42 protein-coding genes, 2 tRNA genes and 1 pseudogene (2 of these 45 only partly in view) are annotated in these 57,671 nt (G+C 72.0%); 38 read left to right on the plus strand and 7 right to left on the minus strand.

The genetic code is table 11. The annotated features are described in order from the left end of the window. The 10 genes from ACIGFK_RS22530 to galE form a co-directional block, all read left to right on the plus strand. Positions 1-577, plus strand: the end of a protein-coding gene (locus tag ACIGFK_RS22530) for a CHAD domain-containing protein (protein ID WP_400053303.1). 944 nt of this gene lie to the left of the window's left edge; only the last 577 of its 1,521 coding nucleotides appear in the window; its start codon lies beyond the left edge, outside the window; the stop codon is at positions 575-577. Positions 578-649: 72 nt separating this feature from the next. Beyond that, positions 650-2,575 (plus strand): TIGR03960 family B12-binding radical SAM protein, encoded by a 1,926-nt coding sequence (locus ACIGFK_RS22535; RefSeq protein WP_376661170.1) that lies wholly within the window; start codon positions 650-652, stop codon positions 2,573-2,575. Positions 2,576-2,638: 63 nt separating this feature from the next. Then, a complete protein-coding gene (locus ACIGFK_RS22540) occupies positions 2,639-3,904 on the plus strand; it encodes a hypothetical protein (RefSeq protein ID WP_400053305.1) in 1,266 nt (421 codons plus the stop codon). A 110-nt stretch (positions 3,905-4,014) separates the two neighbouring features. After that, complete coding sequence (locus tag ACIGFK_RS22545; protein ID WP_376661172.1) at positions 4,015-4,794, plus strand: TIGR03936 family radical SAM-associated protein; 780 nt, start codon at positions 4,015-4,017, stop codon at positions 4,792-4,794. 235 nt (positions 4,795-5,029) lie between these two features. Beyond that, positions 5,030-9,085, plus strand: coding sequence for a ribonuclease E/G (locus ACIGFK_RS22550; protein WP_400053308.1), 4,056 nt, complete (start codon positions 5,030-5,032; stop codon positions 9,083-9,085). Positions 9,086-9,427: 342 nt separating this feature from the next. Further along, positions 9,428-9,748, plus strand: a complete 321-nt coding sequence (rplU, locus tag ACIGFK_RS22555; protein WP_015033583.1) for a 50S ribosomal protein L21 — start codon at positions 9,428-9,430, stop codon at positions 9,746-9,748. Between the two features lie 13 nt (positions 9,749-9,761). Next, the gene (rpmA, locus tag ACIGFK_RS22560; RefSeq protein WP_030840805.1) at positions 9,762-10,016 is read left to right on the plus strand and encodes a 50S ribosomal protein L27; all 255 of its coding nucleotides are present in this window, start codon (positions 9,762-9,764) and stop codon (positions 10,014-10,016) included. A gap of 196 nt (positions 10,017-10,212) precedes the next feature. Beyond that, the gene (gene obgE, locus ACIGFK_RS22565; RefSeq protein ID WP_386466801.1) at positions 10,213-11,658 is read left to right on the plus strand and encodes a GTPase ObgE; all 1,446 of its coding nucleotides are present in this window, start codon (positions 10,213-10,215) and stop codon (positions 11,656-11,658) included. A 68-nt stretch (positions 11,659-11,726) separates the two neighbouring features. Next, positions 11,727-13,343 (plus strand): glycosyltransferase family 2 protein, encoded by a 1,617-nt coding sequence (locus ACIGFK_RS22570; RefSeq protein WP_400053310.1) that lies wholly within the window; start codon positions 11,727-11,729, stop codon positions 13,341-13,343. A 32-nt stretch (positions 13,344-13,375) separates the two neighbouring features. Next, positions 13,376-14,395: a UDP-glucose 4-epimerase GalE gene (galE, locus tag ACIGFK_RS22575; RefSeq protein WP_376662210.1), complete on the plus strand. Its 1,020-nt coding sequence runs from the start codon at positions 13,376-13,378 to the stop codon at positions 14,393-14,395. Positions 14,396-14,487: 92 nt separating this feature from the next. Here the strand turns inward: galE and ACIGFK_RS22580 are convergent, their stop codons facing one another. Both ACIGFK_RS22580 and ACIGFK_RS22585 read right to left on the minus strand, forming a co-directional pair. Further along, positions 14,488-15,636, minus strand: coding sequence for a glycosyltransferase (locus ACIGFK_RS22580; RefSeq protein ID WP_376660709.1), 1,149 nt, complete (start codon positions 15,634-15,636; stop codon positions 14,488-14,490). After that, on the minus strand, positions 15,633-18,512 hold the full coding sequence (locus tag ACIGFK_RS22585; protein ID WP_376660708.1) for a CDP-glycerol glycerophosphotransferase family protein: 2,880 nt from the start codon (positions 18,510-18,512) through the stop codon (positions 15,633-15,635). Before ACIGFK_RS22585 ends, ACIGFK_RS22580 begins: the two co-directional genes overlap by 4 nt. A gap of 200 nt (positions 18,513-18,712) precedes the next feature. On the opposite strand from ACIGFK_RS22585, the gene ACIGFK_RS22590 reads away from it, so the two are divergent. From ACIGFK_RS22590 to ACIGFK_RS22620, 7 genes are all read left to right on the plus strand, one after another. After that, positions 18,713-19,699, plus strand: coding sequence for a glycosyltransferase family 2 protein (locus tag ACIGFK_RS22590; RefSeq protein WP_376660707.1), 987 nt, complete (start codon positions 18,713-18,715; stop codon positions 19,697-19,699). Further along, positions 19,696-20,124 (plus strand): GtrA family protein, encoded by a 429-nt coding sequence (locus ACIGFK_RS22595; RefSeq protein WP_376660706.1) that lies wholly within the window; start codon positions 19,696-19,698, stop codon positions 20,122-20,124. The genes ACIGFK_RS22590 and ACIGFK_RS22595 overlap by 4 nt, the downstream gene beginning before the upstream one ends. A 76-nt stretch (positions 20,125-20,200) precedes the next feature. After that, entirely contained in the window at positions 20,201-21,328 is a 1,128-nt protein-coding gene (gene proB, locus ACIGFK_RS22600) for a glutamate 5-kinase (RefSeq protein ID WP_376660705.1), read from the plus strand. Positions 21,329-21,418: 90 nt separating this feature from the next. Then, positions 21,419-21,838: a hypothetical protein gene (locus ACIGFK_RS22605; RefSeq protein ID WP_376660704.1), complete on the plus strand. Its 420-nt coding sequence runs from the start codon at positions 21,419-21,421 to the stop codon at positions 21,836-21,838. Between the two features lie 209 nt (positions 21,839-22,047). Beyond that, complete coding sequence (locus ACIGFK_RS22610) at positions 22,048-23,331, plus strand: glutamate-5-semialdehyde dehydrogenase (RefSeq protein ID WP_376660703.1); 1,284 nt, start codon at positions 22,048-22,050, stop codon at positions 23,329-23,331. A 77-nt stretch (positions 23,332-23,408) separates the two neighbouring features. Then, positions 23,409-23,960, plus strand: coding sequence for a hypothetical protein (locus tag ACIGFK_RS22615; protein ID WP_376660702.1), 552 nt, complete (start codon positions 23,409-23,411; stop codon positions 23,958-23,960). A 67-nt stretch (positions 23,961-24,027) separates the two neighbouring features. Next, a complete protein-coding gene (locus tag ACIGFK_RS22620) occupies positions 24,028-25,173 on the plus strand; it encodes a hypothetical protein (RefSeq protein ID WP_376660701.1) in 1,146 nt (381 codons plus the stop codon). On the opposite strand, the gene ACIGFK_RS22625 is transcribed toward ACIGFK_RS22620, so the two are convergent. Then, positions 25,157-26,287, minus strand: coding sequence for a M48 family metallopeptidase (locus ACIGFK_RS22625; protein WP_400053315.1), 1,131 nt, complete (start codon positions 26,285-26,287; stop codon positions 25,157-25,159). The two genes, ACIGFK_RS22620 and ACIGFK_RS22625, sit on opposite strands and share 17 nt — an antisense overlap. Before the next feature lie 140 nt (positions 26,288-26,427). On the opposite strand from ACIGFK_RS22625, the gene ACIGFK_RS22630 reads away from it, so the two are divergent. The 14 genes and pseudogenes from ACIGFK_RS22630 (at position 26,428) to ACIGFK_RS22695 (ending at position 41,232) form a co-directional block, all read left to right on the plus strand. Beyond that, on the plus strand, positions 26,428-26,595 hold the full coding sequence (locus ACIGFK_RS22630; RefSeq protein WP_376660699.1) for a hypothetical protein: 168 nt from the start codon (positions 26,428-26,430) through the stop codon (positions 26,593-26,595). Positions 26,596-26,636: 41 nt separating this feature from the next. Next, positions 26,637-27,254, plus strand: coding sequence for a nicotinate-nucleotide adenylyltransferase (gene nadD / locus ACIGFK_RS22635; RefSeq protein ID WP_365172146.1), 618 nt, complete (start codon positions 26,637-26,639; stop codon positions 27,252-27,254). A gap of 24 nt (positions 27,255-27,278) precedes the next feature. Continuing rightward, the gene (locus ACIGFK_RS22640) at positions 27,279-28,976 is read left to right on the plus strand and encodes an LCP family protein (protein WP_386466790.1); all 1,698 of its coding nucleotides are present in this window, start codon (positions 27,279-27,281) and stop codon (positions 28,974-28,976) included. A 108-nt stretch (positions 28,977-29,084) separates the two neighbouring features. Continuing rightward, positions 29,085-29,531: a ribosome silencing factor gene (gene rsfS / locus ACIGFK_RS22645; protein ID WP_328925687.1), complete on the plus strand. Its 447-nt coding sequence runs from the start codon at positions 29,085-29,087 to the stop codon at positions 29,529-29,531. After that, positions 29,528-30,184: a histidine phosphatase family protein gene (locus tag ACIGFK_RS22650; RefSeq protein ID WP_376660710.1), complete on the plus strand. Its 657-nt coding sequence runs from the start codon at positions 29,528-29,530 to the stop codon at positions 30,182-30,184. Before rsfS ends, ACIGFK_RS22650 begins: the two co-directional genes overlap by 4 nt. 124 nt (positions 30,185-30,308) lie before the next feature. Next, positions 30,309-30,381, plus strand: a tRNA-Ala gene (locus tag ACIGFK_RS22655). A 143-nt stretch (positions 30,382-30,524) separates the two neighbouring features. Next, positions 30,525-30,758 carry a hypothetical protein gene (locus ACIGFK_RS22660; protein WP_351311816.1) on the plus strand — a complete coding sequence of 78 codons (234 nt, stop codon included), beginning with the start codon at positions 30,525-30,527 and terminating at the stop codon, positions 30,756-30,758. Between the two features lie 131 nt (positions 30,759-30,889). Beyond that, a tRNA-Ala gene (locus tag ACIGFK_RS22665) sits at positions 30,890-30,962 on the plus strand. A gap of 308 nt (positions 30,963-31,270) precedes the next feature. Further along, the gene (gene leuS, locus ACIGFK_RS22670; protein WP_376661372.1) at positions 31,271-34,150 is read left to right on the plus strand and encodes a leucine--tRNA ligase; all 2,880 of its coding nucleotides are present in this window, start codon (positions 31,271-31,273) and stop codon (positions 34,148-34,150) included. Positions 34,151-34,277: 127 nt separating this feature from the next. Continuing rightward, positions 34,278-34,985 carry a hypothetical protein gene (locus ACIGFK_RS22675; protein WP_376661371.1) on the plus strand — a complete coding sequence of 236 codons (708 nt, stop codon included), beginning with the start codon at positions 34,278-34,280 and terminating at the stop codon, positions 34,983-34,985. 876 nt (positions 34,986-35,861) lie between these two features. Next, positions 35,862-36,707, plus strand: coding sequence for a DegV family protein (locus ACIGFK_RS22680; protein WP_376661370.1), 846 nt, complete (start codon positions 35,862-35,864; stop codon positions 36,705-36,707). Positions 36,708-36,831: 124 nt separating this feature from the next. Beyond that, entirely contained in the window at positions 36,832-37,773 is a 942-nt protein-coding gene (locus ACIGFK_RS22685) for a helix-hairpin-helix domain-containing protein (RefSeq protein WP_400053320.1), read from the plus strand. A 20-nt stretch (positions 37,774-37,793) separates the two neighbouring features. Then, positions 37,794-40,214: pseudogene (locus ACIGFK_RS22690) on the plus strand (ComEC/Rec2 family competence protein); the annotation flags it as partial. A gap of 136 nt (positions 40,215-40,350) precedes the next feature. Next, positions 40,351-41,232, plus strand: a complete 882-nt coding sequence (locus tag ACIGFK_RS22695; RefSeq protein ID WP_386466785.1) for a YceI family protein — start codon at positions 40,351-40,353, stop codon at positions 41,230-41,232. A gap of 68 nt (positions 41,233-41,300) precedes the next feature. Here ACIGFK_RS22695 and ACIGFK_RS22700 read toward each other — a convergent pair whose 3' ends face one another. Then, entirely contained in the window at positions 41,301-41,543 is a 243-nt protein-coding gene (locus tag ACIGFK_RS22700; RefSeq protein WP_376661367.1) for a hypothetical protein, read from the minus strand. Positions 41,544-41,619: 76 nt separating this feature from the next. Here ACIGFK_RS22700 and holA point away from each other — a divergent pair, with 76 nt between their 5' ends. Next, positions 41,620-42,615, plus strand: coding sequence for a DNA polymerase III subunit delta (gene holA / locus ACIGFK_RS22705; RefSeq protein WP_376661366.1), 996 nt, complete (start codon positions 41,620-41,622; stop codon positions 42,613-42,615). A gap of 211 nt (positions 42,616-42,826) precedes the next feature. On the opposite strand, the gene rpsT is transcribed toward holA, so the two are convergent. Beyond that, positions 42,827-43,093, minus strand: a complete 267-nt coding sequence (rpsT, locus tag ACIGFK_RS22710) for a 30S ribosomal protein S20 (protein WP_266788134.1) — start codon at positions 43,091-43,093, stop codon at positions 42,827-42,829. 198 nt (positions 43,094-43,291) lie between these two features. Between rpsT and lepA the strand changes: the two genes are divergently transcribed. From lepA to hemW, 4 genes are all read left to right on the plus strand, one after another. Continuing rightward, positions 43,292-45,157 (plus strand): translation elongation factor 4, encoded by a 1,866-nt coding sequence (gene lepA / locus ACIGFK_RS22715; RefSeq protein ID WP_376662277.1) that lies wholly within the window; start codon positions 43,292-43,294, stop codon positions 45,155-45,157. A 202-nt stretch (positions 45,158-45,359) separates the two neighbouring features. Then, on the plus strand, positions 45,360-47,249 hold the full coding sequence (locus ACIGFK_RS22720; protein WP_376662276.1) for an AMP-dependent synthetase/ligase: 1,890 nt from the start codon (positions 45,360-45,362) through the stop codon (positions 47,247-47,249). Between the two features lie 97 nt (positions 47,250-47,346). Next, on the plus strand, positions 47,347-52,959 hold the full coding sequence (locus ACIGFK_RS22725; RefSeq protein WP_400053323.1) for an AAA domain-containing protein: 5,613 nt from the start codon (positions 47,347-47,349) through the stop codon (positions 52,957-52,959). A 41-nt stretch (positions 52,960-53,000) separates the two neighbouring features. Continuing rightward, positions 53,001-54,233 carry a radical SAM family heme chaperone HemW gene (hemW, locus tag ACIGFK_RS22730; RefSeq protein WP_376660973.1) on the plus strand — a complete coding sequence of 411 codons (1,233 nt, stop codon included), beginning with the start codon at positions 53,001-53,003 and terminating at the stop codon, positions 54,231-54,233. A gap of 28 nt (positions 54,234-54,261) precedes the next feature. Here the strand turns inward: hemW and ACIGFK_RS22735 are convergent, their stop codons facing one another. Next, positions 54,262-55,071 carry a DUF3097 domain-containing protein gene (locus ACIGFK_RS22735; RefSeq protein ID WP_376660972.1) on the minus strand — a complete coding sequence of 270 codons (810 nt, stop codon included), beginning with the start codon at positions 55,069-55,071 and terminating at the stop codon, positions 54,262-54,264. A gap of 34 nt (positions 55,072-55,105) precedes the next feature. Further along, complete coding sequence (locus ACIGFK_RS22740) at positions 55,106-55,825, minus strand: MBL fold metallo-hydrolase (protein WP_400053325.1); 720 nt, start codon at positions 55,823-55,825, stop codon at positions 55,106-55,108. A 135-nt stretch (positions 55,826-55,960) separates the two neighbouring features. On the opposite strand from ACIGFK_RS22740, the gene hrcA reads away from it, so the two are divergent. Together hrcA and dnaJ are read left to right on the plus strand one after the other, a co-directional pair. Further along, complete coding sequence (hrcA, locus tag ACIGFK_RS22745) at positions 55,961-56,977, plus strand: heat-inducible transcriptional repressor HrcA (RefSeq protein WP_376660970.1); 1,017 nt, start codon at positions 55,961-55,963, stop codon at positions 56,975-56,977. Then, positions 56,978-57,671 carry the 5' portion of a molecular chaperone DnaJ gene (dnaJ, locus tag ACIGFK_RS22750; RefSeq protein ID WP_376660969.1) on the plus strand. 443 nt of this gene lie beyond the right edge of the window, so only the first 694 of its 1,137 coding nucleotides appear in the window; its start codon is at positions 56,978-56,980; its stop codon lies beyond the right edge, outside the window. It abuts the gene before it with no gap.

Genomic DNA, 57,671 nt, shown 5'->3' on the forward strand with positions numbered 1-57,671 from the left:
CCGCGCCCGGCTGCGCGTCTGGAACACCGCCCGCAGCTCGGGATCGCGGCGCCGCGCCCTGGCCGCGCTCGACAGCCCGCGCTACCTGGCCCTGCTCGACTACCTGGACGCGCTGCTGGCCGAACCGCCCCTGCTGAAGCACGCCGCCGACCCCGCCGGGGAGGTCCTGCCCAAGGCGGTCCTCCACGACTACGACCGGCTCGCCGGCCGGATCGGCACGGCCCTCGCCCTGGAACCCGGGCACGAGCGGGACCTGGCCCTGCACGAGGCCCGCAAGGCCGCCAAGCGCGCCCGGTACGCGGCGGAGGCGGCGGTACCCGCCCTCGGCAAGCCCGCCGAGCGCCTTGCCAAGGCGGTCAAGAAGGTCCAGAGCCTGCTCGGCGACCACCAGGACAGCGTGGTGGCCCGCGAAGCCCTGCGCGCGATCGGCGCCCAGGCGGCGGGCGGCGGAGAATCGGCCTTCGTGTGGGGCGTCCTGTACGCCCGCGAGGAGGCCCTGGCCGAGCAGCGGGAGCGGGAGCTCCCCGGCGTCTGGGCCGCCGCCTCGAAGCCGAAGCTGAGGGCACCCCTGGGATGATCATGTGAGTCGGGACGGCCGGGGCTCGGGGTACGCTAGATAGCTGCCCCCTGCCCGCTTCACGAAAGTCGCGTGATGGCCGAGTCGGTCTTCCCTCAGCTTGAGGCCCTGCTTCCGCATGTGCAGAAGCCCATTCAGTACGTCGGCGGTGAGCTCAACTCCACCGTGAAGCCGTGGGAGTCCTGCGACGTCCGCTGGGCTCTCATGTACCCGGACGCGTACGAAGTCGGGCTGCCCAACCAGGGCGTCATGATCCTCTACGAAGTGCTGAACGAGCGGGAGGGCGTGCTCGCCGAGCGCACCTACAGCGTCTGGCCGGACCTCGAAGAGCTGATGCGCAAGCACGACGTGCCGCAGTTCACCGTGGACAGCCACCGCCCCGTCTCGGCCTTCGACGTGTTCGGCCTGTCCTTCTCCACGGAGCTGGGCTACACGAACATGCTCGCGGCCCTGGACCTCGCGGGCATCCCGCTCGAGGCCAGGAACCGTACGGTCGACCACCCGATCGTCCTCGCGGGCGGCCACGCGGCCTTCAACCCCGAGCCGATCGCGGAGTTCATCGACTGCGCCGTCATCGGCGACGGCGAGCAGGCCGTCCTCGACATGACCGAGATCATCCGTACGTGGAAGGCCGAGGGGCGGCCGGGCGGGCGCGAGGAAGTCCTCTTCCGGCTGGCCAAGACCGGCCAGGTCTACGTGCCGGGCTTCTACGACGTCGACTACCTCCCGGACGGCCGCATCGCGCGCGTCGCCCCGAACAAGTCCGGCGTCCCCTACCGCGTGTCCAAGCACACGGTCATGGACCTCGACGAGTGGCCGTACCCCAAGCAGCCCCTGGTCCCGCTCGCCGAGACCGTCCACGAGCGGATGTCCGTGGAGATCTTCCGCGGCTGCACCCGCGGCTGCCGTTTCTGCCAGGCCGGCATGATCACGCGCCCCGTGCGGGAGCGAAGCATCACCGGCATCGGCGAGATGGTGGAGAAGGGCCTGAAGGCCACCGGCTTCGAAGAAGTCGGCCTGCTCTCCCTCTCCTCCGCGGACCACACCGAGATCGCGGACATCGCCAAGGGCCTCGCGGACCGCTACACGGACGACAAGGTGGGCCTGTCCCTCCCGTCGACCCGCGTCGACGCGTTCAACGTGGACCTGGCGAACGAGCTGACCCGCAACGGCCGCCGGTCGGGCCTCACCTTCGCCCCCGAGGGCGGCTCCGAGCGCATGCGCAAGGTCATCAACAAGATGGTCTCGGAAGAGGACCTGATCCGCACCGTCGCCACCGCCTACGGCAACGGCTGGCGCCAGGTGAAGCTGTACTTCATGTGCGGCCTGCCGACCGAGACCGACGAGGACGTGCTCCAGATCGGCGACATGGCGGTCAACGTCATCGCCAAGGGCCGCGAGGTCTCGGGCCAGAACGACATCCGCTGCACCGTCTCCATCGGCGGCTTCGTCCCCAAGCCGCACACCCCCTTCCAGTGGGCGCCGCAGCTCTCGGCCGAGGAGACGGACGCCCGCCTGGGCAAGCTCCGCGACAAGATCCGCGGCGACAAGAAGTACGGCCGCTCCATCGGCTTCCGCTACCACGACGGCAAGCCGGGCATCGTCGAGGGCCTCCTCTCCCGCGGCGACCGCCGCATCGGCGACGTGATCCGCGCGGTGTACGAATCGGGCGGCCGCTTCGACGGCTGGCGCGAGCACTTCTCGTACGACCGCTGGATGGAGGCGGCCGAGAAGACGCTGCCCGCGTACGGCGTGGACGTGGCCTGGTACACGACGCGCGAGCGCACCTACGAGGAGGTCCTGCCCTGGGACCACCTGGACTCCGGTCTCGACAAGGACTGGCTCTGGGAGGACTGGCAGGACGCCCTCGACGAGACCGAGGTCGACGACTGCCGCTGGACCCCCTGCTTCGACTGCGGCGTCTGTCCTCAGATGCAGACCGAGATCCAGATCGGCCCCACCGGCAAGAAGCTGCTGCCGTTGACGGTCGTGAAGTAACCCTTGGGTCACGAGAGGCCCCCGCCCGCAACGGGTGGGGGCCTTCGTCGTGTCCTTCCTGGCATGGACACGGACAAGCGGCACCCCGCCGGCGGCGGTGACGGCGGTGACGGGTGCCTGGTGGGCGTCATCAGGATCCCCGTGAAGATCGTCGCCGTACTCGTCGTACTGCCCGTACGAGTGGTGTGGGAACTGCTCGCCGCCCTCGGCCGGGCCGCGTACCGGCACGTCCTCGGGCCGCTGTACGCGCACGTCGTCGAGCCGGCGTTCCGGGCGGTGGGATGGCTGCTGGCCACCGTGCTCAAGGTGGTCTTCGTCTGGCCGTGGGTCGGCCTGTGGCGGTACGTGCTCGTGCCGGCCGGGCGGGGCGTCGCGTGGCTGGGCCGCGGCACGTACGAGCACCTGCTCGCGCCGGCCGGGCGGTTCCTGGGCGCCTACGTGTTCGGCCCGCTCGGGACGGCGCTGGCCTGGGTGGGCCGGGGCGGGGTGACGTACCTGCTCGCACCGCTCGCCAAGGGCGGCATGTGGTTCGGCTGGGTGCTGGGCATGGTGCTCTTCGTGTGGCCGTGGGTCGCACTGTGGCGGTACGTGCTCGTGCCCGTCGGACAGGGCATCGGACGGCTGGCCGCTGCCGCCTACCGGTACGTGCTGTCCCCGGCCGGGCACGCGCTGGTGCGGCTGGTGGAGGCGCTGTACCGGTACGTCCTCACGCCCCTCGGCCACGGGCTCGTGTGGCTGGTGGAGGCGCTGTACCGGTACGTCCTCACGCCCCTCGGCCACGGGCTCGTGTGGCTGGTGGAGGCGCTGTACCGGTACGTCCTCACGCCCCTCGGCCACGGGCTCGTGTGGCTGGTCGTGGCGCTGTTCCGGTACGTGCTGCGGCCCGTCGGGCTCGGCATCGCATGGCTGGTCGTGGCGCTGTACCGGTACGTGCTGCGGCCGGCGGGGCTCGCCGTCGGCTGGGTGGCCGACGTCCTGTACCGGTACGTGCTCGCCCCGCTCGGGCAGGTCCTCGCATGGGCCTGGCACGTGGCCGGGCTGATCCTCGGCGCCCTGTGGCGCGGGCTCAAGTGGGTCGGCTGGGTGCTGGTCGGATGGCCCGCGTCCCGGGTGTACCGGCACGTGCTCACCCCCGTCGGGCACGCCGTGCGCGAGGTGTGGCGGACCGGGCGGGAAGCGGTGCGCGAGGCGCGGGCCGCCGTGCGCCAAGCGCTGTTCGGTACTCCTCCCCGGGAACCGGCGAGGTCACGGGCGCGTACTCTGGGTAGTACGACAGCCGACGACGCGGCACCCGCTGCCGAGATCTCCCTGAGCAAACGCCGGGGGTGAGCCGCAGCGGGTCGACGGACCTCTGGGCGACGCGCGAGCCGCGGAGCCCCGCACAAGGAGAAGAACCACTGGGCAAGCGACAGCCCGAAGGCCCGCCCCCCGCACCGGTGGTGCAGCGCATCCGACTGCGCTACACCAAGCGCGGCCGCCTCCGGTTCACCAGCCACCGTGACTTCCAGCGCGCGTTCGAGCGGGCCCTGCGCCGCGCCGAGGTGCCGATGGCGTACTCGGCCGGCTTCACCCCGCACCCGCGCGTCTCGTACGCGAACGCCGCACCCACCGGTACCGGCAGCGAGGCCGAGTACCTGGAGATCGGCCTCGCCGAGGCCCGCGACCCCGAGAAGCTCCGCGAACTGCTGGACGAGTCGATGCCGGTCGGCCTCGACATCATCGACGCCGTCGAGGCCCGTACCTCCGGCCTCGCCGACCGGCTGACCGCCTCCGTGTGGGAGCTGCGCCTGGACGGCGTGGAGCCCGCCGATGCCGAGCGGGCCGTGGAGGCCTTCCTCGCCGCCGAGACCGTGGAGGTGCAGCGTCGGACCAAGAACGGCATGCGGACCTTCGACACGCGCGGCGCCGTCGTCAGCCTCGAGACAGTTCCTGTCGCTGCTGATAGGCCGCGCGACAATGCTTGTGCGATACTGCGGCTGGTTGTTCGGCATTTGACACCTGCCGTGCGACCCGACGACGTCCTGTCCGGTCTCCGAGCTGTGGCCGACCTGGCGCCGCCGGTCCCCTCTGCGGTGACCAGGCTGGCGCAGGGGCTCTTCGACGAGGAGTCCGGCACGGTGACCGACCCGCTCGCGCCCGACCGCGAGGCTGTCACGGCCGCCCCACCCACGGCCGCCGTAGCCGCCGACGCGAAGGCGCCGGAAGGTCCCGCCGCGTAGGGATCGTCGTCGTAGCGCAGCCCTGGTACTCGGGAGCCACCTGGGTCGGGCCGCGCACTGACCTGAAGACTTCCGCCAGGCCGTACGGAGAACAACGTACGGAACCGGCGGCCATGAACTGAGCTCCCGTGTGGCGAACGCGCCCCGGAGGCCGGCTCCGCGTCCATTGCGCGGGGCCGAGCCGGACCGGATGTCAGCCGCGGCGCCCGGGAGCGTGACGGGAGAACCGCCCGCAATGCTCAACAACGAAAACGACACCACCACCAACAACAGCCCGAGTGACAACCTGCCCCCGCGCAGGCGTCGCCGCGCCGCTTCCCGGCCCGCCGGTCCGCCCGGCGGGACCCCCGCCGAGACCACCCCGGTGACGGAGGCCGCACCGGCCGCCGCCGCCCCCGAGGCCGCTCCGGCCGCCGCTCCCGCCCGTCCCCGCCGCCGCGCGACCCGCGCCGTGGCCGCGCCGGTCACCGAGGCCGCGCCGGTCGTGGTGGAGGCTCCGGCCGCCGCCCCCGTCGCCGAGGAGCCCGCGGCTCCCGCGCCGCGCACCCGCCGCCGTGCCACGCGTGCCACCACTGCGCCCGAGGCTCCCGCCGCCGAGGCCGCACCCGCCGCCGAGGCCGCTCCGGTGGTCGAGGAGGAGGCTCCGGCCGCTCCGGCCCCGCGTGCCCGCCGCCGTGCGACCCGCGCCGTGGCCGCGCCGGCTTCCGAGGCCGCCGTGGAGACCGCTGCCGCCGTCGAGGAGCCCGTCGCCGCTCCGGTCGTCGAGGAGCCCGCCGCTCCGGCCCCGCGTGCCCGCCGCCGTGCGACCCGCGCCGTCGCAGCGCCCGCCGCCGTCGTGGAGGAGACCGCCGAGGTCGCCGAGGTCGCCGAGGCTCCCGCCGCGGAGGCTCCGGCCGCCGTCGTGGCCGAGGAGTCCGCCGCTCCGGCCCCGCGGACCCGCCGCCGTGCGACCCGTGCCGCCACCGCCCCGGAGGCTCCCGCCGCCGAGGCCGTCGTCGAGGCCCCCGTCGCCGAGGAGCCCGCCGCTCCCGTCGCCGAGGAGGCCCCCAAGGCCGCCCGGACCTTCACCGTCGCCGACGCGCTCGACTCCCCGAAGCGCGGCGGCCGCCGCCGCGCCACCCGTTCCACCACTGCGGCCGCCCCCGCGCAGCCCGCCGCCCAGCCCGCCGAGGCCGCCGAGCCGGCGCCGGCCCGGGCGTCCCGCCGCGCCGCGCGCCCCGCCGTGGCCACCTTCCAGGCCCCGGTCTTCGCCGAGCCGATGTTCCAGACGCCGGAGACCGCCGCCATGGCCGCGGCCGCCGCGCGTGCCGCCGCCCCGGCCGAGGAGGTCGAGGAAGAGGAGGAGCTCGAGGCCGAGACCGCCGTCGCCGAGGCTCCCGCCTCCCCGCAGCCGGCCGGCCGTCGCCGCCGCCGCGGCCGTGGCGCCGCCGAGGCCGCGCCCGTCGCCGAGGCCGGGCCGGTCTCCCTCCCCGAGGTGCTCGCGGAGGAGGAGCCGGAGGCCGAGCTGGAGGAAGAGGCCGCCGAGTTCGACGAGGCCGACGAGTCGGGCGAGCGCCCGTCGCGCCGTCGCCGTCGCGGTGGCCGTCGCCGCCGCCGCGGTGAGGCCCCGGAGCTCGACGAGACCGCCGAGGAAGAGGCGGAGGCCGAGGCCGCCGAACAGGAGGCCGAGGGCGAGGAAGAGGGCGCCGAGTTCGACGAGGGCGACGAGGCCGCTCTCGGTTCCAGCTCCAGCCGCCGTCGCCGCCGTCGCCGCCGCCGCAGCGGTGAGCCCGCCGACGTCACCGCCGAAGCGGGCGACGAGGAGGGCGTGCGCACCGTCGTCAAGGTCCGCGAGCCCCGCCCGGCCCGCAAGGAGGCCGAGCCGTCCGACGAGGTCCAGTCCATCAAGGGCTCGACCCGCCTGGAGGCGAAGAAGCAGCGCCGCCGCGAGGGCCGCGAGCAGGGCCGCCGCCGCGTGCCGATCATCACCGAGGCCGAGTTCCTGGCCCGCCGCGAGGCCGTCGAGCGCGTCATGGTCGTCCGCCAGTCCGGCGAGCGCACCCAGATCGGCGTCCTCGAGGACAACGTGCTCGTCGAGCACTACGTCAACAAGGAAGAGGCCACCTCGTACGTCGGCAACGTCTACCTGGGCAAGGTCCAGAACGTGCTGCCGTCCATGGAGGCCGCCTTCATCGACATCGGCAAGGGCCGCAACGCCGTCCTGTACGCCGGTGAGGTCAACTTCGAGGCGCTCGGCATGGCCAACGGGCCGCGCCGCATCGAGTCCGCCCTCAAGTCCGGTCAGTCGGTCCTGGTGCAGGTCACCAAGGACCCGATCGGCCACAAGGGCGCCCGCCTGACCTCGCAGGTCTCGCTGCCCGGCCGCTACCTGGTGTACGTGCCCGAGGGCTCCATGACCGGCATCAGCCGCAAGCTGCCCGACACCGAGCGCGCGCGCCTGAAGACCATCCTCAAGAAGATCGTCCCCGAGGACGCGGGCGTCATCGTGCGCACCGCCGCCGAGGGTGCGAGCGAGGACGAGCTGCGCCGTGACGTCGAGCGTCTGCAGGCCCAGTGGGAAGAGATCCAGAAGAAGTCGAAGCAGATCTCGACCTCTTCGCCGAGCCTGCTGTACGGCGAGCCGGACATGACCGTCCGCGTCGTGCGCGACATCTTCAACGAGGACTTCTCGAAGGTCATCGTCAGCGGTGACGGCGCCTGGGAGACCATCCACGGCTACGTCTCGCACGTGGCCCCGGACCTGGCCGACCGGCTGTCGCGCTGGACCTCCGAGGTGGACGTCTTCGCGACGTACCGGATCGACGAGCAGCTCGCCAAGGCGCTCGACCGCAAGGTGTGGCTGCCCTCGGGCGGCTCGCTTGTGATCGACAAGACCGAGGCGATGATCGTCATCGACGTCAACACCGGCAAGTTCACCGGTCAGGGCGGCAACCTCGAGGAGACCGTCACCAGGAACAACCTGGAGGCGGCCGAGGAGATCGTGCGCCAGCTGCGGCTGCGCGACCTCGGCGGCATCGTCGTCATCGACTTCATCGACATGGTCCTGGAGTCCAACCGCGACCTGGTCCTGCGGCGCATGCTGGAGTGCCTGGGCCGTGACCGTACGAAGCACCAGGTCGCCGAGGTGACCTCGCTGGGCCTGGTCCAGATGACCCGCAAGCGGGTGGGCCAGGGTCTGCTGGAGTCCTTCTCCGAGACCTGCGTCCACTGCAACGGCCGCGGTGTCATCGTGCACATGGAGAGCCCGACCTCGGTCGGCGGCGGCGGCAAGCGCGCCAAGCGCCGCGGCGGCCGGGCGGAGTCCGACCACCACGAGCACGAGCACGAGGCGGCCCTGACCGCCGAGGCCGAGGTCTTCGAGACCGAGGCCGAGGTGGCCGCGGAGATCGCGGCGCCGGTGGCGCTGCCCGAGCCCGAGTTCGTCGCGGGCGAGGAGCTGTACGGCAGCCCGGCCGAGGCCGAGGCGGCGGCGGGCCTGAGCGGCCGCCGCAACCGGCGCCGTGCCACCCGCAAGGCGACCGCTCCGGCGGGCGCCCCGCGCGGTGCGGCCGCTCCGGCCCCGGCTCGCGTCGTCGAGGCGGCCCCGGTCGTCGAGGCGGAGCCCGTGACCGAGCCCGTGACCGAGCCGGCCGACACCGTGCCGGAGCCGGCCGCCGGGGCCGTCGCCGAGGCCGAGGCCGAGACCGCCGTCGAGGCCGTCGCGGAGCCGGTGGCGGAGGAGGCCCCCAAGGGCCGGACCCGTCGTCGTGCGACCCGTAAGGCGACCGCTCCGGCGGGCGCCCCGGCCGCGGCCGAGGCGGCCCCGGAGCCCGAGCCGGAGCCGGTCGTCGAGGCCGTCGCCGAGCCGGTGGCCGAGGCCGTCGCCGAGACCGCCGTCGAGGCCGAGCCCGTGGCCGAGGCCCCCGTGGCCGAGGCCCCCGTGGCCGAGGCCGCACCGGCCCGTCCGCGCCGTCGTGCGACCCGTAAGGCCACCGCACCCGCCGGTTCCCCGGCAGGCGCGACCGAGGCCGCCGTGGTGGTCGTCGAGGCCCCGGTGACCGCGGCGCAGCCGGAGCCGGAGGCCCCCGTCGAGGAGGCCGCACCGGCGAAGAAGGCCGCCAGGAAGGCTCCGGCCAAGAAGGCGACCGCGGCGAAGAAGGCCACCACCGCCAAGAAGGCGACGGCGGCCAAGAAGACCGTGGCCAAGAAGGCGGCCACGACCAAGAAGACCGTGGCGAAGCGGGCGACGAAGAAGACCGCGGCGGCGGAGCAGCAGGCGCTGCCCTCCGTCTCGGCTCCGACCGAGGCCTGATCTGCGGTTCCCGTTCCATCGGCCCCGCCCGGCACCGAGAGGTGCCGGGCGGGGCCGTTCCGGTGGGTCCGCGCCGGACCGTGGAGGTCGCTCCGCGGGGTGGGGGAGGCGCGGCGAGGCACCGGCCGGCCGTGGGTGGCCGGGCCCGGTTTGACCTCGTCGAGCCGCGGCCCGTAGTCTTGACCGTCGGCGTGTCCTTGACGCGTCGCGCTCCTGAGCACCTTCCTTCCGCCGGGCACCACTGCGGGAGAGGCCGCTCGTCCATTCCGGATCAGTTCGGGCCCCGGCCCGCCTGAGCGGCTGGCTTCAGGAGCATCCGTCCCGAGTGAGAGAGAGATCCGCGTGTACGCCATCGTGCGCAGCGGTGGCCGCCAGCACAAGGTTGCTGTCGGCGACATCGTTGAGGTTGACAAGATTTCCACTGCCAAGGTTGGCGACACGGTCGAGCTCTCGACCCTGCTCGTTGTCGACGGCGACGCCGTGACCAGCGACCCGTGGGTCCTGGCCGGCATCAAGGTCACGGCCGAGGTCGTGGACCACCACAAGGGCGCCAAGATCGACATCCTGCGCTACAAGAACAAGACCGGCTACCGCCGTCGCCAGGGTCACCGCCAGCAGTACACGGCGATCAAGGTCACCGGTATCCCCGCGGCTGCGAAGTAAGAGGGACTGAGACATGGCACACAAGAAGGGCGCATCGTCCACCCGGAACGGGCGCGACTCCAATGCCCAGCGGCTCGGCGTGAAGCGCTTCGGCGGTCAGGTCGTTTCCGCCGGCGAGATCCTCGTCCGCCAGCGCGGCACCCACTTCCACCCGGGCTCGGGTGTCGGTCGTGGTGGCGACGACACGCTGTTCGCGCTGCAGGCCGGTTCGGTCCAGTTCGGCACGCACCGTGGCCGCAAGGTCGTGAACATCGTTCCGGCCGCCTGATCCAGCTTCTGCTGATCGAGCGTTCGTAACTTCCCGAGGGCGGATCTCAGCTCTTTCCGGCGTCAGCCGGGAAGAGAGGTCCGCCCTCGGCGCGTTGTCACAGAGACACGCCCGCCCCTTTCGGGCACGTTTAATGGGCAGCAAGGTCTGCCACCGGACATTCCGGACCATCCCCGCTGTATCTGGAGGAACAACCATGACCACCTTCGTGGACCGCGTCGAGCTGCACGTCGCCGCGGGTAACGGAGGCCACGGCTGCGCCTCCGTTCACCGGGAGAAGTTCAAGCCGCTCGGCGGCCCCGACGGCGGCAACGGCGGCCGTGGCGGTGACGTGATCCTGGTGGTGGAGCAGGCGATCACCACCCTGCTGGACTACCACCACAGCCCGCACCGCAAGGCCACCAACGGCAAGCCCGGCGAGGGCGGCAACCGCTCCGGCAAGGACGGCCAGGACCTGATCCTGCCCGTGCCGGACGGCACCGTCGTCCTCGACAAGGAGGGCAACGTCCTCGCCGACCTCGTCGGCCAGGGCACCACCTACGTCGCCGCCGAGGGCGGCCGCGGCGGCCTCGGCAACGCCGCGCTCGCCTCCGCCCGCCGCAAGGCGCCCGGCTTCGCGCTCCTCGGTGTCCCCGGCACCACCGGCGACATCGTCCTGGAGCTCAAGACCGTCGCCGACGTGGCGCTGGTCGGCTTCCCGAGCGCCGGCAAGTCCTCGCTGATCTCGGTGCTCTCCGCCGCCAAGCCGAAGATCGCGGACTACCCGTTCACGACGCTGGTCCCGAACCTGGGCGTCGTCACCGCGGGCTCGACGGTCTACACGATCGCCGACGTCCCGGGCCTGATCCCCGGCGCCAGCCAGGGCAAGGGCCTCGGCCTGGAGTTCCTGCGCCACGTCGAGCGCTGCTCGGTGCTGGTGCACGTCCTGGACACCGCCACCCTGGAGTCCGACCGCGACCCGGTCGCCGACCTCGACGTCATCGAGGAAGAGCTCAAGATCTACGGCGGCGGCCTGGAGAAGCGCCCGCGCCTCGTCGTCCTCAACAAGGTCGACATCCCCGACGGCCAGGACCTCGCCGAGATGGTCCGCCCGGACCTGGAGGCCCGCGGCTACAAGGTCTTCGAGGTCTCCGCGGTCGCCCGCACCGGCCTCAAGGAGCTGTCCTACTTCCTCGCCGAGGTCGTCGCCAAGGCCCGCGCGCGCAAGCCGAAGCAGGAGGCGACCCGCATCGTCATCCGCCCGAAGGCCGTCGACGACACCGGATTCACCGTCGCCTACGACGAGGCCGAGGACGTGTACGTGGTGCGCGGCGAGAAGCCGGAGCGCTGGGTCCGCCAGACCGACTTCAACAACGACGAGGCCGTCGGCTACCTCGCCGACCGCCTCAACCGCCTCGGTGTCGAGGACGCGCTGAGGAAGGCCGGCGCCCGTGCCGGCGACGGCGTGGCCATCGGCTCCGACGACAACGCGGTCGTCTTCGACTGGGAGCCGACCATGATGGCCGGCGCCGAAATGCTGGGCCGCCGCGGTGAGGACCACCGCATGGAGGCCCCGCGCCCGGCGACCCAGCGCCGCAAGGAGAAGGAAGCCCGTCGCGGGGACTCCGCACAGCAGGAGTACGACGAGTTCCGGCCCTTCTGATCTGCTGGTTTCACGCCCAGCGGTTGACCTTGAAGTGATGTTTACCCGGGTCGGCTAGGGTCCACGGCGTGAGCAATGGAAATCCCCCCTCCGTTTCCGTTGTGGTGATCGCGTACAACGACGCCGGGCTCGTGGGCGAGGCCGTTTCATCGGCCCTCGCCCAGGGCCCGGTGGTCGCCGAGGTCATCGCCGTGAACGACGCCTCCTCGGACGGCACCGCACAGGTCCTGGACGAGCTGGCCACCCGCCACCCGCGTCTCCGGGTCCTGCACCGCACGCAGAACAGCGGAGGCTGCGGCACGCCCCGCAACGACGGCATAGCCGCCGCCACGTCCCCGTACGTCCTGTTCCTCGACAGCGACGACGTCCTGCCCCCGGGGGCGGCCGACGCCCTGGTGCGGGCCGCGCAGGAGCACCGGGCGCCGGTCGCGGTCGGCGCGTGCGTCCGCCGGGAGCTGCCCCAGTACTACGACGTGTCGTGGGTGCCGGGTCTGTACACGGCCGGCGACGTGATCGAGAACCCCGCCGACCGGCCCGAGCTGGTCCGCGACACGCTCTGCGTCAACAAGCTGTACGACCGCTCCTTCCTGGATGAGCATTCGATCCGCTTTCCCGACGGCCGGTTCGTCTACGAGGACTTCGTCTTCACCTCGCGCGTCCTCGCCGCCGCCCCCCGCATCGCGGTCATCGGCGACCTCGTCTACATCTGGCACGTCCGCCGCGATGCCGCGCAGGTGTCGATCTCCCTGGACCGCAAGGACGTCGGGAACTGGCGCGCCCGCATCGAGGCCCACCGCGCCGCCGCCCGGAACCTCGCCGGGGCCGCCCCCGAGCTGGGCCACGCCTGCCAGGTGAAGTTCCTGGAGTACGACCTGCGCATGTACCTGCGCGAGCTCGGCAAGGACCCCGAGTACCAGGCCGCCTGGTGGACCCTGACCCGCGAGTACCTCGCGACCTTCGACGAGGCCGCGGTCGAGGCCGCCGCCCCGCACGCACGCTGGATCGTCCGCGTGCTGCGCGCCACCGCCACCCCGCCCGCCGACGTCGAGCGGCTGTCCCGCTTCGCCGCCGAGCCGCCGCGGCTGCTGCCCCCGTACGCGACCGGCGCCGACGGGGTGCCGGTGTGGAGCGAGGAGCTCCCGGTCGAGCTGGACGGCCTGCGCGAGCTGCCGACGTCGGCACTGCCGGCGACCGTGGACGCCGAACCCGCGGGCGGCGCCGCCGTGCGGCTGAGGGTGCACGACCTGTACGGACGGCTGGCGGCGGCCGGACCGCAGAGCGCGCAGCTGCGCTTCGTGCCCCGCTCCGGGGGCGATCCCGTCCTCGCCAAGCCGGTGTCCCTGACGCCGGACGAGGGCGGCGGCTGGTCCGTGGTGCTGCCGTTCCGCCTCGGCGACCTGGCCGCCACCGGCCGCCGGCTGGGCCTGCGCAGGCTTCAGGCCTGGAAGGTCGAAGTGGTCGTCGAGTGCGCGGACGGGAGCTCGCTCCTCACCTCCCTCCGCCCCCGGGGCGGACTGCTGCGCCGCCGGGTGCTGCCCAGCAAGCGGTACGGTGTCCTGTTGACGCAGCCCTACCGCACGGCTTCCGGCTCGCTCGGTCTGCGCCTCGCGCCCGGTGCCGCGGGTGCGATGTACCTCGTACAGAACCGCGTCGACCGCGCCAGGGCAGCCTGCGCGTCGGGCTGAGCACGACACCAACAGGACCAGGAGTACTACACATGACCTTTCTGATCACCGGTGGCGCCGGATACATCGGTTCGCACGTCGTCCGCTCGATGGTGCTTGCGGGAGAGAAGGTCGTCGTCTTCGACGACCTGTCCACGGGCAACGAGGACCGTGTGCCGGAGGGCGTCCCGCTGGTGGTCGGCTCGGTCCTGGACCGCCTGTCCGTGGACGCGGTCATCCGCGCCCACAAGATCACCGGCGTGGTGCACCTCGCGGGCAAGAAGCAGGTCGGCGAGTCCGTCGAGAAGCCGATGTACTACTACCACGAGAACGTGCAGGGCCTCACGGTCCTGCTCCAGGCCGTGGCCGACGCGGGCATCCGCAACTTCCTCTTCTCCTCCTCCGCCTCCGTCTACGGCATGCCCGACGTGGACCTGGTCACCGAGGACACCCCGTGCGCGCCGCTGAGCCCCTACGGCGAGACGAAGCTGGCCGGCGAGTGGCTGGTGCGCGCCGCCGGCAGGGCGCACGGCATCTCCACCGCCTGCCTGCGCTACTTCAACGTGGCGGGCGCCGCGACCCCCGAGCTCGCCGACACGGGCGTGTTCAACCTGGTCCCGATGGTCTTCGAGCGGTTCGACAAGGGCGAGGGCGCGCGCATCTTCGGCGACGACTACCCGACGCCGGACGGCACCTGCATCCGCGACTACATCCACGTCGAGGACCTCGCGGAGGCCCACGTGGCGGCGGCCCGCAAGCTCGCCGAGTGGGCCGCGGCCGGGGAGTACAAGGACCTCACCGTCAACATCGGACGCGGTGAGGGCGTCTCCGTCGCCGAGATGGTCGACCTCCTCAACAAGGGCACGGGGCACACCCACGCCCCGGTGATCAGCCCGCGCCGCCCCGGCGACCCGGCGAAGGTCGTGGCCTCGGCCGACAAGATCACCAGCGTGCTGGGCTGGAAGGCCCGGCACGACGTCGCGGAGATGGTCACCTCCGCCTGGGCGGGCTGGCAGGCCAACAAGGCGGCGGCCGGGCACAAGGACCGCCACAAGGACGTCCACTCGGCCTGAGTCCGACCGGGCCCGCCACCGCCCCGCACGCACGAAGCCGCCCGCCCCGGAATTTCCTCCGGGGCGGGCGGCTCCACGTGTGACGGGCGGTGTCAGCGCTCCAGGAAGGAGAAGAGCTCCTCCCACCGGTCGGTGATCTCGGCGCTGGAATAGCGCTGCACCGAACGGAACGCCGTGTCCCCGAGCCGGTCGCGGAGCTCGGCGTCGCTCATCAGCGCGTCCAGGTGCCCGGCGAGCTCCATCGTGTTGCCCAGCCGCGCCAGCAGCCCGTCCTCCCCGTGCCGGACGATCTCCCGCACGCCCGGCGCGCAGTCGAAGGCCGCGACCGGCAGGCCCGCCGCCATCGCCTCCAGCAGAGTGATCGGGAAGCCCTCGGCCCGCGAGGCCTGCGCGAAGACCGAGGCCCCGCGCAGCGCGCCCAGCACGTCGTCGGTACTGCCCATCCACTCCACCGACTCGTCCAGCCCCAGCGAGGCGCAGTGCGCCCGCAGCGCCGGCTCCTCCACGCCCGCCCCGTAGATCCGCAGGGTCCAGTCGGGGTGGTGCGGGGCGGCTTCCGCCCAGGCGTCGAGCAGCAGGTCGACGCCCTTCTCGAAGGCGAGGCGGCCGACGCACGCCACGTGCTTCGAGGTGCGCGGCGCGGGGGAGTCCGGCATGAAGGGCAGCGGGTTCGGCATGCTGCCGACGTTCTCCATGCCCGACCGGATCCAGAGGTCCGCGTCCTCCGGGGTCAGCACCAGCAGCCGGTCGACGTCCGGGTAGTAACGGCGCACGCGTGCACCGCGGGTGGACTTCTGGCTCGCTTCGTACGACTCGTGGCTCATCCCGATGACGGTGAGCCCCTTGGTGTCGGCGAGGGCCACCCACTCCATCGCCCAGACCTGGGTGACGATGACCACGCTGCCCGGGCGGGCCGCCCGGAACAGCTCGCCGAGCTGCTCCGCCTTGGCCCGCATCTTCGCCCGCCGGGCCGCCTGGCGGCGCCGCTCGGGCGCGTTCAGCCGGCCCTTGATCCCGTGCAGCCGGCGCGCCGACGGCGGGTGGGCGTCGTACAGGGTGGTCGTCTCGTACGGCAGGTCCTGCGGCAGCTTCTGGCGGATCTCGTCGGCGACCGGGGCGATGCCGACGATGTGGACCTTGTGCCCGCGCTCGGTGAACAGCCGGGCCATCTGGTGGGACCAGGTGGTCACGCCGCCGAGCTCGTCGACGTTGTTGGAGACGATGAAGATGTCCCGGTTCACTTGCCGCTCCCGGTGAAGAACTTCTCGACGATCTGGCGGGCGGCGTCCCCGCGGTCGTACTCGCCGAACTCGGTGAGGAAACGCTGCCGGGCCTCGGCGTACTTGGCGTCCGCCTCCTCGAAGGCGGACAGCGCCTGCAGGAGTTCGTCCGCCGTGGCCACCACCGGGCCCGGCGCCTTCTCCTTCAGGTCGAAGTAGGTGCCGCGGATGTCGTTGGCGTACTTCTCATAGTCGTACGCGAAGAACACCATCGGCCGGTCCAGCACGGCGTAGTCGAACATCACGGACGAGTAGTCCGTGATCAGCCCGTCCGCGAGGGCCAGCAGCGGCGTGATGTCGTGGTGCCGGGACACGTCGATGACGCGGCCCTCGACCGACGGCGGCAGCGAGACGCTGTTGAGGTAGTGCGTGCGCACCAGCAGCGTGAAGCGGTCGCCGAGCCGCTCCGCGAACTCCTCCACGTCGAAGGGGAACACGAAGCCCTCGACCGTGCCGTCGGCCGCCGCCCGGAAGGTCGGCGCGTACAGCAGCACCTTCTTCTCCGGGTCGATGCCGAGCTCGGCCGCCAGCGGCCCGCGCACCCGCTCACCGCTCTCCGCCTCGCTCAGCTGCGCCTCGACGAGGGCGTCGTTGCGCGGGTAGCCGCTGCGCAGCAGCACCTCGTCCCGCAGCCGGAAGCCCTTGGCGAGGGTGCGGGCGTCGTGCTCCGACCGGATCAGGAAGTGGTCGAAGCGGTCGACGGCCGCCTGGAACTTGGCCTGCCCGGCCTTGCCCTGCGCCTTGGTGCGCGGCTCGTGGAAGCCCATCCGCTTGAGCGCGGAGCCGTGCCAGGTCTGGATGTACGTGGTTCCCGGCCGCTTGGTCAGCGCCAGCGGGAAGCCCTGGTTGTCCACCCAGAACTCGGCCTGGGCCAGCGCCCGCAGGTACGCCCAGCTCCAGCGGCGCACCAGGGTGGCCTCCTTGGGGAAGCCGGTCGGCTTGCCGCCCGCGTACGACCAGATCGCCTCGAAGGCCGCGCCCTGGCGCACCATCTCCTCGTAGATCGCCTTCGGGCTGTCGCTGAACTGCTTGCCCATGTGGCTCTCGAAGACGACCGTGCCCTTCTTGACCGGCAGCTTCGAGAAGACCTCGTGGTAGACCTTCACCTTCTGCTCGCCGGAGCCGATGTTCCGGCGGACCCGCAGGGCCTTGCGCAGGCCCCGCTTCACCACGTTGGCCGCCTTGCCCTGTATGGCGTTGTTGATCAGCGACTGGGTGCGGACCGCGGCGGCGCCCTCGGCGGTGAGGACGTAGGACAGATTGCCCTTCTTCGTCACCTCCGGCTCGAAGCGGTCGGAGACCAGCCGGGTCAGCCGCGGCCGTACGCGCAGCCGGGCCGCCTTCTCCAGGTCGACCCCGCCGACCGAGACCCGGGTGGTGACCCTGTCGTTGCCGGCGGTCAGCTTCAGGCGGACGTCCCAGACGGCGTCGATGATGCCGAGGGGGCGGACGGTGGAGCCGATGTCGGCGCTGCCGCTCCACTCGATCGTGTCACCGGCGTGGCGCACGCTTGCCACCGGGAAGCTGAACGAGCGCACGCCGATCTGCCGACGGGCCCGGAATTCGAGCGAGGCCTTCAGCTCCGCGTCCGCCGGGATCCGCCCCAGCGGGTTCACGACGGCGCCCGACAGCGTGACGGTGCCGCGCCCGTCGTCCTCGTAGGAGCTGAGGCGGTTGCCCAGCTGGAGGGAGGGGAGCGGGGTGGTGTGGAAGCCCTGCTCGGTGACGTCCAGTATCCGCCGGGCCTCGGCGGCGTCCGCCCCGTCGAGGTGCTCCGCACACCAGTAGACGCGGCCCTCGCGCTCCGCCAGCGGGGAGGAGAGCCGGCCCTTGTTGGTCATGGCGTCGGCGGCCGGGAGCAGGTTGTCCCAGTCCTCCTTGCCCAGCAGGTAGGCGCAGATCGCCTGGAGGTAGGTGACGTTCTCGTACGCCGCCGGGTCGATGCCCGCCAGGTAGCCGTTGGCGAGGCGGGCGAACTCCTGGCGGTACTCGTCGCTGAGCAGCGGCAGGTCGCGCAGGTGCAGCACCAGGTCGTGCTTGAGGAACTTGGCGTCCTTCGCGGACTTGATGTCCGTGTGGCCCTTCGAGGCCAGCAGTTCGTCGACGCGGCGGTGGATCTCCATCCGGTGGACGAAGTTCGCGATCTCGTGGCGCCGGTTGCTGATCGACTTCGCCGCGGCCTTCTCGATCACGTTCCAGAAGTAGACGTGGTTCGGGATCAGCGTGATGCGGCGGGCGGCCACGTAGGCCTGCGCGGAGAAGAGCAGGTCCTCGTAGTGGATCCCGACCGGGAACTCCAGGCCCTGCTCCAGCAGGAACTCGCGCCGGTAGCACTTGTTCGTCGAGAGGGTGTCGTAGACCAGCAGGTCGGGGAAGTCGGTGATCGACTCCAGCGTGCGCGTGCGCGAGTAGATCCAGGGGTACCACTCGGTGGTCTTGCCCCACCGGTTGTCGAGGTGCACGCGGACGCACATGCCCGAGACCAGGTCGGAGCCGGTGCGCTCGGCCGCGTCCAGCATGTTCCGGCAGGCATTGCGTTCGAGGACGTCGTCGCTGTCCAGGAACATCACGTACGTGCCGGTGGCCTGCTGGATGCCGTGGTTGCGGGGCGCACCGCAGCCGCCGCTGTTCTCCGGCAGCCGGAAGGCGCGCACCCTCCCCGGATGCGCCGCCTCCAGTTCCTGGGCGACCGCGTACGAGCGGTCCTTGCTGCAGTCGTCGACGATCACGACTTCGACCCCGTGCAGGGTCTGGTCCAATACCGACCGGACTGCTGTCGACAGACGCTCTGCGTCGTTGTAGACGATGACGACCACGGAGACGTCGGGCACGTGCACCTCGATCCCTTCGTTTCGTTTCGTTTCGTTCAGCTCATTCCGCTTATCTCGTCAAAGCTACCGTGTGCCGCCCTCCACTCCCGCAGGCCGACCCGGCGGCCGGCCGCCGGCCGACCGTCGGCGTGCATACTTCTAAGGAAGAGGTGAGTGGCGGGTCCGGTCGCCCACAATCACCCGTTCGGAGCCAGCAGGAAGTGTCCATGACGAAGCTGTCCGTAGTTGTCCCCTGCTACAACGAAGAAGCCGTGATCGACAGTTTCGACACGGAGATCCGCAGGGTCCTGGACTCCCTCCCCGTCGAGTACGAGGTCTGCTACGTCGACGACGGCAGCCGCGACGGCACCCTCGACAAGCTCCGGAAGATCGCCTCCGCGCACGCCGAACAGACCCGGTACGTCTCCTTCAGCCGCAACTTCGGCAAGGAGGCCGGCATGCTCGCCGGACTGCGCGAGACCACCGGCGACGCCGTCGTGATCATGGACGCGGACCTCCAGCACCCGCCGGAGCTCATCGCGACCATGCTCGAGTACCACCGGCAGGGCCACGACCAGATCATCGCCCGCCGCACCCGCGAGGGTGACAAGAAGCTCCGCAGCGCGCTGAGCCGCCTCTACTACCGGGGCGTGAACCGCTGGGTCGACGTCGAGCTCACCGACGGGGTCGGCGACTTCCGCATGCTGTCGCGCCCGGCGGTGGACGCCCTGCTGTCGCTGCCGGAGTACAACCGCTTCTCCAAGGGCCTCTTCTCCTGGATCGGCTTCGACACCGTCCACTTCGACTACCAGAACGCCCAGCGCGAGGCCGGCGAGACCAAGTGGAAGTTCGGCTCCCTGCTGAACTACGGCATGGACGGCCTGATCTCCTTCAACAACCGGCCGCTGCGCATCGGGATCTGGCTCGGTGTCTCCCTGGTCGCGCTGACCTGCCTGTACGCGCTGTGGATCACGGTCATGGCGATCACCAACGGCGTCGAGTCGCCCGGTTACGTCACCCTCGTCGCCATAATCACGGGCCTGGGCGGCGTACAGATGATCATGCTGGGCCTGATCGGCGAGTACATCGGGCGCATCTACTACGAGACCAAGAGGCGGCCGCACTTCCTCGTGAAGGAGTCCCACGGGGTGGACGCCCTCGCCCGGCCCGCCGTGGCCGCCGAGGCGACGATCGCGGAGCGCAGCACCCGATGAGCAGCCGGGAAAAGCTGGGCCAGGTATTCCGCTTCGCCCTCGTGGGCGGGGCCAACACCGCCACCTTCTTCGGGCTCTACCTGCTGCTGCACCCGTGGATGCCGTACTTCGCCGCATACTCGCTCGCCTTCGTGCTGGCGATGATCGGCTCGTTCTTCATGAACACGTACTTCACGTACCGGACCCGGCCGACGTGGAAGAAGTTCTTCCTCTTCCCGCTGACCAACGTCACCAACTACGTGATCCAGTCGGCCGGCCTCTACGCCCTGGTGGCCTGGGCCGGAATGGACACGCGCATCGCCCCGCTGGTCGCGGCGGTCGTCGCCATCCCGTTCACCTTCGTGATCTCCCGCAAGATCCTCATCCCCGGGGCCGCCGGAGACCTCGAGGAACGGCAGCCCGTCGGCAGCTCGTCCACGGTCTGAAACCGCTGAGCGGCGGCGCGGCGCGACACCGTAGATTGAGACGGCATGCATACCGGCAAGGGGCAAGGGGACAGACGTGTCAGCGGCTAGGCAGGGTGTCGTGGACGCCCGCAGGATCGTGGTCAAGGTCGGCTCCTCCTCCCTGACCACGGCGGCCGGCGGACTCGACGCCGACCGGGTGGACGCGCTGGTCGACGTCCTCGCCAAGTCCCGCAGCGGCGGCGAGAAGGAGATCGTCCTGGTCTCCAGCGGCGCCATCGCCGCCGGACTCTCCCCGCTCGGCCTGCGTCGGCGCCCCAAGGACCTGGCCCGCCAGCAGGCGGCCGCCAGCGTCGGCCAGGGCCTGCTCGTCGCCCGCTACACCGCCTCGTTCGCCCGCTACGGCGTGCGCGTCGGCCAGGTGCTGCTCACCAGCGACGACACCAGCCGCCGCGCCCACTACCGCAACGCCTACCGCACCCTCGACCAGCTCCTCGAGATGGGCGCCCTGCCCGTCGTCAACGAGAACGACACGGTCGCCACCGACGAGATCCGCTTCGGCGACAACGACCGGCTGGCCGCCCTCGTCGCCCACCTCGTCCGCGCGGACCTCCTCGTCCTCCTCTCGGACGTGGACGGCCTCTACGACGGCGACCCGTCCCTGCCCGGCACCACCCGCATCGACGAGGTCCGCGGGCCCGAGGACATCGCGCACGTCTCCATCGGCAGCGCCGGCAAGGCGGGCGTGGGCACCGGCGGCATGGTCACCAAGGTCGAGGCCGCCCGGATCGCCGCCGCGGCGGGCATCCCGGTCGTCCTCACCTCCGCCAGCCAGGCCGCCGACGCCCTGGCCGGGCGGGCGACGGGCACCCTCTTCCACGCCACCGGCCGCCGCTCGGCGGACCGGCTGCTGTGGCTCCAGCACGCGTCGACCCCCCAGGGCCACCTCGTCCTCGACGAAGGCGCCGTCCGCGCGGTCACCGAACGCGGCAGCTCGCTGCTGCCCGCGGGCATCGCGGCCGTCGAGGGCGACTTCGCGGCGGGCGACCCCGTCGAACTGCGTTCCGCCGACGGCCGGCCGATCGCCCGGGGCCTCGTCAACTTCGACGCCAAGGAGCTCCCGCAGCTCCTCGGCCGCTCCACCCGCGAGCTCGCGGCGGAACTCGGACCCGAGTACGAACGCGAGGTCGTCCACCGGGACGATCTGGTCCTGCTGCAGGGCTGAGCTTCGGCAAAACCGCCGCGCGGCGGCCCGGGGACTGGTCAACTGTGAAGGGCCCGGGCGGACACGCGTAGCGGAGACAGGAGGCGGCTGGTGAGACGAGCGCTGACCAGCGTCGGCACAGGGGACGGTGACGGCGGTGACGGCAACGGGCGGGACGGGAAGAACGAAGCCTCCCGCCTCTGGCACGTCACCCTGAGCGTCTCCGGCAAGCCGGCGCCGCTGTCCGAGGTCCGGCGCGGGCTGGAACAACTGGCCCACGACCACCCCTTCCTGCTGACCAGCCGCTACGCCGACGACCACGCGGAGATCCGCTACTGGGAGGAGGCCCGCGACCTCCACGACGCGGCGGCCGTCGCCCTCCGGCTGTGGGGCGAACACCGCTCCTCGGCGCAGCTGCCGCCGTGGGAGATCGTCGGCCTGGAGGTCATCGACCGGGCCACCTACCACCAGCGCGTGGCGGAAGGCTACGGCCCACCCCCGGCCCACCCGGTCGGCGTGCACCCCTACTGACGCGCCACTCGCGCGGCTCGGCGCCGGGACGCCCTTCGCGCCGCCGAGCCGGACTCCGTCCGTCGGCCTGTCGCGCGGGCCGGTGGACGGGTTGCCGCTGCGCGGGACGCCGGCGCACCGGCATGCAGCGGCCAGGCCCGGCGGCGGAGATCGTCTCGGGGGGTGGAAGCGCCGTCGGCGGGGGCTGCCCGGGGATTACCCTGGGCGGCATGACCTCGCTCGACGACGCCACCGCCACCTCGCCCGTCCTCGCCACCGCGGCAGCGGCCCGCACGGCCGCCGCCACGATCGCCCCACTCCCGCGGTCCGCCAAGGACGCGGCCCTGCTGGCGATCGCGGACGCGCTGGAGGCCCGTACGGCCGAGATCATCGCCGCCAACGCCGTCGACACGGACAAGGCCCGCGCCGCCGGCACCAGCGAGACGGTGATCGACCGCCTCACCCTCACCCCGGAGCGCGTCGCGGCCATCGCCTCCGACGTGCGCGACGTCGCGGCCCTGCCCGACCCCGTCGGCGAGGTCGTCCGCGGCAGCACCCTCCCCAACGGCATCGACCTCCGCCAGATCCGCGTCCCGCTCGGCGTCGTCGGCATCATCTACGAGGCCCGCCCCAACGTCACCGTCGACGCCGCCGCGCTCTGCCTCAAGTCCGGCAACGCGGTCCTGCTGCGCGGCTCCTCCTCCGCCTACGCCTCCAACACCGCCCTCGTCGGCATCCTCCGGGACGCCGTCGAGAGCGCCGGCCTGCCCGCCGACGCGGTCCAGCTCGTCCCCGGCGAGTCCCGCGACTCCGTCCGCGAGCTGATGCGCGCCCGCGGCCTCGTCGACGTGCTCATCCCGCGCGGCGGCGCCTCCCTCATCAAGACCGTCGTCGAGGAGTCCACCGTCCCGGTCATCGAGACCGGTACCGGCAACTGCCACGTCTACGTGGACGCCCAGGCCGACCTGGACATGGCCGTGGACATCCTCATCAACTCCAAGGCCCAGCGGCCCTCCGTCTGCAACGCCGCCGAGACCCTCCTCGTGCACCGCGACATCGCCGACGCCTTCCTGCCGCGCGCCCTGGACGCCCTCGCCGACGCGGGGGTGACCGTGCACGCGGACGACCGCGTCCTCGCCGCCGCAGGGAACTCCAAGGCGAAGACCCTGCCGGCCACCGACGAGGACTGGGCCGCCGAATACCTCTCCTACGACATCGCCGCCGCCGTCGTGGACTCCCTCGACGACGCCGTCTCCCACATCCGCCGCTGGACCTCCGGCCACACCGAGGCGATCGTCACCACCTCGCAGGCCGCCGCGCGCCGCTTCACCCAGCTGGTCGACTCGACCACGGTTGCCGTGAATGCCTCCACCCGGTTCACCGACGGTGGCCAGTTCGGCTTCGGCGCCGAGATCGGCATCTCCACGCAGAAGCTGCACGCCCGGGGCCCCATGGGCCTTCCGGAGCTCACCTCCACCAAGTACATCGTCACCGGCGACGGTCACATCCGGTAACCGTCCGGCGGACACGGTGTGGCCGGATTTCGGCGGACACCCTGCCCAAAGCAGCCCCCCAGGTCTACGCTGGTCCCGTGCCGGACGACGTGGGGGGCAAGCCGTTCCCGGACGACGGGGAGCCCGACGACGACCGCGGAGGCGCGGATCAGGACTTCGCCTCCGTGGTGTTCGACGAGGCCTTCGTCCGGAACGCCGAGATTCATGAGCCGAGTGCCGCCGAGCGCCAGCGGGCGGCCGACCGGGCGCGTGCGGAGGCCGAAGCGGCCCGAGCCGTCGCCGGCGGCTGGACGGGCGACGACGACTACGACGGCTACGGCTACGGCCGGCCCGACGGGTACGACGACGAGCACGGCTGGGACGACGAGCGGGGCCGGTTCCACTACGACGGCCCGTACGGCGCCTACGGCGGCAGTCTGCGCCCGTACCGCGGCCGCTCGCCCTGGCTCCGCCCGGTCGCCTGGGTGCTCGCCTTCGTGATGGGCCTCGGCATGATCGCGCTCGCCTTCAGCGCCGTGTACCGCAGCGCCTCGGGCGAGGCGGACCCCGCTCCGGCACCCGCCAGCACCCCGCTCAAGGAAGTCACGGGCGTCGGCGCGTTTACGTACCCCTCCGGCCGCCAACCCTGAAGGTACGACCCCACTCGCATGCGACGGAGCCGGGGGCTTCTCTGAAGCGGGGACAGCGGGAGAAGCGATGGCCGTTCCAGGAGATCCACCCGACGGCACCCCCGACGGCATGGGCGGGGGCGACGACGAGTTGCGCGCGGACGAATACCGCTCGGTGGTGTTCGACGAGGACTTCGTGCGGGCGGCACGGCTCCAGGAGTACTCCGCCCAGGAACGCATGGGCGAACACGCACGGGCCGTGCGCAGCCGCTCCATCTGGTCGGGCGGCGGCTCCGCCTCAGGCACCGGCACGCCCGGCAGGGGCGCCCGGCAGGGCATGCTGCTCGTGCTGCTCATCGCCTGCGCCTTCGCGGCCGCCGTCTACATGGGGCTGCGCAATCCGTACGTCCCGCCGCCCGGCGCGACCGCGGCGGCCCTCAGCAGCACCGTCGTCCCGCTCGCGCCCACGACGGCCGTGCCCGGCGGCCGCCCGGTGGACCTCTACGCGAGCAGCCCCGCGGCCGACTACCGCGTCGGGGCGGCCGGAATCACCCTCCCGGCCGTGCGCCGCACGCAGCACTTCACCGAGAGCGAGGTCGTCTCCGCGCTGTCCGTCGCCAAGGACTACCTCGTGCAGTCCTCACTGGACCCGGACATCCTGTCCGGGGCCGCCTCCCGGCCCGTACGGGTGCTCCTCGACCCCGACCAGCTGAGCCAGTTCGACCGCAGCATGAGCTCGCCCTCCGGCGACGGCCGGCACGCGGCCACCGGCTGGCTGGTCCGCTTCGACCCGGGCACCGCCGTCGTGGCCGACTCCCGGGTCCGCGTGAGCGGAACCCTCGCCTTCGAGGAGGTGGCCCCCGACGTCCTGGAGGTCACCACCGACCACACCTTCGTCTACGCCGTACGGCCCGCCACCGGGGCACCGGCTGCCGTCGACGGTGCCTCGCTCTTCACCGTCCGGCGCGAGCTGCGGCTGCGCTTCGACCGGGAGGACCTCACCGCCCGCCGGGCGGAGCTGCTCTCGGCCTACGTGATGGCCGGGCCGCAGGACTGCTCCCAGGACCCGGCGGCCGGTTTCCGCCCGGTCCTGGCCGGAGCCGGCCCCACCACGGTGGGACCGGCCGCCAGCGACCCGTACGCCAGCGGCCGTCCGAGGCGCTCCGCCGGGCTGTGCGGCGTACTGGCACAGCCCTCGCCCCCGGCGGCCACCCAGGTCAGCCCCGGTCCGTAGCCCCGGGCTCGTCCTTGCCGCCTGCCTCCTTGCCGCCGGCCCCCTTGGCCCCGGCGGACCCGCCGGCCGCACCCGCGGACGATCCGCCCCCGGCGGCCGCGGCGAACTTCTCGCGCAGCTTGCCGCCCAGGTCGTTCGCGCCGCCGGCGAGGTCGCCGACCAGCTTCATCAGCGGATCCTTGCTGGTGCGCACCGAGTCGGCGTAGTGCGAGGCGGACTGCCGGAAGGAGTCGGTCACCGAGGTGTCCTTGTCGTCCTCCCGCCGCGGGTAGTGGCCGTCCATGATCCGCTGGAAGTCGCGGTGCTCGGACCACTTCTTCAGCTCGGCCGCCCGGACCGTGGTGAAGGGGTGCGTGCGCGGCAGCATGTTGAGGATCTTCAGCACGGAGTCGCGCAGGTCGCCGCCCGCCTCGTACTCCTCGGCCTGGGCGAGGAACGCGTCCACGTTCATCTCGTGGAGGTGGTTGCCGCCCGCGATCTTCATCAGCCCCCGCATCGAGGCCTGCACGTCCTGTCCCACCAGCAGCCCGGCGCGGTCGGCCGAGAGCTCGGACTTGCGGAACCACTCCCGCAGACCGGTCACCAGCGCCGTGATCGCCACATTGCCCAGCGGGATCCACGCCACCTTCAGCGCCAGGTTCGTCAGGAAGAGCAGGATCGTGCGGTACACGGAGTGACCGGACAGCGCATGGCCCACCTCGTGGCCCACGACCGCCCGCATCTCCTCCTCGTCGAGCAGCTCGACCAGGCCCGTGGTCACCACGATGATCGGCTCGTCGAGCCCGATGCACATGGCATTGGGCCTCGGGTCCTGCTGGACGTACATCTGCGGGACCTTCTCCAGGTCCAGGATGTAGCAGGCATCGCGGAGCATCGCGTACAGGTGGGGGAACTGCGTCTCGCCCACCCGGACCGAATCCGACAGGAACAGCAGCCGCAGGCTCCGCTCGGGCAGCAGCGCGCTCAGGGCCTTGAAGGCCGTGTCGAAGCCGCTCAGCTTGCGCAGCGCCACCAGCGCCGAGCGGTCCGCCGGGTGCTCGTACGCCCGCGACGAGATGCCGGGAAACCTCCTGCGGTTCCTCGCCGGTGACTGTCCGATCCCTGTCTCCGTCATTGCGCCCTCCCCTGGGTCGACCTGACTGGCGTTGCGTCCATCCTCTCCAACGCCTGAGTCGGCGTGAGCGTGCCCCGGGCCCCCGCATACGATGTGAGCGAAGTCTCCGCCCGCTCCCCGACCCGATAGGTACCTGCCTGATGAGCCTCGCCTCCACCGCCCACAACCTGGTCGTCCTCGCCTCGGAGGAGGTCGAGCAGCACGGCGGCAACCACGACAGCCTCAGCCCTTACCTGACGGGCGGCGCAGCCCTCGGCATCCTGCTGCTCATGCTCTGGGTGACCACCCGCCTCAACCGCGACCGCTAGGCCGCTCCGGTGCGTCCGCCGGGCCAGTAGGCTCTGCGCTCATGGGAGAGCAGGAAGTGCCTACGGGCCCGGTCAAGCGCCGGCTCGGCGTGATGGGCGGGACATTCGACCCGATCCACCACGGACACCTGGTGGCCGCCAGTGAGGTGGCCGCCCTTTTCCACCTCGACGAGGTGGTGTTCGTACCGACGGGCGAGCCGTGGCAGAAGTCCCAGCGTGCCGTTTCGCCCGCCGAGGACCGCTACCTGATGACGGTCATCGCCACCGCGTCGAACCCCCAGTTCTCGGTGAGCCGCATCGACATCGACCGCGGCGGGCCGACGTACACGATCGACACCCTGCGCGACCTGAAGGCGCTGAACGACGATGCCGACCTGTTCTTCATCACCGGTGCCGACGCGCTCGCCCAGATCCTGACCTGGCGCAACGCCGACGAGCTGTTCTCGCTCGCCCATTTCATCGGAGTGACCCGGCCGGGCCACGTGCTCACCGACGACGGACTGCCCGAGGGCGGCGTCTCGCTCGTCGAGGTCCCCGCGCTGGCGATTTCCTCCACCGACTGCCGTGCGAGAGTGGCCCAGGGGGATCCCGTCTGGTACCTGGTGCCCGACGGTGTGGTGCGCTACATCGACAAGCGTGAGCTGTACCGGGGAGCCTGAGCTTCCGGAGAGAGGGGCCCCGCGGTGAACGACCGACAGGATCCGTACGACCCGTACGGTGTCGCCCAGGAGCAGCAGCTCATCGGCTACGACCCGTACGGGCGGCCGGTGTACGGCCAGGCGCCCGCGCGCCCCGCCCAGCAGCCCCCGCAGGCCCCCCGGTACGAGCAGCAGTACGACACGTACGAGCAGCAGGGCTACGGCTACCAGGGCTACGACGGGCAGCAGTACTACCCGCAGCAGCAGCAGCCCGCCCAGGAGTACGGCGGGCAGGAGTACCAGCAGGCCCCCGGCTACGGGTACGACACGCAGGCTGCCCAGCAGTGGATCCCGCAGCAGGCCGCTCCGGAGCCCCCCGCGCCCCAGGCCCCGCCGGCCCCCGCCGAGCGCCCGGCCGTCCAGGTCCCCGAGCCGCGCCGCCCCCGGTCCGAGTCCGAGGGCGGGTCCGAGGCGGGGCGGGACTACCGCACCGAGATGTTCGCCTTCATCGACCAGCCGGACGAGGAGTCCGACGACGTCATCGACTGGCTGAAGTTCACCGAGAGCCGGACCGAGCGCCGTGAGGAGGCCCGGCGCCGCGGCCGCAACCGGGTGGTGGCCCTGATCGTCGTCCTCGCCGTCTTCGTCGTCGCCGGTCTCGGCTACCTCTGGTACGCGGGCAAGCTGCCCTTCCTCGACGGCCCGGGGGAGAAGAAGAACGCGGCGACCGCCGACGCCGGGGCGCAGAAGCGCGACATGATCGTCGTGCACCTGCACAACACCAAGAAGGGCGGCACCGCCTCCGCGCTGCTCGTCGACAACGTCACCACCAAGCAGGGCGCCACCGTCCTGCTGCCGAACACCCTCGGCGTCCCCGGCCAGGACGGGACGACCACGCCGCTCGGCAAGGCCGTCGAAGAGGGCGGCCTCGGCACCCGCGAGGCCCTCGACTCGGTGCTCGGCACCCACATCGGCGGCACCTGGCGGCTGGACACCCCCTTCCTGGAGAACCTCGTCGAACTGGTCGGCGGCATCGAGGTCGACACCGACACCGCGGTCCCCGCGGATGACGCGGCCAAGGCCCCGGCCGTGGCCCAGGGCCAGAAGCAGAGCCTGAGCGGCCCCATGGCCGTCGCGTACGCCACGTACCGCGCCCAGGGAGAGCCGGAGACCAAGCCGCTGGAACGCATGGGCAAGGTGCTCCACGCGGTCCTGCGCAAGGTCCCGAGCGACCCGAAGGCCGCGGCCGTCACCGTCGAGAGCATGGGCCAGATCCTCGACCCCGGCCTGAACGCCCAGACGCTCGGAGCCCTGCTCTCCCGGCTCGGCGCCCACGCCAAGGTGGGTGCCTACCGCACCGACCTGCTCGGGCTGAAGGCGGACGGCACCCTCACCGACGACGCCAACAAGAAGGTGGTCAAGGAGGTCCTGGGCGGCACCGTCTCCGCGGCCCAGCCCGGAGCGGCCCCGCGCGTCGGCCTCAAGGACGCCACCGGCGACGACAAGACGCAGGTCGCGGCGAAGGCGGCGCTGCTGAACGGCGGCTACACCTTCGTGGACGGCGGCAAGGCCGACAAGACGGCCGCCACCTCGCAGATCACCTACCAGGACGACGCGACGAAGGACCGGGCGCTCGACGTCGCCAAGACGCTGGGGCTGCCGGAGACGGTCGTGAAGAAGGCCGAGAACACGGTGAACGCCGATGTCGTGGTGATCCTGGGCAAGGACTACAAGCCGTCCTGACCAGGGCTGCGGGGCAGGCTGCGCCCGCGCGGAACGTTCCGCGCGGGCGGTGACGGCGGTACGTGAGACCCTTGTATGGATCTGCCCGCCAACCCGAAAGCATGGCCAGTGACCGCCACGGACCGCTCCATCGAGCTCATCACCACCGCCGCCCAGGCGGCGGCCGACCGGCTCGCGCACGACATCATCGCCTACGACGTCAGCGACGTGCTGTCGATCACCGACGCCTTCCTGCTCGCCTCGGCCCCCAACGACCGCCAGGTCAAGTCGATCGTGGACGAGATCGAGGAGCGCCTCCTCAAGGAGCTCGGCGCCAAGCCGGTGCGCCGCGAGGGCGACCGCGACGCCCGCTGGATCCTGCTCGACTACGTCGACATCGTCGTCCACGTCCAGCACAGCGAGGAGCGGGTCTTCTACGCGCTGGAGCGCCTGTGGAAGGACTGCCCCGAGATCGAGCTGCCCGAGGACGCCAAGCTCACCATCGGCAAGGCCGAGGAGCACGCCAAGCTGCGCGAGGCCGCCGGTGACGACGACCTGGACGGTGATCTGTTCTGAGCACGACCGAAACGGGCAGGACAGGCCGCAAGATCGTCCTCTGGCGGCACGGCCAGACCTCGTGGAACCTGGAGCGCCGCTTCCAGGGCTCCACGGACATCGAGCTGACCGAGACGGGTGTGGCGCAGGCGCGCCGCGCCGCCCGGCTGCTCGCCTCGCTGAAGCCGGACGCCATCGTGGCCTCCGACCTCAAGCGGGCATCGGCCACGGCCGCCGAGCTGTCCGCCGTCACGGGCCTGTCCGTGGCGCGCACCGAGGCGCTGCGCGAGACGTACGCCGGTGAGTGGCAGGGCCTCACGCACGACGAGATCCTCGAGAAGTACGGCGAGCAGTACTCGGCGTGGAAGCGCGGCGAGCCGGTGCGCCGCGGCGGCGGGGAGTTGGAGACCGAGGTCGCCGACCGCGCCGCGCCGGTGGTGCTCGAGCACGCCGACGGGCTGCCGCAGGGCGGCACGCTCGTCGTGGTCAGCCACGGCGGCACCATCCGCACGACCATCGGCCGGCTGCTGGGTCTGGACTCGAACCACTGGGAGAGCCTGGGCGGGCTCTCCAACTGCTGCTGGTCCGTCCTCGGCGAGGGCGCACGCGGCTGGCGTCTGCTGGAGCACAACGCCGGCACCCTGCCGGAACCGGTGCTCGGCGACGACGACTGAGCGGCTCCCTGCCGCTTCCCGACCGGGCTCCGACCCGGATTTCACTTTCCGGCTGGTCACAGGCTAGAGTTCTTCTTGTTCGCAGCGAAGAACACCGGAAACGGGGGGAAGCGCAGCGGAGAGCGGGGCTATAGCTCAGTTGGTAGAGCGCCTGCATGGCATGCAGGAGGTCAGGAGTTCAATTCTCCTTAGCTCCACAATCAGGATCCCGTCCCCAACAGGGGGCGGGATCCTTGTTTTTGTACCCTTTGCGCTTACTGACCAGCCGCGCACCGGCGTGGCAGAATCGGACGGCCGGAGGGGGAGTCGACGGCCCGATGCGGGAGGGAGTCGCTGACGGATGGGATCACACCGGCGGCGGTGCGACTGGTGCAACAACGGCACGCCGATCGTGCGGGACATGGAGCCGGTCAACCCCGACTACCAGTACTGGTGCGAGGAGTGCGCGCGGGCGCTGATCATAAAAGGCGACCCGATCGAGAGGTACCGCGAGCTGGAGGGCGAGCCGATCTACGGCCGTCTGCTCGACGAGCACTGCACGCTCAAGCGGTTCTACCAGTTCGCAAGAGCGTGACGAGACGGGTCAAATCGGGCATGGCGCTTGGTCGATGGAAACCGATTTTTGGACCAGGGCCATGACCGTGTAATGTTTGGGACGTCGCCAAGGGGAACCGGCAAGGGAAACCGAAGCGGCAAGCAGGGCAAGGGGCTATAGCTCAGTTGGTAGAGCGCCTGCATGGCATGCAGGAGGTCAGGAGTTCAATTCTCCTTAGCTCCACAGTGAAGAAGCGGGCCACCCGGATCGGGTGGCCCGCTTCTCGTTGTGCCGACGGGTCGATCGGAGCGGCCGGCCGGCGTGTCGGCGTGTGCCCGCGCGTGTCGACGTGTGGAACGTCCGAGCGTCCGCCGCGGGCCCTGCGGTACCCTGACGCCATGCGTGCCGTACGCCTTCTGCTTACCGAGCCGCGCTGATCAGCGCCGACCCACGAGACGGTCGGCATCGGCGCGGCGTCCCCTCCTGTGCGAGGGGCTTTTTCGTTTGGGCAGGCAGAGACGGCAGAGACGATCGATGGAGCTTCAGGAATCATGAGCGAGACGAACACCCCGGCCCCCGAGGCGGCCGAGGCGCACCGTTACACGGCTGCCATGGCCGCCGACATCGAGGCACGCTGGCAGGACGTATGGGACGCGCAGGGCACGTACGAGGCCCCGAACCCGACCGGCGACCTGGCCGGTACCGAGTCTTCAAAGGCTGCCGCGGTCGTCGCGCGGCCCAAGAAGTTCATCATGGACATGTTCCCGTACCCCTCCGGTGCGGGCCTGCACGTCGGTCACCCGCTCGGGTACATCGCCACCGACGTCTTCGCCCGCCACCAGCGGATGACCGGCCACAACGTCCTGCACACCCTGGGCTTCGACGCCTTCGGCCTGCCGGCCGAGCAGTACGCCGTGCAGACCGGCACGCACCCGCGCGTGTCGACCGAGGCGAACATCGAGAACATGAAGGTCCAGCTGCGCCGCCTGGGCCTGGGCCACGACAAGCGCCGGTCCTTCGCGACGATCGACCCGGACTACTACAAGTGGACCCAGTGGATCTTCCTGCAGATCTACAACTCCTTCTACGACGCCGACGCGAAGAAGGCCCGCCCGATCACCGAGCTGGTCGCCGCCTTCGAGGACGGCTCCCGTGAGGTCCCCGGCGGCCGCGCCTGGGCCGGGCTGACCGCGAGCGAGCGGGCCGACGTGCTGAACGAGTACCGCCTGGCGTACTCCTCGGACGCGCCCGTGAACTGGTGCCCCGGGCTGGGCACCGTACTGGCCAACGAGGAGGTCACCGCCGACGGCCGGTCCGAGCGCGGCAACTTCCCCGTCTTCAAGTCCCGGCTGAGCCAGTGGAACATGCGGATCACCGCGTACGCCGACCGGCTGCTGGACGACCTGGACGGGCTGGACTGGCCCGAGGCCATCAAGCTGCAGCAGCGGAACTGGATCGGCCGCAGCGAGGGCGCCCGCGTCGACTTCGCCCTGGGCGACGACGCGATCACCGTCTTCACCACCCGTCAGGACACGCTGTTCGGCGCCACCTACATGGTGCTGGCGCCCGAGCACCCGCTGGTCGACAAGTTCATCCCGGCCGCCTGGCCCGAGGGCACCCACGAGGTGTGGACCGGCGGGCACGCCACCCCGGCCGAGGCCGTGGCCGCGTACCGCGCCTTCTCCGCCGCCAAGTCGGACGTCGAGCGGCAGGCCGACGCCAAGGAGAAGACCGGCGTCTTCACCGGCGAGTACGCGGTCAACCCGGTCAGCGGCGAGAAGGTCCCCGTCTTCATCGCCGACTACGTGCTGATGGGCTACGGCACCGGCGCGATCATGGCCGTCCCGGCGCACGACGGCCGTGACTTCGAGTTCGCGCGCGCCTTCGAGCTGCCGATGCGGTGCGTCGTGCAGCCCTCCGACGGCCGCGGCACCGACCCGGCCGAGTGGGACGACGCCTTCGCCTCCTACGAGGCCAAGCTGATCAACTCCGCGAACGAGGACATCTCCCTGGACGGCATGGGCGTCGTCGAGGCGAAGGCCGCGATCACCGACTGGCTGTCCGAGCGCGGCATCGGCGAGGGCACGGTCAACTTCCGCCTGCGCGACTGGCTGTTCAGCCGTCAGCGCTACTGGGGCGAGCCCTTCCCGATCGTCTACGACGAGGACGGCGTCGCGCACTCGCTGCCCGAATCGATGCTGCCGCTGGAACTGCCCGAGGTCGAGGACTACTCGCCGCGCACCTTCGAGCCGGACGACGCCGCCTCCAAGCCGGAGACCCCGCTGTCCCGCAACGAGTCGTGGGTCAACGTCGAGCTGGACCTGGGCGACGGCGTGAAGTCGTACCGCCGCGAGACCAACACCATGCCGAACTGGGCCGGTTCCTGCTGGTACGAGCTGCGCTACCTGGACCCGCACAACGATTCGGCGCTGGTCGACCCGGAGATCGAGCAGTACTGGATGGGTCCGCGCGAGGGCGCGCCGCACGGCGGCGTCGACCTGTACGTGGGCGGCGCCGAGCACGCGGTGCTGCACCTGCTGTACGCGCGCTTCTGGTCCAAGGTCCTGTTCGACCTGGGGCACGTCTCCTCGGCGGAGCCGTTCCACAAGCTGTTCAACCAGGGCATGATCCAGGCGTACGCCTACACCGACGCGCGCGGCGTCTACGTGCCCGCCGCCGAGGTGGAGGAGCGCGACGGCGGCTACTTCTACGAGGGCCGGCCGGTCAAGCGCGAGCACGGCAAGATGGGCAAGTCCCTGAAGAACGCCGTCACGCCCGACGAGATCTGCGAGGAGTACGGCGCCGACACGCTGCGCCTGTACGAGATGGCGATGGGCCCGCTGGACGTCTCGCGTCCGTGGGACACCCGCGCCGTCGTCGGCCAGTACCGGCTGCTGCAGCGTCTGTGGCGCAACATCGTCGACGAGTCGACGGGCGCCGTCACCGTCGTCGACGCCGAGCCGGGCGAGGACACGCTGCGCGCCCTGCACAAGGCGATCGACGGGGCCGGCTCGGACATGGCGGGGCTGCGCTTCAACACCGCCATCGCCAAGATCACCGAGCTGAACAACTTCCTGACCAAGGCCGGCCGCCCGCTGGAGCGCTCGGTCGCGGAGCGGCTGGTCCTGCTGATCGCCCCGCTGGCCCCGCACATCGCGGAGGAGCTGTGGCAGCGCCTGGGCCACGGCGAGTCGGTCGTCCACCAGGACTTCCCGGTCGCGGACCCGGCGTACGTGGTGGACGAGACCGTCACGTGCGTGGTGCAGGTCAAGGGCAAGGTCAAGGCGCGCCTGGAGGTGCCGCCGACGATCTCGGAGGCGGACCTGGAGAAGCTGGCCGTCACCGATGAGGGCGTCGTCGCGGCGCTGGCGGGCGCGGAGATCCGCAAGGTGATCGTGCGCGCGCCGAAGCTGGTGAACATCGTCATCTGACCGGCCCTCCCTATGGGGGAGATCCCGTACGGGCAGGTTGGGGGTTCGAATGGAACCCCCAACCTGCCCGTGGCGTTTACGGTGGAGGGGACGGAAAACAACTGCGGGGACCGGGGAAGGGACGCTCATGGAGGCCGCGTTGATCATCTTCGCGCTGATGGTGCTTTTCACCTTCCTGGGCCTGGGGACGTACGTCACCGTCAAGGTGGTGCAGGCGGCGAAGCGCGGTGTGGACCGTACGATCACGCAGGCGCGGCGGACGGTCGAGGACACCACCCTGCGGGCGAAGAGCCTGGGGCAGGTCGGGGTCACGGCGGCGCTGGCGCAGCTGCGCATCGACCTGCGGACGTCGATGCGCTCCACGCAGCAGGCGCTGTACGACGGGGTCGGGGCGGACGCCTCGCTCAAGGAGTCGATCGGGCTGTTCGAGCGGCTGAGCGCGCACGGACACGAGCTGGACGGCGAGCTGAAGCGGCTGGAGCAGGAGCCCGACCGCAAGCGCATCGCGGATCTCCTGCCGGACCTGCGGGAACGCACGACGAAGATCACCCAGGCCGCGGACTCGCTGCGGTGGGCGGCGCGCGACCGGGCCCGGCGGTTCGCGGAGGACGACCTGTCCGTGCTCTCGGAGCAGATCGAGGTGGAGTCCGGGGCGCTGCGGGACTGGTCCCGCCCGCCGGTGGACGACCTGGCGGCGACGGCGGCGGCCTGGGACGCGGCCCAGCACCAGCCCGACCCCCCTGCCCCGGCCCCCACTCCGGCGGCCCTGAACCAGGCACCGCCGGCGACTCCGTACCCGTGGCAGAAGACACGGAGGCCGGAGAGCACGACGTAGATCCCGGTGGCGCGACACCGAGGCCGGACGCCGGACGCCGGACGCCGGACTGTCGGGGTTCGGGGTTCGGGGCGGGGTCCCGGCGGGGCTGAGGGCGAGCCCTGAAGCGGAGCCTCAGGACGACGGGCCGGGCGGGTCCGGGCAGGGCCCGGGACCGGGCGGAGCGCCTGGCGGCGTCTGAGGCGCAGGCCTGGGGCGAGGGGGCGGTGGTGGGTTCGGGCGGAGCGCCACGGGTCTGAGGCGGAGCCCCGTTACGGTGGTGGACTGGCGGGCGGAGCTCCGCCGGGCCCCGGCGGGGCCTCGGAAGTCGGGCTCCTGGCCGGGTCTGCGGCGGAGGCTTCGCGGCCGTGGACCAGGTGGGGCTCCGGGTCCGGGACGGAGTCCCGGCGGGCGGGGGTTACGGGGGGCTGGGGGCGGAGACCCCAGTTTCGGGAAGGGGCGGGGTGGGGGAGAAGCCCCGCAGGGCCGCCCCAACCCCCACCAGGCCGCACAACCCCAGGCAGGGGCCGCCCGCCCCGTGGCAGGGGCGGGCACCCCAGGCAGAGCGGCACAAGCCCAGGGAGGGGCGGCACAGGCCCAGGCGGGGGCGGCACCACCGCAGGGAGGGGCGGCGCAGGCCCCGGTGGGGCGGCGCAAGCACAGGCGGGGCGGCGCAAGCACAGGGCAGGGGCCGCCCAACCCGCGACGGGCAGCGCGAACCCGGCAAGGCGGCGCGAGCCACCGCGGGCGAACCTGCGGCGGCGGACTCCGCGGGCCCCCGGCAGGGCACCCGCGGGCCCGCTGCAAACCCCCGGCAGGGCACCCGCAGGCCCGCCGCACCCCCCGGCAGGGGGTCCGGGCTGCCGTCGCACCCCCACTGGCGGTAACCTCCGGCTCATGTCCCGCCATGTCGCCATCGTCACCGATTCCACGGCCTACCTGCCCCAACCGGCCATGGCGCGGCACGGAATCACCTCCGTCCCGCTCACCGTCGTCGTGGGCGGCGAGGCGCTGGTGGAAGGCACCGAGATCTCGGCGCGCAGCCTGGCCCAGGCCCTGCAGAAGCGCCGCTCGGTCACCACCTCGCGCCCCAGCCCGGAGGAGTTCGTCCGGGCCTACCGGGCGGCCGCCGACGCGGGGGCGACCGGCATCGTCAGCCTGCACCTGTCCGCGGAGTTCTCCGGAACCTACGACGCGGCCGTGGTCGCCTCGCGATCCGCGCCCGTGCCGGTGCGCGTCGTCGACACCGGGATGGTCGCGATGGCGCTCGGCTTCTGCGCGCTCGCCGCCGCCGAGGCCGCCGAGGCGGGCGGTTCCGTCGACGAGGCCGTGGCCGCCGCGGAGAAGCGGGCGGCGGACATGGCGGCGTACTTCTACGTCGACACCCTCGACTACCTCCGGCGCGGCGGCCGGATCGGGGCCGCACAGGCCCTCCTCGGCTCGGCGCTGGCGGTGAAGCCGCTGCTGACGCTGGACAGCGGGCGGATCGAGATGCTGGAGAAGGTGCGTACGGCCTCGAAGGCCATCGCGCGGCTGGAGGAGCTGGCGGTCGAGCGCGCCGGGTCGGGCAGCGTCGACGTGGCGGTGCACCACCTGGCGGCCCCGGAGCGGGCCGACAAGCTCGCCCAGCGGCTGCGCGAGCGGATCCCGGGCCTGGTCGAACTGCACGTCAGCGAGGTGGGCGCGGTGATCGGCGCGCACACCGGGCCGGGGCTGCTGGCGGCGGTCGTCTCGCCCCGCTGAGCAACCCGGCTGAGCAACCCCGCTGATCACCGGTTCGGGTGACTCGGATATCCACAACGGGTCTGCTGTCCACCGGAATTGAGTGCTCCGAACGGGATTCCGGGCGGGCCCCTACGGTCGGGGCATGACTCTTCGCACGCGTATCCCGCATCACTCGGGCGCCACCGGCGGCCCGGGCCGTTCCCCGCTCTCCGACAGCCGTGTCCGCCACCGCCGCGGGGCGGCGTACGGGCGCGGCCGGTACCGCCGGACCCGTACTCCCGACACGGATCCGGAGGCGGTGCGCCGCCGGGCGGAGACCCTGCTGGGCGGCAGCGGTCCGCCGCTGGCCGAGGCACCGCCCCCGGAGCCCGCAGAGCTGCCCGAGGAGGCCGTGCGGGGGCCGGCGGGCCTGCGCGGGCAGGCCGTGCGGGAGCGGCTGCCGTTGTGGCTCCAGGCCCGCTGCGGGGTGGAGCCGCGCACGGTGGGCGCCGTCGCGGTGGTGCTGGTGGCGGCCGTCGGCTTCGCCGCGCAGCAGTACTGGTCCGCCCGGCCGCGTGCGGTGACCGCTCCGGCGGTGGTCGCCCCGGCGGTTCCGGCGGCGGCCACGGCTCCGGCGGGGGGCGGGGCGCGGATCGTGGTGGACGTCGGCGGGAAGGTCCGGGATCCGGGAGTGCGGCGGCTGCCCGCCGGTTCGCGCGTGGAGGACGCACTGGCCGCAGCCGGGGGTGTGCGGCCGGGTGCGGACACCACCGGGCTGAACCGGGCCCGGGTGCTGGTGGACGGCGAGCAGGTTCTGGTGGGCGTTGCGGCGCCGCCCCAGGCGGCGGGCACCGGCCCGGGGCCCGGATCGGGTCCGGGCTCCGGACCGGCCTCGGGCCGGGGCTCGCCCACGGGGCCGATCAGTCTGGGGTCGGCCACCGTCGACCAGTTGGACGGGCTGCCCGGGGTGGGGCCGGTGCTGGCACAGCACATCGTGGACTTCCGCACCGCCCGCGGCGGCTTCCGCTCCGTGGAGGACCTCCGCCAGGTCAACGGCATCGGCGAACGCCGCTTCGCCGACCTGCGGGCCCTGGTGCGGCCGTGAGCCGCGCCGTGAGCCGCGCCGTGAGCCGCGCCGGGGGGCGGGGCCCGGCGGGAGACGGCCCGGTCGAACGCGGGCCGGCGGGAGGCGGCCCGGCGGATCTGCGGCTCGTGGTGCCGGCCGTCGCCGCCTGGGGAGCGGCTGCCCTGGCGCTGGGCGTGCCGGGAGCGTGGACCGCCGCCGGGGTGGGGGTGCTGGGGGTGCTCGGCGCGGGGCTGCTGGTCCTCGCCGGCCAGCGGCGCGCGGGGCCGCGGTGGGGGGTGGCTCCGGCCGCGGCCGCCGCCCTGCTGTGCGCAGCCGCGGGGGCCGGGGTGGCCGGGCTCCAGCGGGCCGAGGCGCGGGCCGGGCCCGTCGAAGGGCTGGCCCGGGAGCACGCCCGCGTCTTCGCGGAGTTGACGGTCGGTTCCGATCCGCAGGTCTCCCGGGGCGGCAACGGCCCGCCGATGGTGGTGCTGGACGCGGTGGTGACCCGGGTGACGGGGCCGGACGGGGCGCGCACCCGGGTCGAGACCCCCGTGCGGGTCCTCGCCGGGCATCCGGGATGGGCCCGGCTGCTGCCCTCCACGAGGGTGGAGGTCGTCGCCCGGCTGGCCCCGGCGAAGGGCGGGGAGCGGTCCGTGGCGGTGCTGCGCCCGGCCGGTGACACCCCGCCCCGGGTGACCGGCGGCCCGGATGCCGCGCAGCGGATCGCAGGGCGGTTGCGGGCGGGGCTGCGGGAGGCCAGCGAGGCGCTTCCCGCGGATGCACGGGCCCTGCTGCCGGGGCTGGTCGTCGGGGACACCTCGCGGGTGCCGCCCGACCTCCAGGAGGCCTTCAGGGCCACCGACCTGCTGCACCTGCTCGCCGTCTCGGGGTCCAACCTGACGGTGGTGCTGTTCCTGCTCATCGGCCCCCCGGCCGGCGCGCAGCGGGCCGAGCGGCGCGGGCTCGCGCCTCGGCTCGGGCTCTCGCTGCGGGGGACCGCGGTGTGCGGTGCGGTGCTGACGCTGGGGTTCGTGGTGGTGTGCAGACCGGAACCGAGCGTGCTGCGGGCCGCGGCCTGCGGGGGCGTCACGCTGCTGGCCCTCGCCACGGGGCGGCGCAGGTCCCTCCTGCCGGCGCTGGCCGCCGCCGTCCTGCTGCTGGTGCTGTACGACCCGTGGCTGGCCCGCGGTTACGGGTTCCTGCTCTCCGTCCTGGCCACCGGGGCGCTGCTGACCCTGGCACCCCGGTGGAGCGGGGCGCTGCAGCGGCGCGGGATGCCGCCGCGGCTCGCCGAGGCGCTGGCCGCCGCCGCTGCCGCCCAGGCGGTGTGCGCCCCGGTGGTCGCCGTGCTGTCGGCCCGGGTCGGCCTGGTGGCCGTGCCGTGCAACCTGCTGGCCGAGCTGGCGGCCGGTCCGGCGACGGTGCTCGGCTTCGCCACCCTCGCCGTGGCCCCGCTGTCGATGCCCGCCGCGGAGCTGCTGGCCCGGTGCGCGGGGGTGCCCGCCGGGTGGATCGCCGCCGTGGCCCGGGCCGGGGAGCGGATGCCGGGGGCGGAGCTGCCCTGGCCGGGCGGGCTCGCCGGAGGTCTGCTGCTGGCCGCGGTGACGCTCGCGGGCGTGGCGCTGGCCGCGCGGTTCGGCCGCCGGCGCGGGCTCGTCTGCGTCCTCGGGCTGCTGCTGGTCCTGGCCGTGCTGCGGCCGCCGCAGCTGACCCGTACCGTCACGGGCTGGCCGCCGCCCGACTGGAGTTACGTCCAGTGCGCCGTGGGCCAGGGGGACGCCGCCGTGCTCGCCGTGGGCCCCGGAGAGGCCCTGGTGGTGGACGCCGGTCCGGAGCCGGGACCGGTGGACGCGTGCCTGCGGGCCCTGGGGGTCCGGCGGGTGCCGATGCTGTTGCTGACGCACTTCCACGCCGACCACGTGGCGGGCCTGGCCGGGGTGCTGCGGGGCAGGTCCGTGGGGATGATCCAGACCACCGGGCTGGAAGAGCCGCCCGCACAGGCCGAGTTCGTACGGCGGACGGCGGCCGCCGCGGGGGTGCCCGTCGTGCGGGCGGTGGCGGGGGAGCGGCGCCGGGCGGGGCCGCTGGAATGGCAGGTGCTGTGGCCGCCCGCGGCAGGACCGCCGCCCGAGGGGCCCAACGACGCGAGCGTGGCCCTGCTGGTGCGCGGCGCGGGACTGACCCTGCTCCTGCTCGGCGACCTGGAACCGCCGTCCCAGCAGGCGCTCCTGACGGACCATCCGGAGCTGGGCCCGGTGGACGTCCTCAAGGTGGCCCACCACGGGTCCGCGCACCAGGACCCCGGACTGCAGGACCGGATCCGGCCGCGGCTCGCGATCGTCCCGGTCGGCGCCGGCAACCGCTACGGGCACCCCGCGCCCCGCACGCTGGCCAGGCTCAGGGAGTCGGGGGCGACGGTGCTGCGCACCGACACGGACGGCTCCGTGGCGGTCACCGGATCGGGCGCGCAGCTGCGCGCATTTCCGGCCATTCGCAGACGGATCCGCCGCGGCCATACCGGGCGCGACCGCTCTGTTTGCCCACAACCCGACAGCATGATCGAATGCGTCTTCGCCAGCACGGTCACAGTCCACACAGCACGGGGGTGCATCAGCCATGTTCGGTCGCCGACGGGGGATGGAGACGGCCGGGGGTTCCAGCCCGAACACATCCGCGACACTGACGCTGCCGCCGACGGCGCGTCTCCTCAGCTGTCGTGTGCTCGACAGCGTCCACCAGCCGATCCGGCAGGCGAAGTTCGAGGTCACCGACCCGATCGGCCGACGGATCGTGAGCGGCGAGACCGACCCGTACGGCGGTTTCACGGCGACCGTGCCGGAGGGGGAGTACCGGCTCTCCGTCACCGCCGAGGGGTACGCGTCGTTCCACGGGGCGACGCTGGTGGGCGGTACCGCGCAGCCCGGCACCGGGGAGATCGTCCTCGACGTGGTGGAACCTCCGCTGCTGCCGCAGCCCGGCCACTGGGAGCTCGACCCCGCGCATTCGACGATCGGCTTCACGGCCCGTCACATCGGCATGGCTCGGATCCGCGGCCGGTTCAACACGTTCGCGGGGGCCGTCCGGATAGCCGAGCGCATGGAGGACTCCTCCATGCACGTGAGGATCGACGCGGCGAGCATCGACACCGGACTGCGGATGCGGGACGACCACCTGCGCTCGGCGGACTTCCTCGACGCGGCCCGCTACCCGACGGTGGAGTTCTACAGCGAACGGTTCATCCACCGCAGCGGCAGCCGCTGGGCCGTCGCGGGTGCCCTCACCCTCCACGGGGTGAGCCGCTCCGTCACCCTCGACACCCAGTACCTGGGCCTCGGCACGGGCATGGAGGGCGAGCCGCGGGCCGCCTGCCGGGCCAGCGCGGAACTGCACCGCGAGGACTTCACCCTGAACTGGCAGTCCATGCTGGCGCACGGGATCGCGGCGATCGGATCGAGCGTGGAGGTGACGCTGGACGTCCAGGCCGTCCACAAGGCCTGAACGACCGGCGGGACCCGGGCGACCCGAGGGGCCCGCGGAGCCTGGCGGGCCTGGCGGGGCTCCGGTGGTTACGGGGCCTCCAGCCAGCCCTCGTACTCGTCGGCGAGGGCGTCCAGTTCGCTGGGCTCGAGCCGTTCCCGCGGATCCTCGACCACCACCAGCCACTGGGCGTCCTCGGCGTCGTCCTCGCCGGCCAGGGCGTCGCGGACCAATTGCGGCTCCTCCGTCAGACCGAAGCGGTCGACGACTTCCTGCGCCACCTCCTCGGCGGCGTCGCGGTCGGGCAGGACGAGTACATGTCGCACGTTCACGCGACCATTCTCGAGTATCCGGTGAGAGGGCCTGCAGGGCGGTGGACTGTCGGTGCGGCATGGGATGCTGGAGGCGATGGCCACCAGGAAGAACTCCACCGACGATCCGCTCGCCCCGATCACCCTCGCGGTGGGGCAGGAGGACCTGCTGCTCGACCGTGCCGTGCGGGAGGTGACGGCGGCCGCCCGTGCCGCCGATGCCGACACGGACGTGCGCGACCTCTCCTCCGAGCAGCTCCAGCCCGGCACGCTCGCCGAGCTGACGAGCCCCTCCCTCTTCTCCGAGCGCAAGGTACTGGTCGTGCGGAACGCCCAGGACCTGTCCGCGGACTCCGTCAAGGAGGTCAAGGCCTACCTCGACGCGCCCTACGAGGAGATCATCCTCGTCCTCGTCCACGCCGGCGGGGTCAAGGGCAAGGGCCTGCTCGACGCGGCACGCAAGGCGGGCGCCCGGGAGGTCGCCTGCCCGAAGATGACCAAGGCCTCCGACCGCCTGGCGTTCGTACGCGGAGAGTTCCGCACCCTGGGGCGCTCGGTGACCCCGGAGGCCTGCCAGAACCTGGTGGACGCGATCGGCAGCGACCTGCGGGAGCTGGCCAGTGCGGCGGCGCAGCTGTGCGCGGACGTCGAGGGCACGATCGACGAGGCCGTGGTGGGCCGGTACTACACCGGCCGTGCCGAGGCCTCCAGCTTCACGGTCGCCGACCGGGCGGTCGAGGGGCGGGCGGCGGAAGCCCTCGAAACCCTGCGCTGGTCCCTGGCCACCGGGGTGGCGCCCGTCCAGATCACCAGCGCGCTGGCCCAGGCGGTGCGCGCGATCGGCAAGCTCGCCTCCGCCCCGCGCGGCGCCCGCCCCGGGGACCTCGCCCGGGACCTGGGCATGCCGCCGTGGAAGATCGACCGGGTGCGCCAGCAGATGCGCGGCTGGTCCGCGGACGGGGTCGCGGACGCCCTGCGCGCCGTGGCCGCGGCCGACGCGGGAGTGAAGGGCGGCGGCAGCGACCCCGAGTACGCCCTGGAGAAGGCAGTGGTCGCGGTCGCCCGCGCGGCCCGCCCCCAGCGCCGCCCCTAGGGGGTGTCCGGCCACCGCCGCCTTCGAGCGGCAACGCGAAGGCCCCGGCCGCCACCCTGGGGAAGGGTGGGGGCCGGGGCCTTCGGTCACTGCAATGAAGATGCTTGCGCCGCACCCGCGTGGCGAACGCAGGCCGCGTGCGGCGCGGTGTGCCGGGAAGGAGCGGATGAGAGGGCCCGCTGGATCCCTACCGGCGATTCACATCGAGAGCTCAGCCCTGGAGGGTGGCAACCTTGGAGGCCAGCGCCGACTTCTTGTTGGCGGCGGCGTTCTTGTGGATGACACCCTTCGAGACAGCCTTGTCGAGCGCACGCGCGGCGGCGCGGGAAGCCACGGTGGCCTTCTCGACGTCACCGGCGAGGACGGCCTCGCGGGCCTTGCGGATCGCGGTCTTGAGCGAGGACTTGACGGCCTTGTTGCGCAGGCGCGCCTTCTCGTTCGTCTTGTTCCGCTTGATCTGGGACTTGATGTTCGCCACGAAAGAGCCTTTTCAGGTTCAGAGTTTGATCTTCGGATTGTGCCCCGACAGCTGAGAGGGCATACGAGACACAGCTGCCCAGGCTACCAGGCACGCTCCTGGCGGCCCAAACCGAGCGCACTGCCCCGTCCATGGGACCATGGAAGGACTTCAGACTTCGTTCCGCGTTCCGACTGCGACCGAGAATCAGGACACTGCGTGCCCGCGATCCCCAGCCACGTGCCCGAGCCGAGCCGTACCGACCCGGCGCTGATCCGCAATTTCTGCATCATCGCGCACATCGACCACGGCAAGTCGACCCTTGCCGACCGGATGCTCCAGCTCACCGGTGTGGTCGACCAGCGGCAGATGCGCGCCCAGTACCTCGACCGCATGGACATCGAGCGTGAGCGCGGCATCACGATCAAGTCCCAGGCGGTCCGGCTGCCCTGGGCTCCCACGGTGGGCGAGGGCCAGGGCAAGACCCACATCCTCAACATGATCGACACCCCGGGGCACGTCGACTTCACCTACGAGGTCTCGCGCTCCCTCGCCGCGTGCGAGGGCACCATCCTGCTGGTGGACGCCGCCCAGGGCATCGAGGCGCAGACCCTCGCCAACCTGTACCTGGCGATGGAGAACGACCTCGCGATCGTCCCGGTCCTCAACAAGATCGACCTGCCGGCCGCCCAGCCGGAGAAGTTCGCCGAGGAGCTCGCGAACCTGGTCGGCTGCGACCCCGACGACGTGCTGCGCGTCTCGGCCAAGACCGGCATGGGCGTCGACGCGCTGCTGGACAAGGTCGTCGCCACCGTCCCGGCCCCGGTCGGCGTCAAGGACGCCCCGGCCCGCGCCATGATCTTCGACTCGGTCTACGACTCGTACCGCGGTGTCGTCACCTACGTCCGTGTGGTCGACGGCCAGCTCAACAAGCGCGAGCGCATCCGGATGATGTCGACGGGCGCCACCCACGAGCTGCTGGAGATCGGTGTCTCCTCGCCCGAGATGACCCCGGCCGACGGCATCGGCGTCGGCGAGGTGGGCTACATCATCACCGGCGTGAAGGACGTCCGTCAGTCCAAGGTCGGTGACACGATCACCAGCCTGCACAACGGCGCGACCGAGGCCCTCGGCGGCTACAAGGACCCGCGCCCGATGGTCTTCTCGGGTCTGTACCCGCTCGACGGCTCGGACTACCCGGACCTGCGCGAGGCCCTGGACAAGCTCCAGCTCAACGACGCCGCGCTCGTCTACGAGCCGGAGACCTCGGCGGCGCTCGGCTTCGGCTTCCGCGTCGGCTTCCTCGGCCTGCTCCACCTCGACGTGGTCCGCGAGCGCCTGGAGCGCGAGTTCGGCCTCGACCTGATCGCGACCGCGCCCAACGTGGTCTACCGGGTCGTCCTGGAGGACGGCAAGGAAGTCACCGTCACCAACCCGAGCGAGTTCCCCGAGGGCAAGATCTCGGACGTGTTCGAGCCGGTCGTCCGGGCCACGATCCTCGCGCCCAGCGAGTTCATCGGCGCGATCATGGAGCTCTGCCAGACCCGCCGCGGCACCCTCCTCGGCATGGACTACCTCTCCGAGGACCGCGTCGAGATCCGCTACACCCTCCCGCTCGCAGAGATTGTCTTCGACTTCTTCGACCAGCTGAAGTCCAAGACGCGCGGCTACGCGTCCCTCGACTACGAACCCACCGGCGAGCAGTCCGGCAGCCTGGTCAAGGTCGACATCCTGCTGCACGGCGACAAGGTCGACGCCTTCTCCGCCGTGACGCACAAGGACGCCGCCTACGCCTATGGCGTGCGTCTCGTCGCCAAGCTGCGCGAACTCATCCCCCGGCAGGCCTTCGAGGTGCCGATCCAGGCCGCGATCGGCTCCCGCGTCATCGCCCGCGAGACCATCCGCGCCATCCGCAAGGACGTCCTCGCCAAGTGCTACGGCGGTGACATCTCCCGTAAGCGGAAGCTGCTGGAGAAGCAGAAGGAAGGCAAGAAGCGCATGAAGATGGTCGGCTCCGTGGAGGTCCCGCAGGAGGCCTTCATCGCGGTGCTGTCCAGCGACGACTCCGGCGGCAAGAAGAAGTAGTCCGGCAGTAGCGTTGAGTACGAGCCAGGCCCCCGAGGCGATGCCCGGGGGCCTGTTTCGTTATGAATCGGCCGCTCGGGGGCTCTTACGCACCGGCCGGAGGGCCCCTACTCTGATCACTGCTCGATGGTTACTCGCCAGTTACAAGCCCTGAGTCCCGCCCCTGAATGACAGGCCCTGCCGCGTGGTCCGGAGGACATCCGTGAGCGACACACAGACCTTGATCGAGAACCGCCCGCCCACCGTGGCGGCCCTCTTCCTTGAGCGCGTCGCGAAGACGCCCGATGCGGAGGCGTACCGGTTCCCGGTGCCCGCGGCCGACGGCCAGGGCCCCGACGACTGGAAGTCGCTCAGCTGGGGCCAGGCGGCCGAGCGGGTCTTCGCCATCGCCGCAGGCCTGATCGACCTCGGCATCCAGGCGGAGCAGCGGGTCGCCCTCGCCTCCAACACCCGCGTCGAGTGGATCCTGTCCGACCTCGGCGTGATGTGCGCGGGCGGCGCCGTCACCACGGTCTACCCCAGCACCAACGCGGACGAGTCCGCCTTCATCCTCTCGGACTCCGAGAGCCGGGTGCTCATCGCGGAGGACGGCAAGCAGCTGGCGAAGGCCCGCGAGCGCCGCGCCGACCTGCCGGAGCTCGCCCACGTCGTGGTCCTGGAAGAGGCCGACGCGATCGCCGCCGACGGCGACCCCGAGGGCTGGGTGCTCTCCCTCGCCGACCTGGAGAAGCGCGGCGCGGCCTACCTCGCCAAGCACCCCGAGGTGATCAAGGAGCGGATCGCGGCCATCACCGCCGACCAGCTCGCCACGCTCATCTACACCTCGGGCACCACCGGCCGCCCCAAGGGCGTACGGCTGCCGCACGACAACTGGTCGTACATGGCCAAGGCCATGGTCGCCACCGGCCTGATCGGCAGGGACGACGTCCAGTACCTGTGGCTGCCGCTGGCCCACGTCTTCGGCAAGGTGCTGACCTCCGGCCAGATCGAGGTCGGGCACGTGACGGCCGTCGACGGCCGGATCGACAAGATCATCGAGAACCTGCCGATCGTGCAGCCGACGTACATGGCGGCCGTCCCGCGCATCTTCGAGAAGGTCTACAACGGCGTGGCCGCCAAGGCCCGCGCCGGCGGCGGCGCCAAGTACAAGATCTTCCAGTGGTCGGTCGGCGTGGCCCGCGAGTACGCCAAGGTCACCCAGGACAACTTCAAGCGCACCGGCCGCAAGACCGCCCCCTTCGGTCTCACCGCCAAGCACAAGATCGCCGATGCGCTCGTCTACTCCAAGCTCCGCGAGGCCTTCGGCGGCAGGCTGCGCGCCGCCGTCTCCGGCGCGTCCGCCCTGGCACCCGAGATCGGCTACTTCTTCTCCGGCGCGGGCATCCACATCCTGGAGGGCTACGGCCTCACCGAGTCCAGCGCGGCCTCCTTCGTCAACCCGGGCGAGGCCTACCGCACCGGCACGGTCGGCAAGCCGCTCCCCGGCACCGAGGTCCGCATCGCCGACGACGGCGAGGTCCTGCTGCGCGGCCCCGGCATCATGCAGGGCTACCACGGGCACCCGGAGAAGACCGCCGAGGTCCTGGAGTCCGACGGCTGGCTGCACACCGGCGACATCGGCGAGCTGTCCCCCGACGGTTACCTGCGCATCACGGACCGCAAGAAGGACCTGATCAAGACCTCGGGCGGCAAGTACGTCGCCCCGGCCGAGATCGAGGGCATGTTCAAGGCGATCTGCCCGTACGTGTCGACGATCGTCGTGCACGGCGCCGACCGGAACTTCTGCTCCGCGCTGGTCGCCCTGGACGAGCCGTCGATCATGGTCTGGGCCGGGGAGAACGGGCTGGAGGGCAAGACGTACGGCCAGGTGCTGGCCGCGGCCGAGACCGCGCGCATGGTCGAGACGTACGTGCAGACCCTGAACGAGGGGCTGCAGCGCTGGCAGACGATCAAGAAGTTCCGGATCCTGCCGAGGGATCTGGACGTGGAGCACGGTGACCTCACGCCGAGCCTGAAGCTGAAGCGGCCGGTGGTCGAGCGTGAGTTCAAGCACCTGATCGAGGAGATGTACGAGGGGTCGCGCGAGGCGTAACAGTCCGGGGGACGGACACGCCTGATGGACAGTCACGACAGGCGCGTAGGATTCGCACACTCTTACCCGAGATGCCTGTGTGATCAGCGAGGTGCAAGTGTCCGTCCCTGCCGCTGTCCCCGAGGATTTGGCCCGCGTCCGGCAGATCTTCCGCTACCTCGCGGAGGTCGGCGAGAGCCGGACCAAGCCGGTGCGCAATCACGACGGCGCGCGCCATCTCCTCTGGTTCAGTGAGCTCCCCGGGGAGTTCGCCTCGTTCCTCACGGAAGCGGTGCCGGGAGACACGCCCCTGTGGCTCTCGGCCCAGCGCCCGGTCCGGCCGGAGGCGCCTGCTGCGTCGAACCTCCTCGCCCCGTGGCTGAACCAGGCGGAAATTCGGGACTCGGACCGCACCACCGCCCCGGCCCTGCGCGAACAGACGGCCCTCCCGGTCGTGACGGTCCAGGTCGGCGGCGACGTCCGGTCCGACCGGACGCAAGTCACCCTCGACGACTTCCACCAGCGCGACGAACTGCTCGCCGAACACCGGGCCTGGACCACCCGCTGGCTGCGCTGGGCCGAGCACGACCGCACGGTCAAGCCGGCCGCGAGGGTCTACGACCGGCTCTACCGGATCCACGAGGACGTCACGGACCTCGGCGAGAGCTATGAACTCGTCGTCGGCATCGGCTATCTGACCTGGAGCTCCGGCGGTGAAGCCGTCCGACGGCACTTGATCACCTGCCGCGCGGTGATCGCACTCGATCCGGATACCGGCACCCTTTCGGTGGGCCCGGACCCGGAACACGGCGCGCCCACGCTGGAAGAGTCGATGCTCGACGCCGAGCAGAAGGCCCGCGCCGGCACCAGGGAGAGCATCCGCCAGGACCTGGAGACGTCGGACGCCACCGACCCAGGACAGCACGCGATACTCCACCAGGCCCTCCGCACCTGGGTCATCGCCGCGCACGAGGCAGGACGGTACGAGAGCGACCCGACCCGCCACCAGTCGACGGCCACCGGCCGGTCGGTCCCCGTGGTCAGCTTCGCACCCGCTCTCCTCCTGCGCGAACGCACCCGCCGCAGCATGCTCGAAGCCCTCCAGGGCGTGGCCAACCGCATCGAGCAGGGCGCCGAACCGACGCGGCTGCTCAGGGCCATTGCGGGTTCCGGGGCCTCGGCCCCGCTCGACGCGGGCCATGGCGTGGAGCCGGGTCGCACGGCCGACGGCGCCATGCCGCAGGAGCTCTACTTCGCTCTGCCCTCCAACGACGAACAGCGGACGATCGCCGAACGGCTGCGCGACCGGGACCTGGTGGTCGTGCAGGGGCCGCCCGGGACGGGCAAGACCCACACCATCGCCAATCTCGTCACCGACCTGCTCGCGCACGGTCAGCGCGTACTGATCACCAGCCACACGGCGCGTGCGCTGAAGGTACTCAAGGACAAGCTGCCGGAGTCGATACGCGAACTCTGCGTCAGCCGCACGGACGATCTCACCGCCCAGCAGGAACTCGAACAGTCGATCAGGGCCATCCTGCACCGGCAGGGCGAGTTCTCCGCACGCACGTACCGGCGCGCGATCGAGAGCCACGAGGCGAAACTCCGTTCGGCCCGCTCGGTACAGGCGACCGCACTGAAGAACCTCCGAGCCCTGCGTGAACAGGAGACCTACCGCCACGGCGCCGACATCGGCGACTACCAGGGCACTCTCGCCCGCATCGCCCAGCGGCTCAACGAGGAGCGGCCGCGCTACGCGTGGATCGGAGCCGTACCCGGCACCGAACCGCTGGTCGACAGAGCCCTGCTGACGGAACTGCGACGGGCGTCCCTCGCCTTCACCACACGTCACCGGAGCCTTGCAGCTTCTGTGACCGCCGGGCTGCCCGAGCGGGCCACACTGCTCTCCGGCGAGGAATTCGCCGCCGCGGTCGATGCCGTGAGCGCGGCCGAGGCCGATCTGGGCCTCCTGCGGGAGGACCCGCGGTCGGCGCGCCTCGACGACGCGATCTCAGGGCTCGACCCGGCCGCCCAGGAGCGGCTTGCCTCGGCGCTGGAAGCCTTCGCCGCCGCGGTCGCCACCACGGCCGACGAGCCGACGACCTGGCTGGCGACCCTGCGCGACGAGGTGCTGGCCGGGCGCGACCTGAACCTGCGGGACCGGCTGGAGCGAGAGTCCGCTGCGCTGGCCGAGGCGCAGGCTTCGGCGTCCGCGCTCGGCGCAGCCCTCGTCAGCGGGCTGGAGGAGTACGACATACCCGGCGCCCTCGGCCTGGCGACCGTCTTGCGGGACTCCCTCGCCGCGGGCGAGAAGCTCCGGGGACCGCTGGGGCTGAAGACCAGGCTCCGCAAGGCGGTGGGGGACTTCCCCGAGACGGCGAGGGTGGACGGGCAGCCCCTGCAGACGGCGGCCGCGGCCGAAACCGTCCTGCACCGGATCCGGCTGGAGCGGAACCTGCAGGAGACCGAGAACGAGAGCGGGGCGCCCGGATCCGCCTGGCAACCGCCCGCCCGACGGCTCACCAGGCTGCGTGAGAACGTTGCCGCCCTGACCCGGCTCGGGGAGCTCGCCGACAGGCGGGGTGAGGCCGTCCGGGCCGCTGCGGCGGCACCCGGACTGGCTGGGGCTTCCTGGCAGGACGGAGAGCTCGTGAGCACGGTCAGCAGCCTTCTGAAGGCCCGAGCGACCCAGCGCGCCGCCCAGGCCCCCCGAGAAAAGCTTGCCGACACTCTCAGCGCCCTGCGCGCCGCGGCGCACCGCCGAGGTGCGGCGGTCGCACTGGACCGGGCCCGTGCGGCCGCCGAATGTCGTGACCCCAAGGCGTACGCCGAGGCCGTCGGTGAGGTCGACGAGTTGCGTGAGGCCCTCACGCGCAAACACGCCTGCGACGAGGCTTACTCGGCCGTCGCGCGGACCATGCCGGAGCTCGCCGACCGGATCGAAGCGGAGGCCGAGTCGGCCCACTGGGACACGAGGCTGCCCGACTACGAGGCGGCCTGGGCCTGGTCCGTCTGGGACGCCCGGATGCGCGAGCTCACCGACCCGGCGGCCGAGGAGAAAGAACTCGCCCTGCTCGCCCAGGCCGACGCCGACATCCGCATCAGCCTGGAGCGGCTCGCCGCGGACAAGGCCTGGTACAGCTGCCTGTCTCGACTCACCGATGACCAGGCGGTCGCCCTCACCTCCTACCAGCAGAGCGTCAAGAGGCTGGGCAAGGGCACAGGCAAGTACGCGCCGCGGTACCGCCGGCAGGCCAGAGAGAGCCTGCAGGCCAGCCAGTCGGCGGTACCCGCCTGGATCATGCCGCTCCACCAGGTCACGGACACGGTCCCCACGGACCGGGCAGGCCGCTTCGACGTGGTCATCATCGACGAGGCGAGCCAGTCGGGACCGGAAGCCCTGCTGCTGGCCTGGCTGGGCGCGAAGATCATCGTGGTGGGTGACGACAAGCAGGTCAGCCCAGCGAACGTCGGCATCGACCACGACGAACTGTTCGTGTTGCAGAGCCGGCTCCTCAGCGGGCTGCCCGACTTCCGCCGGAACCTCTTCACCCCGACCGCCAGCTTCTTCGACATAGCCTCCGGTCTCGCCGGGGGCCGTGGCCGCCTGATGCTGCGCGAGCACTTCCGGTGCATGCCGGAGATCATCGGCTTCTCCAACGAACTCTGCTACGGAGGACGCCTCCAACCACTGCGCCAGTACGGTGCGGAGAGGCTGGCCCCGCTCAAAGCCGTCCATGTGGCGGACGGGTACGTAGAGGGCACCGGTCAGAAACAGGTCAACCGGGCCGAGGCGGAGCGGCTGGTCGAGGCGGTGTTCCGGTGTGTCGAGGACCCCGCGTACCGAGGGCGCACGATGGGCGTCATCACGCTGCTCGGAGCTGCGCAGAAGTTCCTGATCGAGGACCTGCTCAGTGACCTTCCGCTGGACGAGCGCCAGCGGCGCCGCCTGCGCGTGGGCAACGCCGAAGAGTTCCAGGGCGACGAACGCGACATCGTCTTCATCAGCGCTGTGACGTCCCTGACCGGCTCGGAAGGGCCCCGCCGCGTCGGCCCGTACAGCAGCGCACTGGCGCAGCAGCACATCAACGTGGCGGCCTCCCGCGCCCGTGACCAGGTATGGCTGTTCCACAGCTTCGGCCTCTCCGATCTGGGGGAGTCCGATCTGCGACGGGCCTATCTGGACTGGTTCTCGCGGCCCGCCGAGGCCCAGGACGGCGCGGGCCTCGGGGACGTGTCGCCCGACCAGCCCCACGAAGCGTTCGACAGCCTCTTCGAGCAGCGGGTCTTCCTCGCCCTACGGGCCCGCGGCTACCGGGTCCGGCCGCAGTACCCGGCCGGCCGCTACCGGATCGACCTGGTCGTCGAGGGCGGCACGCGCCGACTGGCGGTGGAGTGCGACGGCGACGCGTTCCACACGGAGGAGAACGCGGACGAGGATGCCGCCCGGCAGCGCGAGCTGGAGCGGGTGGGCTGGACCTTCGTACGCATCAGGGGCAGCCGGTTCTTCCTCGACCCGGAGAAGGCACTCGAACCCCTGTGGGCGGAGCTGGACCGGCTGGGCATCGGGACGGCGGGACGGGGCGACGCACACGTGGTTGTGCCCGCCGCGCCCGACCACGCGGCGCCCACGGAAGCGGTCGATCCGGCTCCTCCAGAAGGTCCTTTCCCGCCGGACACCGCGCCCGCCCCACAGGAGCGCGTCCGCACGGTCGTCAACGCACAGGCCGGGGTGCCGGTCCCGCAAGCCCCGCAGATACCGGAGCCCGGCGTGCGGCCCGGGGCCGGCGAGGCCGTGGTGTGGACGACCGAGCCGCACGGGTTCCGGACCGTGGCCCGGATCGAGCGCTCCGAGGTCAACACGGCACAGCACGCCCTCAGCATGCGCCGTTCCGTGCCCAACGTGGAGGAGCCGACGGGCAAGGCCAGGTTCATCGCGGCATCCGGTACCGAGGGCGAGGACATGGTCGAACTGTTCCGGGACCGTGCGTCCCTCGTCCACCTGACCCGGGACGAGGTGCAGGCCGCCGTCAGGGCCAGCGTCGCGAGGACCGACATCCCCGTGCTGGTGGACGGCCGGCAGACGGCCCTCATCCGCTACCACGGCGGGTCCCGGCAGGGCCCGCCCGTCGAGCTCATGCGCCCGGCCGGTGCGCAGGGCAAGGCCGCCGGAAGCCCGGTGAAAGCCGTCCCGGCGCAGCCCCGCGACACACGGCGTCCGGCTGCCGAGGCCGAGCGCGCTGCGCCCTCCCCGGCCGAGGGCCGGGACCGGCGGATCAAGGCCCACGGGATCTCTCTGACCGCCTATCGCCGGGTCCAGAAGGAACTCGACAGGGTGCGCGACGAGCTGGAGAAGCCCGCGCCGGAGGTCGTCGCCGTGGACAGCTCGTCGTGGCAGGCCCAGCAAGGAGACCGGGGGAAGCGCGAGAGGCAGCTGAAGGACCGCAAGGAATTCCTCCGCACCGTTCTCGACCAGGTGGAAGTCGACTCGGCGATCGACGAGGGCGGCCTCGTCACCCCGGGCTGCCTCGTGGGTCTCGAGGACGCGGACCAGCAGGACGGCATCACGATCTATGAGATTGCCCTCAGCGCCGGCGGCGAGGCCGAACGGCTGAGCCCGTACTCGCCCCTGGGGCAGGCGCTGATGTGGCGTGAGACCGGCGACACCGTCGAGTACGTCACAGAGACGGGAGTACGGCTCGGCGTGATCATCCGATTCGTCGACGGGTGAAGCGGTGACCCGTCCGTCGGGCGGTGCGGGATGATGGGGGTATGCCTTCCGCACTGCCCGACGGTGAACCCATGCCCGAAGACGGCTCGCTGCCGTCGCACGCCCTTGCCGGGGCGGGGGACCGGCCGCTCGGTTTCTACCTGCACGTTCCCTACTGCGCCACCCGCTGCGGGTACTGCGACTTCAACACCTACACGGCCACCGAGCTGCGGGGCACCGGCGGCGTGCTCGCCTCGCGGGAGAACTACGCCGACACCCTGATCGACGAGGTCCGGCTCGCGCGGAAGGTGCTCGGGGACGACCCGAGGGCCGTGCGCACCGTGTTCGTGGGCGGCGGAACGCCGACCCTGCTGCCGGCCGGGGACCTCGTACGGATGCTCGCGGCGATCCGGGACGAGTTCGGCCTGGCCGAGGACGCCGAGGTCACCACCGAGGCCAACCCGGAGTCGGTGAACCCGGAGTACCTGGCCGAGCTCCGGGCCGGCGGCTTCAACCGGATCTCCTTCGGCATGCAGAGCGCGAAGCAGCACGTCCTGAAGGTCCTGGACCGCACGCACACGCCGGGCCGGCCGGAGGCGTGCGTCGCCGAGGCGCGGGCGGCCGGCTTCGAGCACGTCAACCTGGACCTGATCTACGGGACCCCGGGCGAGTCCGACGACGACTGGCGGGCCTCGCTGGACGCGGCGCTCGGCGCGGGCCCGGACCACGTCAGTGCGTACGCGCTGATCGTCGAGGAGGGCACCCAGCTGGCCCGTCGGATCCGCCGGGGCGAGGTCCCGATGACCGACGACGACGTGCACGCCGACCGGTACCTGATCGCCGACGAGGTCATGGCCGCGGCCGGCTACTCCTGGTACGAGGTGTCCAACTGGGCCACCTCGGAGGCCGGGCGCTGCCTGCACAACGAGCTGTACTGGCGCGGCGCCGACTGGTGGGGCGCGGGCCCGGGCGCCCACTCGCACGTGGGCGGGGTGCGCTGGTGGAACGTGAAGCATCCGGGCGCGTACGCCGCCGCGCTGGCCGAGGGGCGGTCCCCCGGGGCCGGGCGGGAGCTCCTGTCCGACGAGGACCGGCGGGTGGAGCGGATCCTGCTGGAGCTGCGCCTGGTGGACGGTGTGCCGCTGTCCCTGCTCGCGCCCGCCGGGCTCGCCGCGTCCCGCCGGGCCCTCGCGGACGGGCTGCTGGAGGCCGCGCCGTACGAGGCGGGGCGCGCCGTGCTGACCCTGCGCGGGCGGCTGCTGGCCGACGCCGTGGTCCGGGACCTGGTGGACTGACCGCACGCCGCCGGGACCCCGGCGGGGTTCAGGCGGCGCCGCCCACCGTGACGAAGTCGATCAGTTCCTCGACGCGGCCCAGGAGCGTCGGCTCCAGGTCCTTGTACGACGTCACGCGGGACAGGATGTGCTGCCACGCGGCGCCGGTGTTCTCCGGCCAGCCCAGCGCCCGGCAGACGCCCGTCTTCCAGTCCTGGCCGCGCGGGACCACCGGCCACGCCGGGATGCCCAGGGCGGACGGTTTCACCGCCTGCCAGACGTCGATGTACGGGTGGCCCACGATCAGGACGTCCTGCGAGGTCACCGAGGCCGCGATGCGGGACTCCTTCGAGCCGGGCACCAGGTGGTCGACCAGGACGCCCAGGCGGGCGTCCGGGCCCGGGGCGAAGTCGTCGACGATCGCCCGGAGGTCGTCGACGCCCTCCAGGTACTCCACCACCACGCCCTCGATGCGCAGGTCGTCACCCCAGACCTTCTCGACCAGTTCCGCGTCGTGGCGGCCCTCCACGTAGATGCGGCCCGCCCGCGCCACCCGGGCCCGGGCCCCCGGGACGGCGATCGAGCCCGAGGCCGTACGGGAGGGCGCGGCGGGGGCGCGCGAGGGGCGGGTCAGGGTCACCACGGCGCCGTCCAGCAGGAACCCGCGCGGCTCCAGCGGGAACACCCGCCGCTTGCCGAAGCGGTCCTCCAGGGTCACCGTGCCCGCCTCGCAGGACACCACCGCGCCGCAGAAGTCCGTACCGGCCACCTCGACCACCAGGTCCGGCTCGGCCGCCACCTCCGGCACGGCCTTCGGGCGCTTCCACTGGGGGGTCAGGTCGGGGGAGTACTCGCGCATCCGGCCGAGCGTAGGAGAGGTACGGCCGTCATGGCTACGACACGCCGAAACGGCCCGCCAGTGTGGCGCGTTGCGCACGGACGAAGGCCGCGTCGACGACGGCTCCGTGGCCCGGCACGTACAACGCCTCCTCCCCGCCCAGCGACAGCAGCCGGTCCAGGGCGGCGGGCCACTGCCCCGGCGTCGCGTCCGGGCCCACCGAGGGCTCGCCCGACTCCTCCACCAGGTCCCCGCAGAACACCGTCTCGCGCTCGCCCGGCACGAAGACCGCCAGATCGTGCCGCGTGTGCCCGGGGCCCACGTTGGCCAGCAGCACCTGCACCCCGCCCAGTTCCAGCGTCCACTCGCCCGACACCAGGTGCTTCGGCACCACCAGCAGGTCCGCCGCCTCCGAGGCCTCCGCGTCCGCCAGGCCGTGCCGCACGGCGTCGTCACGCAGCTCCTCGCGGCCCGTGGTGAGCAGCGCGTCCAGGCCGACCGCCCCGTACACCTCCGCGCCGGAGAAGGCGGCCCCGCCCAGAACGTGATCGAAATGGCCGTGCGTGAATGCGATATGGGTCACTCGCCGGCCGGTCAGCCGCTCGGCCTCCGCACGCACCTGCGCGCCCTCGCGCAGGCACGAACCGGGGTCGACGAGGAGCACGGAATCGTCGCCCACCACCAGTCCCACGCTGCAGTCCCACACCGGGAGCCGTCTGCGCCCGGCCCGTCCGGTCAGCCGTTCCCAGCCCGCCTCTTCCCAACGCACGTCCATGCCGCGACGCTACCCTGGCGGGCCTCCCTTGCCAGGGTCTTACTACCCGGCCGTACACTGAGCGGGGGATCTCTGGCACTCGAACGCCCAGAGTGCCAACGACAGGGCAACGGACCACAGCTGGAGGTGTGCGCGATGCTCAGCGAACGCAGACTCGAAGTGCTGCGCGCCATCGTCCAGGACTACGTCGGGACGGAGGAGCCGGTCGGCTCCAAGGCGCTCACCGAGCGGCACCGGCTCGGGGTCTCGCCTGCCACCGTGCGCAACGACATGGCCGTGCTGGAGGAAGAGGGCTACATCGCCCAGCCCCACACCAGCGCCGGCCGGATCCCCACCGACAAGGGCTACCGCCTCTTCGTCGACAAGCTGGCGGGGGTCAAACCGCTGTCGACCCCCGAGCGGCGGGCCATCCAGAACTTCCTCGACGGCGCCGTCGACCTCGACGACGTGGTCGGCCGCACGGTGCGGCTGCTCGCGCAGCTCACCCGCCAGGTCGCCGTCGTGCAGTACCCGAGCCTGACCCGGTCGACCGTCCGGCACGTGGAGCTGCTCTCGCTCGCCCCCGCGCGCCTGATGCTCGTACTGATCACGGACACCGGGCGCGTCGAACAGCGGCTGATCGACTGCCAGACCCCCTTCGGCGAGGCCTCCCTCTCCGATCTGCGGGCCCGGCTCAACAGCCGCGTCGTCGGCCGTCGGTTCACCGACGTGCCCCCGCTCGTCCAGGACCTCCCCGAGTCCTTCGAGGCCGATGACCGCGCCACGGTGTCCACCGTGCTCGCGACACTCCTCGAAACCCTGGTCGAGGAAGCCGAGGAACGGCTGATGATCGGCGGCACCGCCAATCTCACCCGCTTCGGACACGATTTTCCCCTGACGATCAGGCCGGTGCTCGAGGCGCTTGAGGAGCAGGTCGTGCTCCTCAAGCTGCTCGGCGAGGCCAACGAGTCGGGGATGGCCGTAAGGATCGGGCATGAGAATGCCTACGAGGGACTGAACTCCACGTCCGTCGTCTCGGTCGGTTACGGTTCGGGCGGCGAAACGGTCGCCAAGCTCGGCGTGGTCGGACCGACCCGCATGGATTACCCCGGAACGATGGGAGCGGTACGCGCAGTGGCACGTTACGTCGGACAGATCCTGGCGGAGTCGTAAGTGGCCACGGACTACTACGCCACTCTCGGCGTACGCCGCGACGCATCCCAGGATGAGATCAAGAAGGCATTCCGGCGGCTCGCGCGCGAGCTGCACCCGGACGTGAACCCCGATCCCAAGACGCAGGAGCGTTTCAAGGAGATCAACGCGGCCTACGAGGTGCTGTCGGACCCGCAGAAGAAGCAGGTCTACGACCTCGGCGGCGACCCGCTGTCCTCCTCGGGCGGCGGCGGCGCGGGCGGCTTCGGGGCGGGCGGCTTCGGCAACTTCTCCGACATCATGGACGCCTTCTTCGGCCAGTCCTCGCAGCGCGGCCCGCGCTCGCGGACCCGCCGCGGCCAGGACGCGATGATCCGCCTGGACCTGGAGCTGGACGAGGCCGCCTTCGGGACGACCAAGGACATCCAGGTCGACACGGCCGTCGTCTGCACCACCTGCTCCGGCGAGGGCGCCGCCCCCGGCACCTCGGCGCAGACGTGTGACATGTGCCGCGGCCGCGGTGAGGTCTCGCAGGTCACCCGGTCCTTCCTGGGCCAGGTCATGACCTCGCGCCCCTGCCCGCAGTGCCAGGGCTTCGGCACCGTCGTCCCGACCCCGTGCCACGAGTGCGCGGGCGACGGCCGGGTACGCTCCCGCCGCAGCCTCACGGTCAAGATCCCGGCCGGTGTCGAGAACGGCACCCGGATCCAGCTCG

Origin of the sequence: Streptomyces sp. NPDC085524, from assembly GCF_044541755.1 — a bacterium.
Taxonomy (GTDB): domain Bacteria; phylum Actinomycetota; class Actinomycetes; order Streptomycetales; family Streptomycetaceae; genus Streptomyces.

Excerpts from the sequence above, each read along its gene's own strand:
- ACIGFK_RS22695 (WP_386466785.1), top strand. The coding sequence starts at position 40,351 with ATGTTCGGTCGCCGACGGGGGATGGAGACGGCCGGGGGTTCCAGCCCG.
- hrcA (WP_376660970.1), top strand. The coding sequence starts at position 55,961 with ATGCTCAGCGAACGCAGACTCGAAGTGCTGCGCGCCATCGTCCAGGAC.
- galE (WP_376662210.1), top strand. The coding sequence starts at position 13,376 with ATGACCTTTCTGATCACCGGTGGCGCCGGATACATCGGTTCGCACGTC.
- ACIGFK_RS22735 (WP_376660972.1), bottom strand. The coding sequence starts at position 55,071 with ATGCGCGAGTACTCCCCCGACCTGACCCCCCAGTGGAAGCGCCCGAAG.
- nadD (WP_365172146.1), top strand. The coding sequence starts at position 26,637 with ATGGGAGAGCAGGAAGTGCCTACGGGCCCGGTCAAGCGCCGGCTCGGC.
- ACIGFK_RS22540 (WP_400053305.1), top strand. The coding sequence starts at position 2,639 with ATGGACACGGACAAGCGGCACCCCGCCGGCGGCGGTGACGGCGGTGAC.
- ACIGFK_RS22740 (WP_400053325.1), bottom strand. The coding sequence starts at position 55,825 with ATGGACGTGCGTTGGGAAGAGGCGGGCTGGGAACGGCTGACCGGACGG.
- ACIGFK_RS22680 (WP_376661370.1), top strand. The coding sequence starts at position 35,862 with ATGTCCCGCCATGTCGCCATCGTCACCGATTCCACGGCCTACCTGCCC.
- holA (WP_376661366.1), top strand. The coding sequence starts at position 41,620 with ATGGCCACCAGGAAGAACTCCACCGACGATCCGCTCGCCCCGATCACC.
- ACIGFK_RS22610 (WP_376660703.1), top strand. The coding sequence starts at position 22,048 with ATGACCTCGCTCGACGACGCCACCGCCACCTCGCCCGTCCTCGCCACC.
- ACIGFK_RS22620 (WP_376660701.1), top strand. The coding sequence starts at position 24,028 with ATGGCCGTTCCAGGAGATCCACCCGACGGCACCCCCGACGGCATGGGC.
- ACIGFK_RS22685 (WP_400053320.1), top strand. The coding sequence starts at position 36,832 with ATGACTCTTCGCACGCGTATCCCGCATCACTCGGGCGCCACCGGCGGC.
- ACIGFK_RS22625 (WP_400053315.1), bottom strand. The coding sequence starts at position 26,287 with ATGACGGAGACAGGGATCGGACAGTCACCGGCGAGGAACCGCAGGAGG.
- ACIGFK_RS22630 (WP_376660699.1), top strand. The coding sequence starts at position 26,428 with ATGAGCCTCGCCTCCACCGCCCACAACCTGGTCGTCCTCGCCTCGGAG.
- ACIGFK_RS22595 (WP_376660706.1), top strand. The coding sequence starts at position 19,696 with ATGAGCAGCCGGGAAAAGCTGGGCCAGGTATTCCGCTTCGCCCTCGTG.
- ACIGFK_RS22550 (WP_400053308.1), top strand. The coding sequence starts at position 5,030 with ATGCTCAACAACGAAAACGACACCACCACCAACAACAGCCCGAGTGAC.
- obgE (WP_386466801.1), top strand. The coding sequence starts at position 10,213 with ATGACCACCTTCGTGGACCGCGTCGAGCTGCACGTCGCCGCGGGTAAC.
- ACIGFK_RS22590 (WP_376660707.1), top strand. The coding sequence starts at position 18,713 with ATGACGAAGCTGTCCGTAGTTGTCCCCTGCTACAACGAAGAAGCCGTG.
- ACIGFK_RS22675 (WP_376661371.1), top strand. The coding sequence starts at position 34,278 with ATGGAGGCCGCGTTGATCATCTTCGCGCTGATGGTGCTTTTCACCTTC.
- ACIGFK_RS22660 (WP_351311816.1), top strand. The coding sequence starts at position 30,525 with ATGGGATCACACCGGCGGCGGTGCGACTGGTGCAACAACGGCACGCCG.
- rpmA (WP_030840805.1), top strand. The coding sequence starts at position 9,762 with ATGGCACACAAGAAGGGCGCATCGTCCACCCGGAACGGGCGCGACTCC.
- leuS (WP_376661372.1), top strand. The coding sequence starts at position 31,271 with ATGAGCGAGACGAACACCCCGGCCCCCGAGGCGGCCGAGGCGCACCGT.
- hemW (WP_376660973.1), top strand. The coding sequence starts at position 53,001 with ATGCCTTCCGCACTGCCCGACGGTGAACCCATGCCCGAAGACGGCTCG.